Below are 57671 nucleotides of genomic sequence, written 5' to 3' on the forward strand. Positions count from 1 at the left end.
AAGCACCGCGTTTGATATTTAGTGGAGCGAGTGGTGAGCTTGTTGCTCAAACTGATGATGAACTCACCGGCAGTAAAGCGCTGTATGAGTCACTAAATTCAATGCATACTGGGCGTTTAGCAGAGCCATTATTACGTGTTTTATACTTTTTAGGCGGCATTGCTGGCTGCATAATGATAGCCACGGGCTGTATTATGTGGGCGAAGCGTATTCGGGAGCGAATGAAAAAAAATGCTCAGCCATCATGGGGTTTAAAACTCGTCGAAGCGCTTAATTTAGGAACTTTAATGGGGTTACCCTTGGCAACGTCTGCGTTCTTTTTAGCAAACCGATTAATCAGCACACGCGCAATGGAGCGCGCGGATAAAGAGATACTTGCCTTCTTTTTAACTTGGCTGTGTGTACTTATTATCGCTTTTGTAAAGCGTGACAAGTTGCAGTGGTGTGTTATGGCTGCCATAAACAGCATTGCTTGTTTTAGTGTGCCTGTGGTTAATGCGCTAACAACACAAGGGAATATAATCAGTTATTTACGTAATGAACAGTGGGCTTTATTTATGTTTGATAGTCTCTTTTTACTGTTTGGTTTGCTGTTTTTGTTACAAACCGAAAAATTACGTACTACGCTGCAAGCTAAAAAACCTAGTCCGATAAACACTCAGGAGCAAAAAGTATGATGGCATTGCTCCCTTTTAGTTTATGTTTGGTGGCTTTTAACTGCTTTGCACTGGCTAAGTTTAATCATTTCAAGGATGTTTTTAACAAGCGCCCTACTGATCAGCAGCGTTTAATTTTATTGAGTGTTGCTTGGATCAGTATTTTACTAAGTTTACTGCTTTGTGTTAGCGAATTACACGGCTATGGCGCTCTACAGTTTTGCGGGTTTATGTCGTTAAGTGCTTTAATTATAATGATTTTTTATAGTTTTTTAGTCAATTTAACTAAGCTTTTTAACTTGCTTGTATTATTGATATTAGCCACGAGTACGTTATTTTTTGGTTTAAATGGGCTTTAGTTAGTAAAAACCTGATCCCAAAGAATAGGCTAAATTGAGGTAAAAAAATGGCAAGCCATCAGGCTTGCCAATAAAAAAGGGGGATTGTCATTATGTCTTGTACTTGCCTGTCTCTTTGCAAGTGAGGCTAATATAGCCCCTCTTTATTTAGTTTACCTTACAGTAAGGTGAACGTTTTATTACAACCTAGGGGCATGTAAACCCCCTTTACAGCGATTTTTGATTTACCCAAATAATCTCATCTGTTGCAAAACCAAGCGTTTTTACTTGGCTTAAAAAGTGCTGCTTGAGCTCTTTACTCACTGTAGGTGTTCTCGATAAAAACCATAAGTAATCTTTGCTATAACTGGTAATAAAGGCATATTGATAATCAGGTTGGTCGAGCTCAAAAATAATATAGGCACCATAAAACGGGCCAAAAAATGACACTTTAAAATGCCCTGTATCGGCGTTTTCTACAAATTTAGCTAAGCCTTCAGCTTCGTCCCATTTTTGTTCTTTACTAATAAACCCTTTGTTTAATATCTTTACCGTTCCATCATCGTTAATTGAATAAGTGGCTGTTACTTGCTCCATTCCTTGTTCAAAAGAGTGGTCTAATCGTGCTATTTCATACCACTTGCCTTGGTATTTCTCTAAATCAAAGTTTTTAACAGGGGTTATTCCTTCGGGTGCGCTGGTACAGGCACTGAGTAAAAACACGGTGGTAATAAATAATGCGGTTTTAAAAGCGAGTTTCATGTTGTTTCCTTTTCTTTAGAAATTGCTATAGGATCGCCTTAATACTAAAGCAATTTAAAGAACTTAGCATGAAAATTTGGGTTGATGCTGACGCTTGTCCGGTGGTAATAAAAGAAATTTTATTTAGAGCCGCAGAGCGTACGCAAACAGAAACTATACTGGTTGCAAATCATGCCATGCGAATCCCACCGTCAAAATTTATTAGCCGACTACAAGTGTCATCGGGCTTTGATGTGGCTGATGATGAAATAGTAAAACGGATTGAAAAAGGCGATTTAGTGATCACAGGAGATATTCCACTGGCAAGTGAAGTGATTGATAATGGCGGCCAAGCACTTAATCCGCGCGGTGAGCTTTACACCACTGAAAACATTCGTTCATTACTAAATGTACGCGATTTTATGGATACTATGCGCTCAAGTGGTGTAGAAATGAGTGGTGGGCCGCCTCCATTAAGCCAAAGTGACAGACAAAACTTTGCTAACAATCTTGATCGTATTTTAGCGCAAAATAAGAGCAATTAAGGTGAGCAGCCAGTTAATAGGGTTAGGTGATGACTCATTCAGTGTTGCTGTGTATGTAGCAAAAGCGCCCCCTATGCCTTACTTTGAAACACTTGCGCAGCTAGAGCCAGTAGTTAGTGGGCAAATAAATAGCATAAACCAGCACTGTGGCAATGGCTGGCGAAAAGTTTTTAATGTGTACGCCAAAGTGTTATTTACGCTGCCAAGCGAGTATTACTCATTTGCTAAACAAGCAGTGAGTTGGCAAGCATATCGAGATGAGCTGTTGTTACAGCAGCATAGCGGGACTGCATTACTCTTTAGTGCGCCGGTGCTTACTGAGCATAAAAATCAATTGCACATTATAGCTGGGCGAACTCACGCTAAAAACTTGATACAACAAGGTAAGTTAAACGCCCAACTTGATTGGCTTGATGATGAGTTTGCTATAGATAAAAGCCAGAATATTATTGTATGCCCCTATTTTGATTATAGGCAGCTGAGTAATATTAAAATTGCCCGTTTGAGTGAATTAGTGGCTCAGTTGCGAATAATCTAAGCCACTTTCGTTTTTTAGGTAAGTGTTACGCTCAGTGTGTTAGCGCTATCAACTAGCATGAGCGAGCCCAAAATAAATAGGATGCAGGCCGATGCACGGCCAAATTTTAGTGAGAGCGCCGGATTATTGCTGAGGATTTTTCTGGCACTTACCCCTATTAACCAATATACCAGCGCACAGCCAACTAAATGAATAATGCTAAGTACCAGCAATTGTTCAGTAATAGAAAATGACAGTGTTGGTAAAACAAACTGCGGCAATAAGGCTAAAAATAACAGCATCACTTTGGGATTCAAGCCACTAATTATAAAGCCCTTTCTCATCCACTTTAGAGGCGTGTCTGAGGTGTGTTCTTGGCCATCGTTATAGGCTGCAGGCATTGGAGGAAATCGGTACAGTGATACGGCAATCCAAATTATGTACAAAGCACCAAATAAGGTTAACAGCTTTATAAACATGGCATGCGATGCTAATAACGCGCCTAACCCTATCACCACAATCAAACTAGCCATTAAATGCCCAAGTATTAACCCCGCTACTGCAGGAATGATTTTATCACCCGCTATACCTGCACTGATTGTATAAGCCCAATCGGCACCGGGGGTAAGTACAAACAAGATTGATACCAGCCAAAAAGAAAAAATAATATTAATATCCATACATATCCATGCACTAAAACCCAAAATAAGTGAGCTGCTATTTTATTTCTTTCTGATGAGTAAAAGTTACTGTATTTTACTGATATAAGCGTTCATTTTAGGAAATAATCAACTATGGATACCATAGATAGGAAAATTCTTGCTGAGTTGCAAGTTGATGGCAGGCTCACCCTCTCTGAATTGGCTGATCGTGTTGGGTTAAGCGTGTCACCTTGTCATCGTCGTGTAAAAGAGCTTGAGAAAAGCAAAGCAATTGTTGGCTACAGAACTGAAATATCACCTGAAAAAGTGGGTTTAAACTTTTCTGCGTTAGTATTTATTACTATTAAAGAAGGTGATAAAGCGTCGTTAAGCAAATTAGAGCAAGCAGTCGATGCTATCCCTCAGATCACCAATGCACAACGCTTATTTGGCACCCCTGATTACCTGTTACATGTTGTAACTAAAGATTTAGCCGCGTTTCAGCAACTCTACGATGACAAGCTATCAGCCTTACCGGGTGTACAACGTTTAACCTCAACCATTGTGATGAAAGATATTGTAAGAGCGCGTAACTTGCACTTTTAACAGGTTATGTTTTACACGAAGTTTAAAAAGTTAAACCGATGACGCTGCAAAGCCTATGGCAGCGGGCTTTGCCTAAATAGGTAAAAATAAAGTGTAAATAAAGCTTGTTATAAAGTGTATTGCTGTTATTCTGCTTGCCATCGGGTTGATAGAAAGCCCTGTTTATTTGTAAGTACCTCGTTGTTATTAGTAATAATCCTTCGCGATATCCTCAAGTTAAATGTTTGTTTTCTTCCTGTTAAACGCCTATTTTAAGGCAAATTTTTTATTATTTTTTTAGGATATTATTATGTCTAATACAACTACTGGTACAGTAAAATTTTTCAATGAAGCAAAAGGTTTTGGTTTTATTGAGCAAGAATCTGGCGCTGACGTTTTCGCACATTTCAGTGCTATCTCTGGCGACGGTTTCAAAACATTAGCCGAAGGCCAAAAAGTACAGTTTACTGTAACGCAAGGTCAAAAAGGCCCGCAAGCTGAAAACATCGTTTGCATCTAAATAGTTTTAATTGATGGGTTAGTGTTAACCCATCAATATTTATAAGTTTGAAAGAAGTTTTGTTTTATTTGTTAGTACCCCGTTGTTTTAGTAATAATCCTACGCGATATCCTCAAGTTAACTATTTTTTCGGCTCAATCGCCTCTTTTCAGGCACACTTTAATTAATTTTTAGGATACATATTATGTCTAATACAACTACTGGTTCAGTAAAATGGTTTAACGAAGCAAAAGGTTTTGGTTTTATCGAGCAAGAATCTGGCGCAGACGTTTTCGCACATTTCAGTGCTATCTCTGGCGACGGTTTTAAAACGCTAGCTGAAGGCCAACGTGTACAGTTTACTGTTACTCAAGGTCAAAAAGGCCCGCAAGCTGAAAACATCGTTTGCATCTAATTATAGAGGGAGTGGGCTTTAAAGCGCACTCACTCCGCTTAAACTAGTGTTAAGCAATAAAGCTAATATCATTATGATATTAGCTTTTTTTTTGACAAAAATTTATACAACGTAACCGCTAAAGCCAAGTGCTTTAAAATAAAGCTTTGGAATACCAAATCCACATTCATTCAGTAGTTCACTAAAGCGCATACGATCTAGGGGGTAAAACTCTCTTTCGAGGTTATGCCCCATTTGAGTTTTGCCAGCTTCAGTTAAGCCTAATTGAGCACAGGTGTTTAATTGTGACTCACGCTCAAATGTTGTTTCTGGGCGCATTAAATCAGCAATGTAAAGATTCGCTCCTTTTTTAAGGTTAGTTTTAATGCTTTTAAGAATTTGTTTTTTGTCGCCGTTATCTTCTACAAAATGCATCACCAGTAAACATAATACGGCGTCTGCTTTCGCTTTTACTTTATCAACTGGGCTACATTCAATAGTGACACGGCTATCAATACCTTGCTCTGCAAAGCGCTGTTTTGCAATATCGAGCATATCACTGGAGGTGTCTTGGGCAGTAAACTGCCATTTAGGATTTATTTGTGCTAATGCTAATACTTCCTTACCTGTGCCGGCACCAATCACTAAAATGTGTGCATCGTCGCTTAACGTGGTTTGCAGTTGTGCATTGGTTAGTTGATGAAGTAGCTCATAGCCTGGGACTAAACGGGTAATGCGGTTATCATATTCTTGTGCTTCTTCGCCTTTGAAAGTGGGCATGCTGTCTCCTTAAATTACGTTTATGGTGGAGTATCCACCCGGTTTTTTAGCGACATGAATTTGCGTAGCAACGCGTTCGCTCATTTCACTTACATGTGAAATTACACCGACCTTTCTACCTTGCGCTTGCAATGAATCTAGCGCGTCCATGGCAATACTGAGTGTTTCACTATCTAGTGTTCCAAAGCCCTCGTCAACAAATAACGAGTTAATTTGCACTTTGTTCGAAGATAGTGAGGCAAGTCCCAGTGCTAATGCCAACGACACTAAAAACGATTCACCGCCAGATAGCGTATTGACCGAGCGTTGTTCATCGGCCATATCGCGGTCGATAATGGCTATATCAAGTGACTCAGCAATTGCAGTGAGCTCATAACGCTTGTTAAGGGTTTTTAAATGGCTATTAGCATAATGCAGCAATATTTTGAGTGTTTGTGTTTGCGCTAAATTACGCATTGTTTTACCTGTGGCATCACCTAGTACTTTATTAAGTAAATGCCATTGGTCAACCTGTTGCTTGAGCTGGCTCAGTTCAGCTTGTTTGCCCTCAAGCGCTTTTGCATTTTGGTTGTGCTGCTCAATCGCGGTGTTGATGGTGAGTAAGCTATTTTGCAATTGTGTTTGCTGGGTATTTAAGTGGTTTTGTTGCTCAATTAGCTGTGCTTCGCTTTGCGTTGGCTGATTATTTTGTTGATGCTGTTCATTAGCTTGTTGCTGTTGCTTTAACGCGGCACTGGCATCAACGACTGCTTGCGATAGTTGCTCGCCTTGTTTTAACTGAGTTTTAATATCGTCGTTGCTGATAGTTAGTAAAAATGTGACTTGCTCATGACTGATATCGCCATGAAGGATGTTAAATTCTTTAAACCAGTCGTTGTAACGCGTTTCAAGCATCACTAACTCTTGGTTATTATCTGCCAGACGATGCTCAAGGTTTTTAAGCGTGATGGCGTGTTCATCGCGCTGTTTTACGGCGCTGTCGTGTGCTTGTTGGCTGGCACTTAATTGGTTTTGGCAGTGCTCTAGCTGTGCTGACAGTTTAGCTTGGTAGTCATCGGCGCTAATAGTTTGGTTATCAAATAAGGCTAAGCGCTGTTGCTGCGTATTATTGTGCTGTTGCTGTGTTTGAGTTAATTCTTCATTGAGCGTGTTAACTCGCTGCTCTGCTTTGGTTATAAGCGGTGTTAGTTGTTGTAACTGTACATTGGCGCTGTCGAATTGTTTTTGACTTTGTTCAAGCTGTGCTTGGATTTGCTGATATTGTTCTACCTGCTGAGCTAAATCGCTAAGCGGTAACGAGCCTGCTTGCAATGCGTGCCAAAAATCACTGTGTTCAAAATGTAAATTGAGCTCTTTTATAAGCGCTTCGTTTTGAGTTGCTAGTTCATCGCATTTGTTATTAAGCTGAGATTGCTGATTGCTCAGCTCAACATGCTGTGTGTTTAATTGTTGCTGTGTCGCTTGTTCTTTTTTAACTGTGCTTTGCAGCTGGTTAACAGTTTCTTGCAAATTACTGAGCTTTTTTTGCGCCGAAAAATACTGTGTTTTTTGTTCACTTAATTGCTTATAAGTTTCATCAAGCTGCTCAACTGTTAACTCATTAAGCTCGGTTTTAGCCGCTTGCATGGTATTTTTAATTTCCAGCATTTTGGCTTGTGCATCACTAATGGCTTGGCTGTACTGAGCATGCTCTGCCACCAAAACCGCGTGTTGTGTTTGGTGCTGATGAAGCTGTGTTTGAGCATCTTGGTGTTGCTGCTTTTCGTTATTATATGCATTTTCAAAGTCGGTTATTAGGTTTGTAAAAGGTTGGCTTTGATTGCTCGCGAACGGGTGCTCTGTAGCCCCACAAACGGCACACGACTCATTTGGAACCAGTTGTGCGCGTAAATGCTCAACATGCTCACTGGCACGAAGCCTCGCTTGATTAAGCGCTTGCTCTGCGTGTTTAAGTGCCTGCTCTTTGCTGGTTAAATGCGTAAGCAGCGTAGTTTTAGTGTGTTCACTGTGGCTGAGCTTTTCTGCCACATCACGTTGCTGTTGCACCGTGTGTTTTAATTCTTGGTTAAACTGCTTATAGCGTGTGCGCTGATCTTTTAAATAATCAATGTTTTTAAGCTTAATGTCGCATTGTTCAATGTTAAATTGAGCGTGCTGCTGGTTTAGCTTATTTAGGCTTTGCTGCTGCGTTGTAAGCGTTTGCTCTGCTTGTTCGAGTTGTTTATTTTGCTCGCTAAGTTTTGCTGTGAGTATTGTTTGTTGCTCTGCGTGAGCCTGAGCTTGCTGCTGGGTTGCTTTTAGTTGTGTCTGAGTATTAAAAAACTGCTTAAAGCTATGATGAAAATAGTTCCAATCAGTTGCCAATGGCTTTAATTGACTCTGCTCGTTCAACCAGTGCTGATGCCCTGTGATTTGAGTTTTGGCTTGCTCTGCGCTTATTTTGTTTTGTTGTAGCTGCTGTTGTAAATCACTTAATTGTTGCTGCTCTTTGGCACTTTGTTGAGTCAGACTTTTTATAGTTTGGTTATATATTGCTAATTGGCTGTCGAGCTCTCGCGCTTTTGCAATCAGAGGCTCTGCTGTTAGCTTTTGTTGTTTTGCTGTATCTAATTCGTTTTGCTGTTTTTTAACGTTACTGGCTTGCTCGGTGATCAGCGCGTTGTGATCAAGCTCGTTTAATTGTTTTATTTGTGTATTTAACTGGCTATTTTGCGCTGTTAAGCTTTCACAGCGCTGGCGGTTATCTTTAATTTCAAGCGCACTTTGCGCTTGTTTTGCTTGCTCAGTTTGCGCTTTAACAGCATTGAGTGCGGCATGTGCTTGTTGCTCGTTTTGCTGAGCATTTTTTAATGCCAGCTCCAAGCTATGCGCTTGCTTATACCAATTAATGCCTTGCTCTGTCGTTGCTAAAGTTGTTTTAGTGTGTTCAATTTGTTGTTTTAAATCAGCCAGCGTTTGTTGTTTTTCACTCAGCTCATCGTCAGACAATAACGTATAACTGGCTAAACTTGCCGTTAGTAATTCAAATTTATCTTTAATAGCTTTGTTGCGCTCAAATATACGCTGCCCTATTCGACTAAATTTATCGGTGCCAGTCAGGCACTCTAAAAGCTGCGCGCGCTCATCGCCAGTGGCTTTTAAAAAGGCGGCAAACTCATGTTGTGCTAGTAACACCGCACGCGAGAACTGCTCAAAGGTTAAACCTATTTTATTTTCTATGGCTTTTAAGGTGCCACTTTTGTCAGCAATTAAGGTTTCATCGGGTAGGCTATGTAAAGTATGTTCGGCCACTTTAAGTTTGCCGGTTACTTTTTTATGCGTACGTTGAATACTATAACGTGCTCTGTAAAACTGTTGGTCTTGGCCACTAAAATCTACTTCGGCGTACCCTTCCCATTTGCCACGGCGCAATAAATTGCGGGCATCGTTAAGCTTAATGTTATCGCCATTAAAATCAATTAGGTTACCTTTATCGCCTTTCAAACGCGCAGTTTTAGTATAAAGTGCTAAGCAGATAGCATCGAGTACGGTGCTTTTTCCTGCGCCGGTGTCACCTGTAATGGCAAAGAGGCCTGCGTCTTTGAGTGGTGAGGCTAAAAAGTCGATTTCGGCATCGGCAATAGAGGCTAAATTATGAATACGAACAGCCGTTATTTTCATAGCAGTTGCTCCTGTTCAAGTTCTTCAATTACGTCGGTTAACAGTGCTTTTAATTCATTGGGCACGGTCGCTGCGGCCATATCTTTATCATTATTAAATGCTTGTTCGAGTAAGCTAATTGGGTTGAGCATTTCCACAAAACTTAAATCTTCAAATACCGTTTCTGAGGAATTACTCATTTGCTGGTCACGAACTCGCTCTATGCCACAAAAATTAACCTGTTTTCCTTTAAGTGCTTGCTCGATTTGTTCTCGAAAGGTGGTATCGATATCACTTGATTTAAGTTTTACTCGCAAGTAAGGAGCAATGTCGTATTGCTCTGTATCGAGTGCTTTTATTTGCTCACACAGCTGCGCTAAAGGCACACATTCTCCTTCAGGAAGTACAATGACTTCAGCTAAGCGCGGAATGTAAAGGGGGTTTACAGTGGTGTTTAACGGTTGGTTTTTTTGCTCGCTAAATTCAACCACATTTACTTGATGGGTATACTTTCTTTCTGAAAACGACATTGGAATAGGCGTGCCGCTGTAACGTATTTGCTCATTTTTAGCTACTAGTTGTGCTTTATGTAAGTGGCCTAGTGCGACGTAATTGGCTTGCTTACCAAATACCGACGCTGAAATAGCTTCTTCACCGCCAATGACCAAATTACGTTCAGAGTCACCGGAAATATTACCGCCTTTTGCATGCAAATGACCCATAACAATTAAAGGCTTATTTTCAGCGTTAAGTGTTAGCGCATGTTCAAGAGCAAGTTCATAGGCTTTTGCAACGCCCTGTGCGTAACTGGGGCCATTTTCGGTTTGGCTAAGCGTACTTATGTCACTTGTGCGTAAAAAAGGCATAGCGAGTACCACAGCGCGTTTATCATCGTTATTAATCGTTACTACAACGTCACTGGGTTTAGCAGGATCAAACCGCCCTACCACATGAGTATCAAACTGGGCTAATAAGGGTTGTGCAGCCAAAATACGATTAGCGGAGTCATGATTACCCGCAATAATAACAACGTGTAATTGTGGGCACTGGGCTTTGGCGTTTTTTATAAATTGATAGAGTTGGTTTTCGGCGTTAGCACTCGGTGTGGCAGTATGATAAATGTCACCTGCAACAAGCAATAAATCGATTTGTTGGTTAACGAGGGTGGTTAACAGCCAAGAGAAAAAAGCATGGTGCTCATGACGGCGATCATGTTCATAAAATTGCTGACCTAGGTGCCAGTCTGAAGTGTGAAGAACTTTCATTTTGCGCTCTTAAAAAACCATAAGAGCGCCAATATACCCAAGGCAATTAAAGATGCAAGTATCGCTTTAGGTTAAAGTATACCAAGCTATAAAAATAACGGGCAAAGCAGCGAGCGCGATTGTTAAAGGCCACTTTAATGCTTTGGCTTTTTTAGCTTGTAATACTTGCAGTGCATTAGTTTCATTACATGCAGCGACTTTATCAATATACAGATAACCCGAGTTTATATACTGCTTACAATTTTGCACGTCTGCTGGTATTGCAATTAGTTTTTGCTGCTTTTTTAGGACATAAAAATCCATAAACTCACCACACTTGTTACGACTAGTTAGAACAAAAAATATTTGAGAGAAACGCTAAAAAAATGCTCTCAAATTAAAAAAGTGGGCGATTCTAATTACAAACCATAGTAAAGATCAACCTAAAACTGCGTTATTTAGCTTTTTTAATGAAAATAGCTGTGTTTTTTGCTTTTATCTCTACTTTTAGTGATAGCCAGTCTATTTTGTAAACCCCCTTTACAGTTTTGTTTAGCGTATTAATTGCCTTTGTTTTTTATTCAATTTCTGACGAAATGTCCGTTCTTTTTTGTTGTATAAAACGCTATTTATTGTATTTACAAAAAGGTGGGGAATATCACCCTATAAAAGCAGGGTTTTATCGCTATTTTATTGAAGCTAAGCTGTAAATTTGTCACAGTAGCGTTACTAAAATCGATCAGGATTAACAATGAAGAAAAATTTATTTACACTGAGCGCGTTTGTATTGCCTTTGGCAATGGCAAGCTCTGTGCTTGCCTCATCTGTTGAGCAAACTAAAGGCAGCTATGTTGATAAGTTTCGTCAACTAGATGAAGCTTTACCTACGCCTAACGTTTACCGCAGTGCAGCTGGTGCCCCTGCTGAAAATTATTGGCAACAACGCGTTGATTACGATATTGATGTAAAGCTTGATGAGCAAAAGCGTCGCTTAACGGGGAGTCAAACAATTGAATATAAAAATAACTCTCCGCATACATTAAAGTATTTATGGCTTCAGCTTGATCAAAATATTTTTAAAAATGACTCAATTGCAGAAACCACGCAAACATTTAAAAGTACCCTACAAAACGAACCAGATGCAAAACCAGCTAAGTTAAGCTTAGGTGATTTACGTCGTCAGCAATTTATGGACGATAATGAACTGGGTTACACCATCAGCAATGTTAAAGATGAAGATGGTAAAGCGCTGCGCGTGACTGTGGTTGATACCTTAATGCGCATTGATTTAAATACGCCACTTAAACCCGGTAAAGATGTTGAGTTTAGTATGGACTTTGCGTTTAACCTCGTTGAAGAAGACGCGGTAGGCGCACGTGCAGGTTACGAGCATTTTGAAGAAGACGGTAACGATATTTTTTTAGTTGCACAGTGGTTTCCTCGCTTAGCGGCTTACACCGATTACGAAGCATGGACAAACAAACCGTTTTTAGGCAGTGGTGAGTTCACTTTAGAGTTTGGTGACTACGATGTTGAAATTACGGTTCCTGCGGATCATATTGTATCGGCAACTGGTAAGCTTGATAACCCAAGCTCGGTATTGACCAGCACTCAGCGCAAGCGTTTAAAAGAAGCTGAAACAGCAAAACGCCCTGTGTTTGTTGTTACCGAAGAAGAAGCGCTCGAAAACGAAAAAGCCGGTACAGACAAAACAAAAACATGGCATTTTAAAGCAGAAAATGTTCGTGACTTTGCTTGGGCATCATCACGTAAATTTATGTGGGATGCTAAAGGTTACCAGCAAGGTGGTGATGAACAACCACTCGTTATGGCGATGTCGTTCTTCCCTAAAGAAGGTGGCGACTTATGGAAGAAATACTCAACTGAAGCGGTTGTACACACGATGGAAGTGTATTCACAGTATTCATTTGATTACCCATACCCAACTGCGCAGTCAGTTAATGGCCCTGTAGGGGGTATGGAATACCCAATGATCACTTTTAATGGCCCACGTACAGATTTACAAGACGATGGTACACGCACTTACTCTCAAGCAGAAAAACGCTTTTTAATTGGTGTTGTTATCCATGAGGTAGGTCATATCTACTTCCCAATGATTGTAAACTCAGATGAGCGCCAATGGACTTGGATGGATGAAGGCTTAAATAGCTTTTTAGACGGTGTTGCTGGGCGTGAATGGGATCCAACCATTCCATGGGGCGTTGAACCACGTGACATTGTTGCTTACATGAAGTCAGAGACTCAAGTGCCTATTATGACGCAATCAGACAGCGTGCTACGTTTAGGTCCTAATGCCTATACTAAACCTGCTGCGGCATTAAATATTTTACGTGAAGTGATTTTAGGGCGTGAATTATTTGATTTTGCCTTTAAAGAGTACGCTCAGCGCTGGAAGTATAAACGCCCTACTCCCGCTGATTTTTTCCGTACTATGGAAGAAGCCTCAGGTGTTGATTTAGATTGGTTCTGGCGTGGTTGGTTCTACACCACAGACCATGTTGATATCTCGCTTGATAAAGTATATCAATTACGTTTAGACACCAAAAATCCAGATATCGACTTTAAACGTTTACGTGATATTGAAGCTGATAAGCCAAGTTCATTATTTGTTGAGCGTAATCGCGCTGAAGGTAAAAAAACGTGGGTTGAACAAAATCCAGATGTGACAGATTTTTATGACGAAAACGATCGCTTTACCGTTACAAACAAAGAGCGTAATACGTACAATAAGTTTTTAAAAGGCTTAAAGCCGTGGGAGCGTAAAACACTTGATCGCGCGCTAGAAGAAGACAAAAACTACTACGTGATGGAGTTTTCAAACCTCGGTGGCTTAGTGATGCCAATTCTTTTAGAGCTAACGTATGAAGATGGCACTAAAGAGGAACGTTATATTCCTGCAGAAATTTGGCGTCGTAATCACAAAAACGTACAAAAGCTGATTATTACCGACAAAAACAAACCGCTTACCTCAGTAACGGTTGATCCAGGCTGGGAAACAGCAGATGTTGATGTAGAAAATAACCACTACCCACGTCGTATTATTCCTTCGCGTATTGAAGTGTATAAACGTGAAAAGAGTAAGGCAAAAGTAAGCCGCGATATTATGCAAGATATCAAAACAGAGCTGAAAAAAGACGAGCCAAAAGACGAAAAAAATAACGACGAGGATCAATAATAATGCGTTTTTTGCTTATTATTGTTTGTTTTTTAATTGCTGCGCCAAGTATGGCGCATCAATTAAAATCATCCGTTACAACGGTGTTATTTAATCAGCGTACGCACAATATTGAATTGATGCATCGTTTTTATTTACATGACACAGAGCATGCTGTTGGTAACTTGTTTAAAGGCAAAGTGGATATTATGAGTAACAAGCGTGACCAAAAACGTTTTGCCAAGTATGTTGAATCTCATGTTGCCTTACAAACCTTGAGCGGTGAGCCCCTCACCCTTAATTATGTAGGTGCACAAGTGGATGGTAAGTTTTTTTGGGTGTACCAAGAAGCTGCTATTCCCGATGAGATTGAGGGTATTAGAATGAGTCATGGTGCACTGCGTGATTTGTGGCCTGCACAAGTGAATATGGTGAATGTTGAAGGGCGAGGACAGATAAAAACCTTAAACTTTAGCCAAGACGATACCTGGCTTGAAGCGAAATTTGAGCCGAAATAACCACTATTATTGCGCACCTTTAGAGGGTGCGCACTTTCCTTTATAGCTGATCGAGTTAATTAATTGCATCGTAAAGTCTTTACTATACCAGTTATACAAACCCAAACTATTACGTTATCAAATGAACTATAATTAAATTTCAATGGACTGAGCTGTTTTTTATATGTTTATTGATATACTTTTTATTAAAGGTTTAGATAACCTAAGCCAAACCTAGCATACTGAGCTAATTATTTAGCGCAAGGAATGAAATGAAAACGCAAATTGAGGCAATCAAAGGTGTTATTTTTGATTTAGATGGAACTTTAGTATCTTCAGAATTAAACTTTTCATTGATAAAAGCCCAAGTAGGTTGCCCTGCAGAGCAAGACTTACTCGATTACATAGAACAATTGCCTTCCCCCTATATGCGTGAAGAAGCAATGAATATAGTGCATCAGCATGAGTTGTTAGATGCACAATCGGCTAAGCTTCTACCTGGCGTTGTAGAGGCTGTTAAAGCGCTACAAGCTAAAAACATACCTATGGCCATTGTTACACGTAATTTTGATAAGGCGGCGACATTAAAGTTACAGAATAACCCGCTACCAATAGAAACAGTACTCACCCGAACAGACGCACCAGCAAAACCCGATCCGAGCGCTTTATTAACGGTTGCAACTCAATGGGAAATGCCGGTTGATAATGTGATTTATGTTGGTGATTATTTATACGACATACAAGCGGCGCACAATGCTAATATGCGTGCCTGTTTGTATGCACCTGATGTGACCCCCGGGTATGCCGAACAAGCCGATTTTGTTATTCATGCATTTGATGAGTTGGTGTCATTAATTGACAATTACGCTGAAAAAGTTGAGTTATGTTAAATTGAGCTTTGTTTTATTTGTTTAATAACATAATGGGTATTATTTAAATTAATACCCAGCTGCTTTTGCACAGCATAGCATGTTGAACCACTAGCCCAATACGGTTTGAATTGGTAAAATATCGCAAACCAAATGTATTCAATAGAGGCACAAGATGGGCAGAGCATTTGAAGTCCGCAAAAGTTCGATGGCTAAAACAGCCAACGCAAAAACTAAAGTAAATTCGAAGTACGGTAAAGAAATTTACGTTGCAGCCAAAAGTGGTGAACCTGATCCCGATGTAAATCAAACATTGCGCCGCTTAATTGAAAAAGCAAAAAAAGACCAAGTTCCTGCGCACGTAATCGAAAAAGCAATTGAAAAAGCAGCCGGTGGGGCAGGGGAAGATTACTCTTCAGCCCGTTACGAGGGTTACGGCCCTGGTAATTGTATGGTGATTGTTGACTGTTTAACCGACAACCCAAACCGCACAATTAAAGATGTACGTTTACCGTTTACTAAAACAGATTCAAAAATAGGTACACCTGGGTGTGTTGCACATATGTTTGATCACCTTGCTGTTTTAGGATTTGCAGGCGATGACGACGAAGTTGTGTTAGAAGCCCTCATGATGGCTGACGTTGATGTAACCGATGTAGAAGCCGAAGATGGCAAGGTATCGGTGTTTGCACCGCATACTGAGTATTTTAAAGCTAAAACGGCACTGGAAGAGGCATTTGAAGGCATTAACTTTGAAGTTGATGAAATTACCTTTGTGCCACAAGTACATGTTGAAATCACTGATGAAGAAGTTATTGCCAACTTTGATAAATTTATCAATATGCTTGAAGATTGCGATGACGTACAAAATGTTTATCACAACGCGACCATTAAAAATTAATTCGTAGTGATTTGAATAGTGATTATTCACTAGCGTTATAAAAATTAGCTTAGGGTCTGTTGACCTTTGCGGATTAAAATTTGTTCAAACTAGGGGCGGTTTAATCGCGGCGCGAGGTTTGTAACCTAGTGGGCTAAGTAAAAACCGAGCAAAGCTTCCGCGTCCTGCTCACGCCCCTTACCTACATCCATGTAGGCAACAAAGAGTAAATCGCCCCTAGGCAGAACCCGAAGGGCAGCGCCTGTTTGGCATTGATGCTGCGTTATCGCCTATTTATGGGGAATAACCACATTATACCCAAATTGCCTTAATATACAGAATTCAGCGTTTCACAGGGACTTAATATCAAGGCGTTCCCTTTGCAATAATGGTCCTCCCTTTTAAAAAGGAACAACGAAGGGAGTAAGTTCCTGTGAAACGCCCTACGGGTTGGTTTAAAAGCTATTTATGCTGCGTTATTGATTTTAACAAGGGAATAACCATTATTTTCAATCAATGCCTTGTCAAAATAGCTTTTAATTCCAACTGAAACTCGCAGATTAAGGTAATTTGGGTATAGATAGGCTCTGCCTTGCCTAAATACCAAACAGACTGCTGCAAATTTAACCTTGAAAGGTCAACAGACCCTAGTAAAGCTGATTTTTTTATTTTTAGGTTAAGTTTTAAGTTAGTGCTGTGCTTTATATTTCAAGCGGTAGCTGTGTAGTAGCGGCTCTGTGTAACCGCTCGGTTGGCTAACCCCTTCAAATACCAGTGCTAAAGCAGCTTGATACGCAATACTTTTAGCTAATGTCTGCTCATTAGTTGCCATTGGCGTGTAAAGGCTGTCATGCTCGTTTTGGCCATCAACAACCTTAGCCATTTTTGCCATCACTTTTTGTACTTGCTCTTTGCTACATACACCATGATGTAGCCAGTTGGCGATATGTTGGCTTGAAATACGTAAGGTGGCTCTGTCTTCCATTAAACCAATATGATTAATGTCAGGCACTTTAGAGCAGCCTATTCCTTGGTCAATCCAACGTACTACGTAGCCTAAAATACCTTGCGCGTTGTTTTCAAGCTCGCTTTGAATATCTTCTTTTGATAGCGTTTCAGGGTTTGGCATGAGCGGCGGTGTAAGTAAGCTCTCTAGGCTTGCTATTTGACGCGTGGCAATGCTTTGCTGCAGGCTAAATACATCAACATCATGATAATGCATTGCGTGTAATGTGGCGGCAGTAGGGGAGGGCACCCAAGCGGTATTTGCGCCAGATTGAGGGTGCGCTATTTTTTGCTCCATCATCATCGCCATTTTATCTGGCATTGCCCACATACCTTTACCAATTTGCGCTTTATGGCTTAAGCCACAGGCTAGGCCAATATCAACGTTGCGATCTTCGTAAGCGCTGATCCAAGGCTGTGCTTTAATAGCCGCTTTCGGCAGCACAACACCCGCTTGCATTGAGGTATGAATTTCATCGCCAGTGCGGTCTAAAAAGCCAGTGTTAATAAACACAACACGCTCTTTTGCTGCATGAATACATGCTTTTAAGTTGGCTGATGTTCGACGTTCTTCATCCATAATACCCATTTTAAGGGTGTTTTTAGGCAAGCTCAGTGCCTCTTCAACCATACCAAATAAAGTATTAGCAAAGGCGACTTCATCAGGGCCATGCATTTTCGGTTTTACAATATTAATACTTTGCGCGGTTGAATTTTTAATCGTGTTTTTAGTGTTTAAATCGTGCAAAGCAGCTGTTGCGGTGAACATGGCATCCATAATGCCTTCAAACACATCATTGCCGCTTACATCGGTAATGGCTGGATTTGTCATTAAATGTCCCACGTTACGCACAAACATCATACTGCGCCCTTTGAGGGTCAGTTTTTGGCCATCAAGACCTGTATATTGTCGGTCAGCTTGTAACGTGCGGTCGACCATTTTGTCGCCTTTTCTAAACGTTTCAACCAAGTTGCCTTGCATTAAACCAAGCCAGTTTTTGTAAACTTGTGCTTTATCTTCTGCATCCACTGCGGCAACCGAGTCTTCACAGTCCATAATGGTTGTTAGTGCGGCTTCTAGCACCACATCTTTTAACCCTGCTTTATCAGCTTGACCAATAGGGTGGTGATGGTCTATTTGCAGCTCAATATGCAATCCATTGTTTTTAAGTAAAATAACACTCGGGTTTTGTGCTTCACCCTGATAGCCAATCAGTTGCTCAGGGTTTTTAAGTGTGGTGTGCGAACTGTCGCGCAGGGTAATAGCAAGGGCGCCGTCAACAATAGAATAGTTAGTACTTTCAATATGCGAGCCATTTTCAAGCGGTAATGCTTTGTCTAAAAACTGCCTTGCGTAAGCCATTACTTTAAAGCCACGAACAGGGTTGTATTGGCTGCCTTTTTCGGCGCCGTCGTCTTCGCTTAATACATCGGTTCCATATAAAGCATCGTACAACGACCCCCAACGTGCATTAGCTGCATTAAGTGCAAAGCGTGCATTACTAACCGGCACCACTAGCTGTGGCCCTGCAGTCAGCGCTATTTCTGGCTCTACATTTTGAGTTTCAATACTAAAGTTTTCAGGCTCATCAACTAGGTAGCCAATATCTTTTAAAAACGCTTGATACTGAGCTTGGTCAGCATTTTTATTTGCAAGGTGGTAGTCATCAATTTGCTTTTGTAGCTGTTCACGCTTAGCCAGTAGTGATTTGTTCAATGGTGTAAGTGTTTGCACTATGTTGGCAAAGCTTTTCCAAAACTGGTGTTCATCAAGATGGGTACCAGGTAATAATTGTTTTTTAACAAATTCAGCAAGTTGCTTATCAACGCTGAGTCCTGAATGGGTGAGAGTGTGGCTCATAATTAATATCCTTAAACGGTCCGACAGTGTGCAATTTTTTATATGCGTACACCTACCATATCGCAAAAAAGTGGCTTTGAATGCTTTTTAGTCATTCACTATATGTATAGCCGTAATAAAAACTATAAATTTACTAAATCTAAAAAATAAGCCTAATGTTTAATTAAGCGCTACAGAGCTAACGTGATGTAGTCACTCTCTCAACAATAAATATTAATACCCGTTCGAAGGACTTTATTATGACAACATATCAAGGCGAAACAGATACACTAGCAACATTATGCCAATCACAAGGCAGTGCATGGAAAACAATTAATCCTGAATACGCAACACGTATGCGTTTACAAAATCGTTTTCGCTCTGGTGTTGATATTGCACAATTTACAGCAGACATCATGCGTGAAGACATGGCTGCATACGATAAAGACACAAGCCAGTACACACAGTCTTTAGGTTGTTGGCATGGTTTTACTGCCCAACAAATGATGATGGCAATTAAGCGCCATCAAAAAACAACTAAGCGCAGTTACGTATACCTAAGCGGTTGGATGGTTGCAGCGCTTCGCTCTGAGTTTGGTCCTCTTCCAGATCAAAGTATGCATGAAAAAACATCAGTACCGGCACTTATCGAAGAAATCTATACCTTCTTAAAGCAAGCGGATGCACGTGAACTTGACCACTTATTTAATGAACTAGACGACGCAAAAGCAAACGGCGGCGACGTTCAAGCAGTACTTAACAAAATTGATAACTTTGAAACGCACGTTGTACCAATTATTGCTGACATTGATGCCGGTTTTGGTAACGAAGAAGCAACTTACCTACTAGCTAAAAAGATGATTGAAGCGGGTGCATGTGCTATCCAAATCGAAAACCAAGTATCAGATGCTAAGCAATGTGGTCACCAAGCAGGTAAAGTGACGGTTCCACATGAAGACTTTTTAGCAAAAATTAATGCAGTGCGTTACGCGTTCCTAGAGCTAGGTATTGATAACGGTATTATCGTTGCGCGTACCGATTCACTAGGTGCAAGCCTTACGCAAAAAGTACCGGTTTCAAAAAAACCAGGTGACTTAGCAAGCCAATACAATGCATTTTTAGAAACAACCCCAGTAAACAGTGTTGATGACTTAAATGAAGGCGAAACAGCAATGAAGCTTAATGGTCAGCTTTGTAAGCCAACACGCCTAGACAATGGTTTATACCAGTTCCGCGAAGGCACTGAAAAAGACCGTGTAGTACTAGATTGTGTAACGAGCCTACAGTCAGGTGCGGATTTACTGTGGATTGAAACAGAAAAACCACATGTAAAACAAATTGCTGAACTCGTTAATCGCGTAAAAGAGCAAGTACCAGATGCTAAATTAGTATACAACAACTCACCATCGTTCAACTGGACGCTGAAGTTCCGTGAGCAAGTATACCAAGAATGGCAGGAAGAAGGTCGTGACCTGAGCGCTTACCCAAGTCTTGATGATAACAAAGCGCTTATGGCTCCAGAAATGGATGCAACAGAGCTTGCAGCAGCTGCTGACTTATTAGTACAAAACTTCCAACGCGATGGTGCACGTGAAGCGGGTATTTTCCACCACCTAATCACGTTACCAACGTACCACACAGCAGCATTAAGCACAGATATTCTATCTGAAGGTTACTTTGGTGACTTAGGTATGCTGGCTTATGTACGTGATGTACAGCGTCAAGAAATCCGTCGTGAGCAAGCGTCTGTTAAACACCAAGACCTTGCAGGCTCAAACATTGGTGATACACACAAAGAGTACTTCTCAGGTGAGAATGCACTTAAAGCCGGTGGTGAAGCTAACACCATGAACCAATTTTAATTCAACTAGATAGTGTTACTTAAGGGCCGCAAGGCCCTTTTTTTATGCTTGCATAAAGGCAAAATTTAATAGATCAGTATTTTACTAGCCATTTGGTTAGTGAGATTTTTCAATGCAATGCAGGTTAAAAGTGTAAATAAATTTAAAGGATGTTTATGCTCGGCTGTGAGGGCTTTATGTTGATTACGCTTTGACACTGGTAAGCACAATAAATTACCCGCTTTTTACCACATATAGATCAGAGTTTAACTAACATACTGAAAGCAGATCACGATTTAACTAGCTGCTCTTAATACAGATCAGATTTTAACTAACCATGCTAATAACGGCCATTTTTTATTATTAAAGGGGGGTATTTGTCTTTCTAACCCACAATTTGGCCACTTAAACGATTAATTTAAAGGTTTTAGGCAGGTATCGAGAGAGTAATAAACCGATTTTTTACTAACTGCTGCAGCTTATAAAACCTTTTTTTACTAACTGAGGGCTTATAAACAGTGACTCAAACCGATTTTTTACTAACTCACAGCACTATTTCTTCTATAAACCGATTTTTTACCAACTCAGTCTGAAGCTAAGTCCGATATTTAGTTTGAGTATGTAAGGGGTTACTTACATTATTGCTGTAAAGGGGGTTTACACTTGTGAGCTTCGAGCTTCGAGCTTCGAGCTTCGAGCTTCGAGCTTCGAGCTTCGAGCAACGAGCTTATATAGCTCGTCACTCATAACTCTGCGTTTTATTTCGAATGCTTATCAAACCACCATTGAATATATGCCACTTTGGTCATTAAGTTAGATGGACGGGCAGTAATACCATGCGAAGCGTTTGGAATACGCACCATCGCGGTATCAACCCCCTGCAATTTTAAGGCTTGATAAAACTGCTCTGTTTCTGAAATAGGCGTACGGTAGTCTGCCTCACCCGTGAGTAACATGGTCGGGGTTTTAACATTACCTACATAACTGATGGGTGAGCGTTTCATGTAATGCTCAATATGATCCCATGGTTTACCTGGGAACCAATAGTCAGCAAAGAATGGATAAAAATCGGCAGTGAGTACAAAGCTGATCCAATTTATCACCGGTTTGGCAACCACGGCTGCAGCAAAACGATCTGTATGACCTACAATCCACGCTGTTAATGCACCGCCGCCAGAGCCACCGGTTACAAATAACTTAGATTCATCAATAAACCCTTTTGCAATAAGCGCATCAACACCCGTCATTAAATCATCGTAGTCATTGCTTGGGTAATTATGATGAATGGTTTGCGCAAACTCTTTACCGTATGAATCACTACCACGTGGGTTCATGTATAAAACCACGTTCCCTTTAGCGGCAAATAGTTGTACTTCGGCACTAAAGTGGGGGCCATAATTAGCGACAGGGCCGCCATGAATTTCAAGCACTAGTGGGTATTTTTTTGATTTATCAAAACCCGGTGGGTAAGCAACCCAGCCTTGTATTGGCAGCTCATCGTGGCTTGATTTAAGCCATAATTCTTCAACCTCAGCGAGTTGCTTGGTTGCGAGTGCATCAGAATTTAAATCGGTTAAGCGCTGCGCTTTACCACGCTTTATTGTGGCTACATCAGCAGGGCGCTGGGTATCGGCCAAGGTAAATGCAACATGACCATTTTCACTAATATCAAAATCACCACCAGAATAAGGACGCCCAAACGCCACGCTACCTATTTTTTCGGTAATCACTTTGCGTTTGCCACTTCGAGGTTGATAAGCCAGCGCAGTTTGCCCTTCATCGGCATAGCTAAAATAAAGCCCTTTTGAGTTCGCGCTCCACTTAATTTGACCAACACTTCTATCAAAATCGGTGGTTAGGCTGTGAGTATTCCCTGTTATTAAATCGCGAATATAGAGTTGGGTGTTTTCGTAATTAGTACGCTTGTCGTCATACCCTGTATAGGCAAGGTATTTGCCATCGGGTGACACTTTAGGTTGTTGATCAGGCCCATTACGCTCAGTTAGAGGGAGAATGGCTAGCGAGTCTAAATTGAGTTGATATACCTCAGTGTTAGTGGGCTTCAATTCATTATTTTCATTGCGATTAGCAGAAAAATACAAAGTTTTACCGTCTTTACTAAAGCTGACTTCACCACCATTATTAAAATTATCGTTGGTGAGTTGTTGAGCATTACCGCCATTGGCATCAAGTGTAAATAATTGACTAAACCCTTTTTCAGTATAACCCCCTCCATCGGCACGATAATAAACATCGTCAATATATTTAGCAGGCTCTGCCCACGTGGCACCTTTTGGTTTTCCAGGTAAGCTGACAGGCGCAGACGCCGCCATTGGAACAAACATACTAAACACCAGCTGGTTTGAATCAGGAGTCCAAGTTAGTGAGCTTGGATTGCTAGTTAAATTACTAACCTTAGCGATAGCCCCTGTTTTTAACCATTTAATATATATTTGGTTGCTACCATCTCGGTTTGATATGAAAGCAAGTCGCTGTCCGTCAGGAGAGACTACTGGCGAGTAATCCATATATACACCAGAAGTTAATGGTTGTAGTTGCCCAGTGCTGTAATCAACAGACCAAATATTGCCTACTTTACGGTCGGTTTTAATATCCATGCGGTTGCGGACAAAATACACGGTTTTACCGTCTTCTGTTATGTCTATTTGGTTGGCATATTCAAGATTGAAGATATCTTGAAGTTGTAATGTATCGGTATTGGCAACAGCTAATTGACTGCTGCCCAGTATAAGACTCATAGCTAAAAGCGTTTTCATTATTTATCCCTGTTTTAAATCACTGCTCTATTTATAGGGTAGGAGAGGTATAATTAACAGTCAGATGCGACGAAGCCAGTATTTAAAACTACCAATGAATGAAGGTGATAAAAGAAAGTAAAAGCTGTAAAGGGGGTTTACAGCTTAGAGGAAGTTATACGCTTGCGCTACAAAGAGCCTTAATGTCTTCAATAAGCGCAACACCTTGGGCGTTATCACCGTGCACACAAATACTATCGACGTTAAGTTTTAACGATTTTCCTGACTGGGTAGTCACACTGTTACTAGTTAAAAGCTGTTTAACCTGAGCCAATAATGCTGCTTTATCATGCACACTGCCTGCTATATTTCGTGCTACGAGGTGCCCTTGATCTGTATATAGCCTGTCTGCGAACGCTTCTAAAACAAGCGTTAGTCCAAGGTGACGTGCCATTGTATGGTGGTGTTTAGCATCGGCCGTGGCCAGTATCATTAATTTTAGATCAGCAGGGTAACTGGCAACCGCGCCCATCACAGCACTAAGTAGTGGCTGGTGTTTCATCATGTCGTTGTAAAGCGCACCATGGGGTTTGACATAACGAAGGGTTAACCCTTGTGCCTTTGCCATGCCATCAAGAGCAGCTATTTGGTAGTGTAAACACTGAGTGAGCTCGGCCACACTCAGGTTCATTGAGCGTCTGCCAAATCCTTGTTTATCGGGGTAGCTTGGGTGAGCGCCAATCATAACATTATGCTGTTTAGCGAGCTTAAGAGTATTGGCCATAACGCTAGGATCGCCCGCATGAAAACCACAGGCAATGTTTGCCATATCAATATGCGGCATTACTTGATCATCAAGCCCCATTTTCCACGCGCCAAAGCTTTCACCTAAATCACAATTGAGTTTCATATTAGTGGCTCTTTGATTGTTTAATAGTTACCGGTAAGCTGCCTTTAGCAGGGGCTTGACCGAGTAATACTTTAGCAAGTGCTGTAAACGCAGGCCCAGATACTTGCTCGTTTTTGTCTACGTCAATATTATAAGCATATGAAGCTAATACTGCATCGGCAGAGTCGCCAAACTGAGCAATATCATAAGGGGCTCGCAAACTAATAAACACGGTGGGTATTTGTTGCTTGTTAGCCATTTTAAGTAATGATTCAAGTGCTTTAGGTTGCTCTGCGTTATTGAGGGCAAAGTCTGGGTTATCGGCTAAATCATCCATCCCGCCAATTTCCACCGCGCTTTGATTAGGCGTGGCATTTCCGGCAATAATAATATCAGCTTGGTTTATATTATGCTGAGCATCAACAGGGTCAAAACCTTGTAAACTGCTACAGCTATAAACTAGTGCGTGTGAGCTCAGTGCCATTATGGCTTGTTGTATGGCCATACATTTACGCGTATCGGGCATAATAATATGAATGTGTTGGCCTGCAGTAAGCTTAAGTGGCAAGGTGTTGTTGTTATTTTTTATTTGGGTGATCGCCGCTAATGCCAGTGACGCTTCTAATTCGCGATGTGCTTTATTACCAATAATGTGCTTAGCATTGGCTAATGCTTTAATGGGATCTGGCGAAGCGTTTAATTTAAATTTACTTTTAAGCGAGGTAATACGCTGTGCTGAATGCGCAATTTCCTGTGCGTTTAGTTGCTCTGATTTAACCGCACTGACTAATGACTCAATGAGAGCATCGAGCTTTTTAATGTCATCTGGCGTTCTAATCTCTATTGGCATAAGCGCAATATCAACCCCAGCGGCAAAGGTGTTTATAATTGCTTGAGTTGGACTAAAAAAGTGACTAATACCTGCCATATCAAGTGCATCGGTTACCACCACACCTTGATAGTTAAGTTCTTTACGTAGAATATCGGTCATGATTTTACGCGACATTGTCGCGGGCTTGATCATTTGTTTGCCATCAACATTTGTCAACGTACTGCTATCAAGCTCAGGGTATTGAATATGCGCGGTCATTATCATGCCCGGACTATGCTGCTCAATAATGTGTTTAAAGGGCGCTAAATCTTGTGCGTAAATCACCTCTTTTGAATGCATCACTTTAGGCAAGCCGGTATGACTATCTACATTGGTGTCGCCATGCCCAGGAAAATGCTTTAGTGCGCTAATAATGCCATTTTTTTCAAATTCACTAACTTGTGCGGCACCTAATGCTGCTACATCATTTGGGTTTTCACTAAAAGAGCGGACATTAATGACAGGATTGTCTGGGTTCATGTTTACATCAACGGTTGGCGCGTAATTTACATTAATCCCCAATGCTGAAAGCTCCGTGGCAAGAACATTCGCGGTTTGAGTTGCGAAATAAGTGCCATGCTCAGGGTAGGTGGCGCCAATTGACATATTACCAGTAAATGAAGTGGCAACATCACGTGGCAGTCGAGCTACTCGTCCACCTTCTTGGTCAATTGAAATGAAAAGCGGTAAGCCTGATTTAGAGTGAGACGCAGCTTGTTGCAGTTGCTGATTAAGGCTAATTATTTGTTCAATACTTTGGGTGTTTTCAGAAAATAAAATAACCCCGCCAATATCATAACGGCTAATCGCTTTGGCTAGTGTATCTGGTAACTCGGTTAATGCTGTTCTGCAGCGCTTACTGCTGCCTTGGTGACAAAAGTAGCGTAAATCGAGCATAAGTTTTTGCCCAAGTTGCTGTTCAAGTGACAGCGCAGAATCGGCAAAAGAAGATTTTATTGGCATGAAACATCCGATTAAAAAAAGAGAAGACGACAACAGGTACTTATTTAGCAACACACACCTCAAGGCTAAATAAAAATAAAGTGCATGCAGCTTAACTATTATTGAGCTTAACTGCAAAACCCGACATATATAATAAATGTCATTTTATTATTCCAAAAGTAACAAAAATTAGGCTACTTAGTTTAATTTCTGTATTATATTTAGGATATATGTAGTATATAGCAGTCGTTTTTATTTGCTTAGGATGATAATAAGTTGCGTTTTCGATCACCATTTACTTTTAAACTTAGGCAATTAATTCTGTTGTTAGCTATCACTGCTACAGCCGCTATTTTGTTCAGTGGTTTATACATTAGTTACCAAGTACAAAAAGAACGGGTAATAGAAGATACTCTCAAAAGTAACCATGTATTTGCTAGTAAGCTTGCCTCGGCGACCGATCACTTTTTAGCAGCTGCGATGCAGCAACTTGAGTTTTCAGCCAAAATTATTGCTAAAGACATTACCAATACTGAGTTACTCCAAGCTGAAACCAACCGCCTTTTAAACCAAACACATAGCTTTAATTCGGTAGCAATTAACATGCAAGGTGTCGTTAAAGCGGCCTCACCTGTTTCATTAAATATTATTAATAAAACCGTTAATTCACCTCATTCTAAACAAGCCTTTAAACTACAGCGTCCATTGGTTAGTCGTCCTTATGTATCGCTTGCGAATAACTTAATTGTTGTACTTTCTTATCCTTTATTTGACGAGATGGGTAATTACTATGGCTATATTGGTGGTAGCTTTTATTTAGAACAACAGAGCATTTTAAACGCCTTATTAAAACAGCATAGTTACGATGGCGGGGCATACTTTTATGTGGTGGCTGATAATAAAACCTTACTTTATCATCCTGAGACTGAGCGGATTGGCGAACAAGTCATTAATAACCCAGTAATAGAGCGTGTTTTGCAAAGCGAAGATGGATACACCCGGGTTTTAAATAGCCAAGGCGTGTCTATGCTTGCTGGATATTCGCCCGTTAAACTTGCTAATTGGGGCGTAGTTGCCCAGCGTAGTGAAGCGGCAACACTTGCCACGTTAGATACTTTTCAAGGGCTGGTGCTTAAGCGAATGCTACCAATTGTATTAATTACTTTTGTATTGATTGGTGTGTTAGCGCATTTTATTGCTAAGCCACTTAGGCTCCTAGCTGACAGTGCAAATTTATCGACTGATCAACAAAACGTAGCGAATCTTAAAAGTATTAAATCTTGGTACTTTGAAAGTCAGCAACTTAAAGCAGCCATGTTAGAAGGAGTTAATATACTGCAGTCGAAAATGGGGCAATTACGCCAAGATGCACTCACCGATCCGCTAACTGGTGCGCATAATCGGCGAGGTTTGTATTTATTGTTAGATAAATTAATTCAAGAACAGATCCCCTTTGCGGTTCTAGAAATAGATATCGACTTTTTTAAACGGGTTAATGACACTTTTGGCCATGATGTGGGCGATGAGGTACTAAAAACTTTAACGTGTGTGATCAAGCAAGTATCTCGCAAAGATGATATTGTCGCGCGAACTGGTGGGGAGGAATTCTTACTTATATTACCGAACGAAAATAGCGATAGTGCGTTTGTTATTGCTGAGCGGTTACGTAATGAAGTGGCGAATACACCGATGGCCAAAGTTGGTTGTATAAATGTCTCCATCGGCATTGCTACATGGCCGCAGCACAGTGATGATATTGATCAAGTATACAAATGTGCTGACAAAGCGCTCTATCATGCAAAAGAAACGGGCCGTAATAAAACCGTTATTGCCAGTCTAAATTAAATTTTTTAAAAAATTAATTTACCTTAAGTTTTATTTAAGTTTCGCCTATTAAATTCTACCTATAGATTTAATACAGGCGATGCTTTTATGCAATTAGCTCAACAACAGTCATCATCAACACTTTTTCAGTCGTTCACACAGTTTGTGAGCGCCAGAGAATGTGATGAACACCGTCAGCGCCTTGAAGATACAGTAAAACAAGGCTTTTTAGCTGCGTACAATGCCAGCCTAACTTCATTTATGCCATTACTCTGTCAGTATAAAACTCAGCAAGGGCATTGCACTTTAGGGCTTAGAAACGCTACTTCTCCTTTATTTATTGAACAATATTTAGCAGCGCCCATTGAGCAGTTTTTACCAATGGGCACACAGCGCAGTAAAGTGTTTGAGTTAGGTAATCTCTATTCAACACACAGAAAAGCCACGTTATCGCATTTTATTATTGTTAATGAAGCTTTAAGAGCTATTGGTGCTACTAATTTGGTTTTTTGTGCCACCAAACATGTACGCGCTTTATTGCGTTTATTAGGGGTAACGTGTAATGAAATTGCATTGGCTAACAGCAGTGTTGTTGAGCAACCAAAAAGCTGGGGAAGTTACTACGCGAACCAGCCTACAGTATGCATTGTTAATTTAGAGCAAGCACATCTACAAGTACTTAATACGCCAATGCTACTTGATATTAAACAACAAAATACACATGGCATTACGGCATTAATCAATGCGCTGGAGACGGTATGAGTATGTTAAATAGCTTAAATGACTTAGCGACTCAGCCGGCGGTAGTTGCGCATTTTGCGAATCAAACACAACAGTTCACAGGTGCTGAGCTGCTTCAAGAAATAAATAAAGTAGCGGAAATTTTTGCAAATTCAGATGCTGATGCAATTGCATTTCAACTTGATAACACACCTGCTTGGTTGGTACTTGATGCTGCGACCAGCGTTGCTAATAAAGTGGCTATACCGATCGCCCATTTTTTTAGTCAACAACAAACGCAATATGTGTTGGCACAGTGTGGTGCACAGCTGTTTATAAGTGATATGCCAAGGCTTTCTTTGGGTGCGCATACATTGTCTATTACTTTGTTTGATCATTACACCTTATATATTTATCAGCTCAACGTTAAAGAATCGATTAGTTACTTTGAGGGCACGCAAAAAATCACCTTCACGTCAGGCTCTACAGGCGAGCCAAAAGGGGTGTGTTTATCAACTCATAGCCAAATGCAAGTTGCACAATCGTTATGTGAGCAAATAGGTATAAGTAAACCAACTCACTTATGTTTACTGCCATTACCTGTATTACTGGAAAATATTGCAGGTATTTATGCACCATTATTAAGTGGCGGTTGTGTACATTTAATGCCGTTAAACGAATTGGGTTTTGTTGGCTCAGGGTTAAAAAATCCTGAAAAACTTATTAGTGCAATTGACAGTGTAAAACCTAACACCCTTATTTTAGTGCCTGAGTTATTAACGTGTTTAATTGCGTTTGCAAAACAAGGTTGGCAGCCGCCAAAGTCATTACAGTTTATTGCAGTTGGCGGAGCGCTCGTGAGTGATGCTTTAATTGCCACCGCCAGAGAGCTTAATTTACCTGTTTATCAGGGGTATGGATTATCAGAGGCGGCATCTGTCGTAAGTTTAAATACGCCCAAAAATGATGATTTAAAGAGTGCCGGCACTGTACTGCCGCACATACAAACCAAAATCGAAAAAGGCCAGTTGTACATAAAGGGTGAGCTATTTTTAGGGTATTTAAATCAAGCGCCGCATAACCCAAATAACTGGTATGCAACAGGCGATTTAGTGACCCAGCATGGCAATAAGCTCTATATAAAAGGGCGACTTAAAAATCTGATTATTACCAGCATGGGCCGTAATGTCAGTGCTGAATGGCCTGAGTCATTAATATTGAGCCAAAGCGCGATTATACAAGCCGTTGTTTTTGGTGAGGGCAGACCTTTTTTAACCGCGATTATTTATGCAATCCCTGAGTTGAGTGATCAACAACTCAGTGAGCATATGAAATTTATAAATCAACAGTTACCCGATTATGCACAAGTTAAAAAGTGGCATCGGTTAGCTCAGCCTTTAAGTGTTCAGCAAGGGTTACTAACGACCAATAATCGTCCTAAGCGCCAGGCTATTAGCCAGCAATTTAACCTTATTTTTGAACAATTTTACCGACTTGGAGAAGTGATCCATGACTGATTTTTTTAATACATTAAAAGCACAAACTCAAAACGAGCGTGAGTACTTATTAGCTGCGCCAATTATACAGCGCGTTTTTAAAGGCCAAGCATCACTTGAAGAGTATGCGTCATTTTTAGCGCAAGCCTATCATCATGTAAAACACACTGTGCCATTAATGATGTCGTTAGGTGCCCGTTTAACCGACGAACAAGAATGGTTACGTGAAGCCGTAGCCGAATACATTGAAGAGGAAATTGGCCATCAAGAATGGGTGCTTAACGATATTGCCGCGTGTGGTTTTGATAAAGAAAGCGTGCGCCATAGTAAGCCACAATTTGCTACCGAAATGATGGTCTCGTATGCCTATGACAGTATCGCTCGTAAAAATCCATTAAGCTTTTTTGGCATGGTTCATGTACTCGAAGGGACTTCAATTGCACTGGCTGATGGCGCAGCTTCAAATATTGCTGATGCAGTTGGTTTACCTAAAAAAGCATTTAGCTATTTAACCTCTCATGGTGCGCTTGATATAGAGCACGTAAAGTTTTTTGAAAACTTGATGAACAAAATTACTAATGAGACCGATCAGCAAGCTATTTTACATGGCGCAAAATGTTTTTATCGTTTGTACGGTGATATTTTCCGCGCTTTAGATGACGAGCCGTTCTTTAAAGCATCAGCGCAAGAGCAACACGCATGAATACCGGCTTATGTGTTTTAACAGGAGCCACAGGGGGAATTGGCCAAGCGATTGCCAAAACACTGCACGCACAAGGTTGGCAATTACTATTAGTAGGGCGTAATGGCGATGCGCTAAATGCGCTAAGTAGCCAGTGCCCAGGTAGTATGACTTTTGTGGGAGATTTAACCGTTGCAGAAAACATGCTGGCATTGGCAATTAAAGCCAAAAAATTGGGCGGTGCTAAATTACTTATAAACAATGCAGGCATTAATGTTATGCAAAGCTTAAGTAGTTGTAGTAGTGAACAAATTGATAATCTACTGAGCACTAATTTAGCCGTCCCGATGAAACTATGCCAACTGTTTTTAGAGCAGCTGCAAGCGAATAGAGGCACCATAGTTAATGTTGGGTCGTCTTTTGGCAGCATAGGTTACCCATATCAAACACTTTATTGTGCCAGTAAATTTGGTTTGCGTGGTTTTAGCGAAGCGTTATCACGAGAGCTTTCAGACACTGGCGTTAGAGTTACTTATTTGGCACCTAGAGCAACTGATACCGACATTAATGATGCTCAAACGCGGGCAATGAACAAAGCGCTTGGTAATCAAATGGACTCTCCGCAGTTGGTGGCTGATGAGTTAGTTGCGTTATTAAACTCAAATAAAACCAGACGATTTATTGGTTTTCCTGAGAAACTTTTTGCACGTATCAATGGCGTTTTTCCACGTATTGTAGATAACGCAATTGCTAAACAACTCCCTAAAATAAAAAGCTTTTTAGGTTAGTTGTTCACTAAATAATAGAGGATTTATTATGAAAAAATTTACTTTAGCAGCTTATTTAAGCATTGTTAGTGTGTTTTCATCGCCGGTATTTGCAGACGAACAAAGCGACTTACTCGCTATTCAACAGCAGTGGGCGGTCGCTAATTATGAGCTTAAGGATGACGCACAAATCAAAGCCTTTACTCAACTGAGTGAGCAAAGTGCTCAATTTATCGAAAACTATCCTAATTCAGCAAATAGCTATACATGGAACGGCATTGTGCTGGCAAGTTTTGCGGGTGCAAAAGGCGGCTTAGGGGCGTTGGGTTATGCCAAAGATGCAAAGGCATCATTAGAGCAAGCCCTTAAAATAGACGACAGTGCTTTAGGTGGCTCAGCGTATGCTAGCCTTGCAACCTTATACAGTAAAGTACCAGGGTGGCCAATTGGCTTTGGTGATGATGACACCGCCGATAAGTTTTTTAAGCAAGCACTCGCTTTTAATCAAAAAGGCATTGATACTAATTACTTGTATGGTGAGTTTTTATACGACGAACGTGAATATAAGCAAGCCAAAGCCCATTTGTTAGTTGCACAAGCGGCCGGTATTCGTGATACTCGCGCTAAAGCGGACAAATATCGTCAGCAAGCAATTAGCCAATTATTAGCTAAAGTTGATAAAAAACTAAAGAGATAACAAAACAAACAATGCATTTATTATTAGTTGAAGATGATCATCTTGTGGCGCAAGGGCTTTGCCGCTCGTTGCGCCAAGAAGGCTACAGTGTAGAACACAGCGCAACGGTTAAGCATGCGTTGCAATGTTTAGGCAGTGGCGAAATAGAGTTGGTTATACTTGACCTAGGCTTACCTGATGGTGATGGTTCGCAAATTTTAAAGCACATAAAAGCACAAAAAAAAGTCATTCCGGTGGTGATACTAACCGCTCGCAGTAGCATAGATGACAAAGTGCAAGGGCTTGATATGGGGGCTGATGATTATTTAGCTAAGCCATTTGAACCAGCCGAATTATTTGCTCGTTTGCGCGTAGCGAGCCGACGTGTAAATCAAGCTCAGTCGAGTTTATTACAATGTGGTGATGTTACTATGGATACGTCAGCGCACAGTGTCACACTTAACGATGAGCTACTTTCTCTGCCGCGAAAAGAGTACATGCTGCTAAAAGCGTTACTGGAAAACCAAGGTCGCGTGCAATCTAAGCAGCAGTTAGAAAATAAACTCTATCAATGGGGTGAAGAGGTTGGCTCTAACACCATTGAGGTGCATATTCATCACCTACGAAAAAAATTCCCCAGCGATTTTATTAAAACTCTCCGTGGTATTGGCTATGTTGTGGGAAAGAGATAGCTCACGTGATTAAAACGCCCCCTAGATTGCACAAACTTGAATTTACAAAGGTAACCATGCTCTATGTCAATTCGTAAGCGTTTAACACTTATCTTACTGTCAATGATGGTGTTAACCTGCTTTTTAGCTTTAGTAAAAGGCTATCAAAAAAGTATGAGCCATGGTGAGCAATTACTCGATAGTGAGCTAAAAGTGGTGGCTGGAGTCTTGATGCAACAGCCTCTATCTATTAACGCTATGGCGCCAAAAATGCAAGAAAGCGCCCAGTTACTGTATCAAATTTGGCAAAGTGGTGAGCTACTTAGCGGTTCTGACGAATTAAATCTTGATTTGAGCCAATATCAAGCGGGTTTTCAAACGCTTAATATTGCAGGGCAGCGAATGCGGGTATTCGTTTTTGCTACTTCTTTACGCACTGTTATTGTTGCCGAGCCGATTGCTAAGCGGTTTGAGCTTGCCGAGGCGGTGATTTTATCAGCCATGTTACCCATGTTATGGGCGGTTCCTTTGCTTGCGCTATTTATTAGCTTTTTTGTTAAATATGCACTGGCACCGTTAACCCGTTTATCAAAACAGTTAGCCCTGCGCCAAGCAAATGATTTCACAGCGATCAATTGGCAGGTGACGGATGAAGAAATAAAACCAGTGATCAGCCGCTTAAACGACTTATTTAAACGCGTAGAAACGGCCTATTTACGAGAACGTTTTTTTGCCTCAGATGCCGCCCATGAATTACGTACTCCCCTGAGCAGTTTAAAAATTAATGTGCATAATTTGGCCGCCCAACAAGGCGATAACCAAGAATTACAAGCCATGACTCAAGGTATTAATCGACTCACCAATATAGTGGAGCAAATGCTAATACTAGGGCGTACTCAGCCAGAGCAGTGGCAAAAGCAGTTTAAAGAACAGTCATTATTAGCGATCACGCAAGAAGTAGTTAGCCAACTATATGAAAAAATAGAGGCTAAAAATCACACTATTAGCCTTGAGGGAGATGACTTTACTATTAACGGTGATGAGTTTACCTTAGTGACGTTGATTTCAAACCTACTGAGTAATGCTATAAAGTACGCGCCTGCAAACGGACAAATAAAAATTACCCTAAAGCAGATGCACAGGCAGCGTATTTGGCAAATAGAAGACAGCGGTCCAGGTATGACTGACGATCAAAAACAACGGATATTTAACCGTTTTTATCGCGTTGGCGGTGACCAACATCCTTCGGGTGAACAAGGTGCGGGCTTAGGCATGGCAATAGTCCAGCACATTATTGCTATTTATAGCGCTGAAATTAATTTAACAGACAGCGATTTGGGCGGCTTAAAAGTACAGGTAGTTTTTGCAGGAGCTAAATGTGATTAAACGACTTATTCACCCCTATTTATATTGTTGCGTATTTTTATCATTTAACGCCGCCAGTAAAGACTATCTTATTGTACTTAAAGATCATTTGTTTTATCCCGCAGAAATCGTGGTGCCAGCCAATAAAAAGGTACGCTTGTTAATCGAAAATCAAGATAGTACGCCTGAAGAATTCGACAGTTTCGATCTCAACCGAGAGAAAGTACTTTACCCTAATCGCAAAAGCGTTATTTATATTGGGCCGTTAACCCCTGGGCGTTATGAATTTTTTGGCGAGTTCTCGCCCAATACGGCGCGTGGTGCTGTAATAGCGACCGAAAAGGAGGATTCTGATGCTAATAACTAGCCTTGTGATGAGCCTCAATCAGTTATTGCCGGTGGCCATTTTACTTATTTTACTCCAAGTGATTGCCAAGCAAAGTTTAGTGAAGGTACTGGGGATGCTTGTTTTAGGTGTGGGGCTATCATTTTTATTTGTAAAAAGTGCTCCGCTAATTAGTCCCTTGTTTGACTACCAGGGTTTAGAATATACCCAAATTGCTTTATGTGTTTTAGTGTTTATCAGTGCGCTGTACTACGCCATTAAACAAGCAACGCCTGCATTTATGATTGCGATTATCAGTGTAATGACTCTTTATTTAAGTCATTACATTATTTACCTGATTGGCTTTTGGCAAAACAACGAAGCAGCACAAAGCTTATTTATTGGCACTTTTTTAGGCTTAGGGATATGCAGTAGCTTTAGTGTGTTGTTGTATTTTTTATTGAGTGCAATCAAACAGCGCTTTGGGCTTATCCCTTTATTGGTATTGTTAGCATTAAACAGTGCGGCAAAACTGGTTGTGGCACTTGATTTGGCGAGCCAAATTGATTTGATAGCAACAACGGCAACCGTATGGGATTTACGTGCTATTTTAACTGAAAACTCAGAGTTTGGACGGGTTTTGCGCGCACTTATCGGTTATGAGGCTACGCCTAATTTAACCAGTGTTTTAAGTTATGTGCTGAGCAGCGTGTTATTTTTATCAGTTTGTTATTTTATTCCTAAATCAATAACTAAGGAACAATCATGAAAGCAATAAACCTATTTGCAGCCACTGTATTAATTGGTTTTTGTTTATTAATACCTAAGCTGGCTTATGCTGATGGCATAGTGGTTGATAAAGTTTATCATCCTTATGTGTTGCCGTTTGAGCGTGAGCTAGAGTGGCGGCTTGTGTCACATCAAACCGACAGTGGTAATATTTTAGCGCAGCGCGTTGGCTTAGGCGGCGCAATTAACGACACCATGGCATTGGAAGGCTATTTAGTGGGCGAGCGCGATGATAATGGTGACTTTGGCTTGCAAGCGTATGAGTTAGAACTTCGTTGGCAGTTAATAGAGCAGGGCAGGCTATGGGCTGATTGGGGCGCGTTATTTGAATTTGAAAAACAGCATGACGCCGACGCATACGAAGCAACCACCGGTTTTGTGATTGAAAAAGAGTTTGGTCGTGCAAGTCTCACTATGAATGCATTTTTAGTGTACGAGTGGGGCCAAGATATACAAAATGAGTGGGAAAGCGAATTTAGAGCGCAATATCGCTACCGCTATTTGTCTGCTTTTCAGCCCGCGGTTGAGGTTTATCTTGGCGAAGACTTTGTCGGTATTGGCCCCGGATTTATAGGGTTACATCGCTTTGATGGACAAAAACAATTAAAGTGGGAAGCCGGTTTTATTACTGAAATCAGCCAGTCAGAGAAAAATCATAGCTTTAGAATGGCACTAGAATTTGAATTTTAAGCTCTTTAAACAAGTACTTAATTTATAAAACGGGCTGCTTAAGCTATTTTATAAATTAAATCGCATTAAGGGTTGACTTGAGTCTGTAACTCTATATAGTAGTCCGCAGCTAGAAAGAAAGCATGATAATTTATAAATCTCCATTTCGTTGTTGTATAAGTAATACTTGTAGTACCGTCCTGAAGTTTTTAAGTACCATCTCATTTTTTGCTACACCGCCCATTAGGGCACAATTTAATTTTTATATCAGGAATAATACTATGTCTAACATCGTATCAGGTACAGTTAAGTGGTTCAACGAGTCTAAAGGTTTTGGTTTCATCGAGCAAGAAAATGGTCCAGACGTTTTCGCACATTTCTCAGCAATCAAAAGCGAAGGTTTCAAAACTTTAGCTGAAGGTCAACGTGTAGAGTTCACTCTTTCACAAGGTCAAAAAGGTCCTCAAGCTGATAACATCACAGCTCTATAATTTTACTTTTAAGTAAAATGAAAAAAAGCGCTTAAGGCGCTTTTTTTGTGTCTAAAATTTAAGAATATCTCCCCACCATCTGTAAATTTATACCAATTCGCTTAATTAAGCGGTCTATTTTGAGGCAGGAAAAACGGGTTGATAGCTAGGCAAAAAATTCGCTATTTAGTTGTTCTAAATGAGAATTTTTTAACACAGATAGCGACACGTTTAGCCCCGCAAAATGATTGAGTATTATTGCGGATTGGTATTATTAACGATAGTCATTCTCAAATCACCTGCTATTTTTAACATTATAAAAGTGCTATAAATTAATAGTTTCTACATGCTTTCTAGGTTAAGGTTATTACTTAAATTATAGGGGGTGTTTATTTTTAAATTTACATTATTAGCGTTAGGGTTGCTATTTAGCCATAATATCCAGGCTAATGCGCCTAAATTGGTTATTTATACCGAAAGCTTTGCCCCTTACAATTTTCAAAATGAAGCTGGGCAGCTAGCGGGTATTAATCATGATATAGTGAAAGATGCTTGTGCTCGTGCCGCACTAGAGTGCGAATTTATTATGTTACCTTGGAAGCGTGCTTACCAGTTAGTGCAAAATAACCCGCACTCAGCCATCATTTCTCTAGCAAAAACGCAAGAACGTATTCCTCTTTTTGAATGGGTGGGACCTTTGGTATCGAGCCAAACCTACTTTTTTAAATTAAAAACTAGCGACCATATTGTGATGAATGATATATCACAAGCTAAAAACTACTCGTTGGGCATAGTGCGAGGCGACATTTATGAAATGCTGGTGCGTCGACTTGGGTTTGTTACCGATAAAAACTTATTACTGTTTAGTGAAGCAGACTCATTTATGCGACTGTTTTTTAAAAAACGCATCGATTTAATTATTGGCTCTGACTTTACTATTGATCATCAAACTGAGCCATTTGGGTACTCTAGGGATGACTTGGTGAAGCTCAAGCAAATTCATGTGGATGAGCTTAAAGGCAACTATATTGGCTTTAACAAAGCCGCTTCACCTGTGGTAGTAAAACGCTTTAATCAAGCACTTGAGCAGCTTAAGGCAGAGTCTGGCTATGAAACTTACATTAAACGTTATGTAAAAAATTAAGCCTATAGACAATAATAAACACGCCTAAGCACAGAAAAACTCAAAAAGTTTCCACTTAATAATGCCTATATTACCTCTTCACAGCCTTCATTCTTGTTAACTTCGTTACCTTTTATACTCTCAAGTGCCTTGTAAAGGGCTAATAAGTAAATGCTCCTACAGCTACACAGTTGTTCATATTTTTTAGTAATACCAATTCGCTTAATTAAGTGGTCTATTTTGAGGCTGGAAAAACGAGTTGATAGCTAGGCAAAAAATTCGCTATTTAGTTGTTCTAAATGAGAATTTTTTAACACAGGTAGCGACACGTTTAGCCCCGCAAAATGATTAAGTATTATTGCGGATTGGTATAAGTGCAATGATGGCTTTTGATGGCGTAAAGAGTGCGTGAATGAAAGCTTTGCTAGGGAATTTTTAGGTATGAATTGCTGAGGATTTAGAAAGTAGAGGCTATAAAAACGATAAAAGGGCCTTGCGGCCCTTGGTGAAGTATCGTTCAAGTCAGATAGTGCTTTAACCCCTTAAAGCGCTATCCTATTGTTTTGCAACAGTTGGATCGTCTCATTAAGTTTCTAAGCTAGCGAGAGGAAAAACCCAGCAATTGCTGCGCTCATAAGGTTAGCCATAGATCCTGCTAACACTGCTCTGAGCCCTAAGCGTGCGATATCCTTTCGCCGACTAGGCGCCATACCGCCTAATCCACCTAGTAAAATGGCTATCGATGATAAGTTAGCAAAGCCACACAAAGCAAAGGTAACAATTGCTTGTGTATGCGCACTTAACGTATCGCGATAATTTATAAAGTCTAAGTAAGCAACAAACTCATTCACTACTAACTTTTGACCAATAAAGCTGCCGGCTATAATTGCCTCATTCCACGGTACACCTAATAACCATGCAACAGGGGCAAACAAGTAGCCTAAAATTTCTTGTAGCGTTAATGTAGGATAATCAAACAACCCACCAATACCGCCTAATAAACCGTTTAATAACGCAATCAGTGCAACAAATGCTAAAAGCATAGCACCTACGTTTAATGCTAAGTGCATACCGTTTGCTGCGCCTGATGCTGCTGCGTCAATAACATTAACCGGTTTGTCGTCGCCTAAATCTATATCGGCTAAATCATCTTTAGGTGTTTCTGTCTCTGGCACTATCATTTTTGCCATTAAGAAACCACCTGGTGCTGCCATAAAACTGGCTGCAATTAAATATTTAAGGTCTACACCAATAATTACGTAACCGGCCATTACAGAGCCTGCTACGGTGGCCAAACCACCTACCATTACGGCAAATAACTCAGATTTGGTCATTGTCGCAATAAACGGTTTAACAATGAGTGGCGCTTCAGTTTGGCCAACAAAAATATTTGCGGTGGCTGAAAGCGACTCGGTGCGAGAGGTTTTCAATAATTTTTGTAAACCACCGCCTAAAATTTTAATTATCCAATCCATAATGCCTAAGTGGTATAACACAGCAACAAGTGCTGAGAAAAACACAATAACTGGCAATACTTGAATGGCAAAAATAAACCCTAGCGTATCTTGCGATGCTAATGGGCCAAATAAAAAGCCAATTCCATCGTTGGCATACCCAATAACCGATGAAACGGCGCGAGACATACTCGCTAATACATTTTTGCCTGCTTCAAAAAACAGTACAAAACCGCCGATAATGACTTGCATTAAAAATGCGATACCCACGGTTCTTAGTTTTATTGCTTTGCGATCAGTTGAGGCCGCAAAAGCGATGCCTAGTAGCACTAGCATGCCTACTAAGCTCATAAATGTTGTCATACAAACGTTTCCCGTTGTTATTCTTGTAAAATGTACTTTATTTTACTTTTTATAATATCAATCGCAACGCGATTCATACCGCCTCGAGTCACAACTAAGTCAGCGTTATGCTTTGAAGGCTCAATAAATTGATAAAACATCGGTCTAACAGTTGCTTGATATTGCTCAACAACAGATTGTAATGTTCTGCCTCTTTGTTCCATGTCGCGTTGCATTCGGCGCATTAAACAAATATCCAATGGCGTATCTATAAACACCTTGATATCAAATTCTTTATTAAGCGCTTTATCACTCAGTAATAAAATACCTTCTACAATGAGTATTTTAGCCGAAGCCACACGGCGCGTTTTATCGCTACGTGTATGCTGAGCATAATCATAAGTTGGTACTTCAACAGAGTGGCCATTTCGAAGTTGCGTTAAATGCTCAAGCAATAGCTCGTGTTCAAATGCATCAGGATGGTCGTAATTCGTTTGCGTACGATGTGCCATCGGCAAATGCGATTGATCCTTGTAATAAGCATCTTCTTCAATAATGGCGATAGCGCCTGGTTCAAGCTCATTTACCAATTCATTGTAAATAGTTTGGCTAAATAGAGATTTGCCGGACGCCGATGCGCCTGCAATAGCTATAATAGTTCGTGTCACTAAAGTTCTCACCCACACAGAAGGATATATTGTTGGTAGATCACAATAGCAAAAAAGACACGATTAATCTCTTTTGCTTCGCTTAAGAGTGCAAATTTATAATGTTTAGGTTTTATGAAACAGGACTTATGTCCTGTACGGAAAATTCGAAGAGCAGATAAAGTAACCACCTAGAACAGATGTGAGGTCACAATGGCAAGAGCAATTATCTTAATGGCGGATAGTTTAGGAATTGGCGCAGCACCCGATGCAGATAAATTTGGTGATGTTGGTGCTAATACATTCGCACATTTACTCAAGGCATATTATGACGAGACTGGCAGTAAGCTTTCGCTTCCTAACCTTTCAAAATTAGGGTTAGTGGATGCATGTGAAGCCGCTGGTAAAGAACCCTGTTTAGTTGCTGAGCGGCATGAACCACAAGGTGCATGGGGTTACGCAAAAGAGCTTTCAAGCGGTAAAGACACGCCATCGGGTCATTGGGAAATGGCAGGCGTGCCAGTGTTATTTGATTGGGGTTACTTCCCTAAAACACAGCCGAGTTTCCCACAAGAATTTGTAGACGAGTTTATTGCTCGCACAGGTATTCCGGGCATTTTAGGCAATTGCCATGCCTCAGGAACCACGATTTTAGAGCAGCTAGGTGAAGAGCACGTAAAAACAGGTAAACCAATCTGTTACACCTCAGCTGACAGTGTGTTTCAAATAGCCGCGCATGAAGAATCATTCGGCCTAGAGAAGCTTTATCAAGTTTGCGAAATCGCACGGGCGCTGCTTGATGAAATGAATATAGGGCGAGTGATTGCGCGGCCATTTTTGGGTTCTAATAATCAAGATTTTGCCAGAACAGGTAATCGTCGTGATTATTCAGTATTACCGCCATCGCCAACATTGCTTGATGTACTTGCAAAAGACGGTGGCGAAGTTATCAGTATTGGTAAAATTTCAGATATTTATGCGCATCAAGGCATTACCCAAAAGCATAAAGCGCCAGGGTTAATTAACTTGCTAGAAAAAACCAGCGAAGTGGTGGCGACTGCGCCGGATCACAGTTTGATTTTTACCAATTTAGTTGATTTTGATGAAAAGTTTGGTCACCGCCGTAATCCTGTTGGCTATGCGAAAGCGCTCAAAGAGTTTGATGATTACTTACCCACTATTTTAGCGCAATTAAAGCCGGATGATTTATTAATGATCACCGCCGATCATGGCTGTGACCCGACCTTTCCAGGGTCTGAGCACACCCGTGAATATGTGCCGGTTATTGCCTATCAGACAGGGATGAAAAATACCCCGCTGGGCGAACGCAATAGCTTTGCCGATATTGGCCAAACGCTTGCACAATGGTTTAACCTTAAAGCGTTAGAATATGGTGATGGCTTTATTGATAAGCTGAACACAGTTAAGTAACTTAAAAATACGCTCGCTATTTTTAAAGTAATAGGGCTTTTAGCCAAACAAAAGGAAAACAATCGATGAGTACTCCGCATATCAGTGCAAACGTAGGTGATTTTGCCGAAACAGTATTAATGCCAGGCGATCCGCTACGCGCACAATATATTGCTGAAAACTTTTTAGATGATGCAGTGCAAGTAACCGGCGTACGTAACATGTACGGCTTTACTGGAACTTACAAAGGTAAGCCAGTGAGCATTATGGGTTCTGGCATGGGCATTCCTTCAATGTCAATTTATGCTCGTGAGCTTATTGTCAGTTTTGGCGTTAAAAATATTATTCGTATAGGTACCTGTGGTGGTATTGGTAGCGATATTAAAATTCGCGACGTAATTTTTGCACAAGGTGCAAGCACAGATTCAAACGTAAATCGTGCCCGCGTTCGTGGCACTGACTTTGCTGCCATTGCTAACTTTGACCTACTTTTAAACGGCGTAAATGCAGCTAAAGATTTAGGTATTGATGCAAAAGTAGGCAACGTATTTACTACCGATACTTTTTATCAAGCAGACGACACGTTTTATAAAGATCTAGACAAACTAGGTGTACTCGCTGTTGATATGGAAACAGCTGGCTTATACGGCGTAGCAGCAGAATACGGTGCAAAAGCAATGGCATTATTTACCGTCAGTGATCATGTAATCACCGGCGAAGCAACACCTGCAGATGAGCGTCAAACCACGTTCAACGAAATGGTTAAAATTGCCCTAGAGTCAATTTAATTAATCTCTTAGGTTAACAACAGTTCCTTGGTAACGTATTCACTAAGTTTTGGAGACACGCCCAAAGTGAAGTGAGACTAAACCCCCAAAGCCGCATTTTATGCGGCTTTTTTTATGCCTGAAATTTAGGTGTGAGATTCGGGCCTCGGGGTGCGGGCCACGGGTTTCGAGCTACGGGCTTTAGGTTTCAGGTTCTAGGTTAAAGGTCAAAGGTTAAAGGTCAAAGGTTTTAGCAGTAGCTCGCAGCTCGTCACTCGAAGCCCGTTGTCTTCTCATTTACTCTCATTCACTTCTCTGTGTTTAAACAAGAAATTAGACTTAGACGTTAGATAAAATGCGCGAGGTAAACTTCCGCCTACTGATATGGTTACCTTCTAAATTTATTTTAGGCGGGGCTTTATGCCGCGCAAGGTCATTAATTTAAAAAATATTTACCACCGAGAACACTGAGTTTACAGAGAAATGCTTAAAAAATACCAATCTACCTCTGTGTAGCGCAAAGCGCCTCGGAACCCTCTGTGGTGAAAAATTGTTTTTAGCAGTAAGTGCCTTTCGTAGCAGCGATTTTATATCGCGTCAGGTCTAGGATATTAAACACAAATGCGCGAGGTAAACTCCCGCCTACTGATATGGTTAACTTCTGAATTTACTGTAGGCGGAGCTTTATGCCGCGCAAGGTCATTATTCACAAAGAGGACAAAGAGACGCTGCGCTAAAAGAGTAGATTAAAGGTCTCAGGTTTTAGCACTAGCTCGATACTCGTCACTCGTAGCTCGCTGTCTTCTCATTTATTTCCCTGTCAGTATTTATAACTTAATGCTAATGTTTAAGTTATAAAACTTGCTTTTAAAATGAACCACTTTAAAGTTTTAGCTGATAGCTGATAGCTGATAGCTGATAGCTGATAGCTGATAGCTGATAGCTGATAGCTGATAGCTGATAGCTGATAGCTGATAGCTGATAGCTGATAGCTGATAGCTGATAGCTGATAGCTGATAGCTGATAGCTGATAGCTGATAGCTGATAGCTGATAGCTGATAGCTGATAGCTGATAGCTGATAGCTGATAGCTGATAGCTGATAGCTGATAGCTGATAGCTGATAGCTGATAGCTGATAGCTGATAGCTGATAGCTGATAGCTGATAGCTGATAGCTGATAGCTGATAGCTGATAGCTGATAGCTGATAGCTGATAGCTGATAGCTGATAGCTGATAGCTGATAGCTGATAGCTGATAGCTGATAGCTGATAGCTGATAGCTGATAGCTGATAGCTGATAGCTGATAGCTGATAGCTGATAGCTGATAGCTGATAGCTGATAGCTGATAGCTGATAGCTGATAGCTGATAGCTGATAGCTGATAGCTGATAGCTGATAGCTGATAGCTGATAGCTGATAGCTGATAGCTGATAGCTGATAGCTGATAGCTGATAGCTGATAGCTGATAGCTGATAGCTGATAGCTGATAGCTGATAGCTAAAACACGTTTTACACTCTGGAGTAATTATGTCTAATTGGATTGATGCCACAGTAAAGTCAGTTAAATGGTGGAATGAATCGTTATTTAGCTTAACGGTTAACGCCGATGTAGAACCGTTTAAAGCAGGGCAATTTACAAAGCTTTCTGTTATGGACGGTGAAAAACGCATTGCTCGTGCTTACTCGTATGTTAACGCACCAGATGATCCAAATTTAGAATTTTATTTAATTAATGTAGTCGATGGCCAATTGTCATCGCATTTAGCACAACTTACCCCAGGTGACACTGTACTAATAGAGCGCCGTGCTAGCGGTTTTTTTACCCTTGACGAAGTGCCAGCGAGTGAACAACTTTGGATGCTTAGCACCGGCACCGCTATTGGCCCGTTTTTATCAATATTGCAGCAAAGTGAGGTATGGCAAAAATACAAACATATCAACTTAGTGCATGGGGTGCGCCTAAATAGCGATTTAAGCTATCAGGAGCTAATTAATAAGTTATTAAAGGCTCATCCTGGGCAGCTTAATTATGTGCCAGTAGTTAGCCGTGAGGAGCCTTTACAAGGTTTAGCAGGGCGAATAACCACAGTGATAAAAAATAACGCGCTATCTGAACATGTGGGGCTGTGTGCTACCCCCAATAATGCACAGTTTATGTTGTGTGGTAATCCACAAATGGTTAAAGATACCAGTGAGTTATTAGTGGCTCAAAACTATAAGCGTAATCGTCGAAAAGAGCCGGGGCATATTACGGTTGAGCAGTATTGGTAATGAGCTATAACGCTATAATAACTATCTCATGAGGGTAAAATTTGCTATGTTGCGCGTTAATTGCATTTTGTCTTTGTACTTAGGAAAACCATGAAACCTTCATTCATTATATATGCGTGTTTATTCGCCGCTTTCACATTAAACTGTCATGCTATAGAGCAATCGGCATCATCAAACAATGCTGAACTGACACAGCCAGAAAAAGTACAGCCGCAACAAGATGCACTTGATACGTTAACTCAAGAGGCTAACATACCTAAACAACCCGATGTAAAGAAAGTGACTGCAGATGATTCTAAAGTACTTGGCAGCGAATCAACGAAGCCGGTTGAACAGCCTAAAAGTAAAGTAGATAAAGCACAAGCGGTCGTCGAGGCTGAGCAAGCAGTGACGCAAGCAAAAGAGGCACTTACAGCAAGGCAACAAGCCAAAGCAAAACAGTCTCGTGAGTCACTTGCTGTTATAGAGCAATTAGTTAAAGCCTACAACGCGCGAAACATTGAAGAATTTATTCGTATGTATGATGAAGATGTTGAGTTTTATATTTTCCCGAATGAGCTATTATTTAAAGGTAAAGAAAAATTAATTGCGCGTTATGGCATTATGTTTAAAAAGCTAAAGTGTCTTCACTCATCACCTATTAAGCGTATTGTGCATGGTGACATTGTGATTGACCATGAGCTATCAGAAACCTGCTCTAACGATCCGAACGTGATAGATAAACGTTCAGAGCTTATTTCAAGCTATCAAATTAAAGATGGCAAAGTGGTTAGGGTATTATTTTTTAGGTAATTATTAATTATGCAGCTAAGTGACGAGAAAAAAATTCGTGTAATGTATCGTGTAGAGCCTGGCTGTTTAGGCCCTGAGGGCGCAGACCACATTGAAGACTTTTGTCGCTTTGCGAACAAGCATATTAAGTCGCCTTATTATGCGCAGTTATTATTTTTACCTCGATACGATAAGCAAAAAGATGAGCGGCAATACAGCGTTAAAAACCGCAACTTATCTCAAGTGCAGGCTAAAGCGTATTTAAATCATTTTGAAATCAACATAGAAGACTTTGAAGAGCAGCTCGACGAGCTGCTTACTAAGTCAATAGACTTATACTTTAAACGCTAAGCTCTATTGACCTTTGTAGATTGATATTTGTTTAATCTAGAGGCAGCTTAATTGCGGCGCGAGCTTCTAACCTAGTGGGGTCGATAACTGCGCCTAAGTTATTCTACTGGCTTACATCCTTGTAATAATAAGTAAAAACTGAGCAAAACTTTCGCGTTCTGCTCACGCTTTTTACCACCCTCCCTGTAGGCAACGAAGTTTAGGCTTCGTTTGAAACTATCGCATTAAAGCTGTCGTTATCATGCAGACTGGCAAAGGCACTTTCATGAAGTAGCTCGTTTCGTAAGTTGGGTGAGTATTCAAGCGACATTTTTATATCGGCTAGAGCATCTGCATGCTCATGCGTTAAAGCATACGCACAGGCGCGCTGCCAGTATGCGTAACCATAGTCGCTATCTATATCAATTGCTTGATTACAAAGCTCAATAGCTTGCTCAGTCTCATTTAATTCTAATAAAGCATCCGCTTTGTAGGCAATGGCTTCTACATCTTCTGGTTTACGTTTTAAAATTTCATCGAATATTTCAATTTTATTCGCAATATCACTTTCAAGGTTGGCTCGCATCCATAACGAATGAACTTCATTAGTGATTGATATGCGTTCTTGGTTACTGAGTATTTCTTCAGAGCGTACTCGCAGTTTTTCTTCTAATATTTTCAAGCGATCTTCATACTCATCAGTAATAACACTCACTCGGGTGTTTACTATATCTTCTACTTTGTTCTTTACATCACGTAACGAGTTCCAGCCCACTAATACCAAAATAGACGCGGTGGCGGTAATAATAAAAAATACATTATTAATGGTATCTGTGGTGTAGGTAAGCGCCCGATCGGCAGTGTCTAACTGTGCATGCGTAACTTGTTTGGTCACGTCTTCACGCAGTTTTTGTTGATCTTGGCGAACCGACTTTAATTCATCGAGAATATAACGTTCAAGTAATGGTTTGTACAAAGGGGCTTCTAGCTGTGCTAATTCACGCTGTTGTTGCTCGTTGAGTGCTTCGGTGTTTTTATCAGCAGCTTGCACCGCAGATGAAAAAACACCAATAAATACAATAAATAGTAAAAAATAAAAACGCATTGATATGCCTAGTTAAAAAATTAGTTAATCGCTTTGTTAACTTTAACATGCGCACATCATTGGTACTAGGGTGAGGATAGGGAAGCTGGAATTAACTCAAAAATCCTTTATTACAGGCAAAAAAAATCCAGCCCAAGTTGGGCTGGAAAAAACTACATCAACATATCAAGGGAACAATAGGAGATAGGTGCTATTGTAAGTTTGCCTACCTGAATTTTTACTTAACTAAATTCAAATAGATAAAAATTAGAAAGAAATAAAGGTGCATAAGTAACTTATACACCTTTTATAACTATAATTTCATGGCGAAGGGGGGTATTCCACTGTGCACTTAAGAAAACCTAAGTCACTTTCAAACCCTTCATCGTACATTACGTGGCTATTTTTAATAACGATCATCTATTTTATAAAAAGTTTTAATATTTATTTACGCTAAGCACAAACATTGGCTGCATCATCATATTTATAAATGAGAGTAATCGTTTTAAAGCATTACTTTGCCCTAGCGTATCAAAGCAGCTACACGTATATTGAATAAGCAGAGACCATAAACGTCATTAGGGTCTGTTGACTTTTAAGGTTAAATTTGCAGTAGTCTGTTTGGTATTTAGGCAAGGCAGAGCCTATGTGGTGTGGTTATTCCCCATAAATAGGCGATAACGCAGCATCAATTCCAAACAGGCGCTGCCCGAAGGGTTCTGCCCAGGGGCGATTTACTCTTTGTTGCTCGGTTTTGACTTAGCCCACTAGGTTACAAACCTCGCGCCGCGATTAAACCGCCCCTAGTTTGAACGAATTTTAATCCACAAAGGTCAACAGACCCTAATATAATGGCAAAAAAATAACAGCGCTCCCAATTGGTGAATACCAAAAGCAGTAAGCATGGGCGTTTTTATTTATACTTAAAAAGGAGCTCAATATGGATAATCATAAAGCGGGTAAATGCCCAGTTATGCACGGCAGTAATACTACAACCGAAAACACCAATACAGATTGGTGGCCAAATTCACTTAATTTAGACATTCTTCATCAGCACGATAGCAAAACCAGCCCCTACGACAGCGACTTTAATTACGCCGACGCTTTTAATTCACTCGACCTAGAAGCACTTAAAACCGATTTAAAAGATTTAATGACTCAAAGCCAACCTTGGTGGCCAGCTGATTGGGGGCACTATGGAGGCCTGATGATCCGTATGGCATGGCACTCTGCGGGCTCGTACCGTTTAGCTGATGGTCGAGGCGGTGGTGGTACCGGTAATCAACGTTTTGCACCACTTAATTCGTGGCCAGATAATGCTAACCTAGATAAAGCGCGCCGTTTATTATGGCCAATTAAAAAGAAATATGGCAACAAGCTTTCATGGGCCGATTTAATTATTTTAGCCGGTAATATGGCGTACGAATCAATGGGATTAAAAACCTTTGGTTTTGCCGGTGGCCGTGAAGATATTTGGCATCCAGAAAAAGACGTTTATTGGGGCGCAGAAAAAGAATGGCTTGCGCCAAGTGATGAGCGATATACCCAGGTTGATAAACCCGATACCATGGAAAACCCATTAGCGGCAGTGCAAATGGGTTTAATTTACGTAAACCCAGAAGGGGTAAATGGTAAACCCGATCCGCTTAAAACCGCAGAACAAGTGCGCGAAACCTTTGCGCGTATGGCAATGAACGACGAAGAAACCGCAGCGCTAACGGTCGGTGGCCATACAGTAGGTAAAACGCATGGTAACGGCAAAGAAGAAAACTTAGGCCCAGAGCCAGAAGCCGCCGATGTGTACGAGCAAGGCCTTGGCTGGAATAACCATAAAACCCGTGGCATTGGCCGCGATACCATGACCTCAGGTATTGAAGGCGCATGGACAACCTACCCAACTAAATGGGACAACGGTTATTGTAAACTGCTGCTTAATTACGAGTGGGAGCTAACCAAAAGCCCTGCAGGGGCTCATCAGTGGGAGCCGGTTAATATTAAAGAAGAAGACAAACCCGTTGATGTGGAAGACCCTTCGATTCGTTTAAACCCAATAATGACCGATGCCGATATGGCAATGAAGCTCGACCCAGCGTACCGTAAAATTATTGAGCGTTTTAATGACGATTTTGAGTACTTTACTGACGTATTTGCCCGCGCATGGTTTAAGTTAACCCACCGTGATTTAGGGCCAAAATCACGTTATTTGGGCGCCGATGTGCCAAGCGAAGATTTAATTTGGCAAGATCCTATTCCTGCAGTTGATTACACCCTAAGCGACGCTGAAATAACCGATTTAAAAGCGAAGCTACTTAATTGTGGATTAAGTGAAACCGACTTAATTAATACCGCATGGGATAGCGCACGTACTTATAGAGGTTCCGATCACCGTGGTGGTGCAAATGGCGCCCGTATTCGCCTAGCTCCGCAAAATAGCTGGCAAGGTAACGAACCAGAGCGTTTAGCCAATGTGATTGCAGCCCTTGAAACACTGCAAGCGAGTTTAACTAAGCCTGTTAGTATGGCCGATTTAATTGTACTTGGCGGCACCGCTGCGGTTGAGCAAGCGGCTAAAAAGGCAGGAGTTGATATAACCGTACCGTTTGCCCCAGGGCGTGGCGATGCTAGTGATGACATGACCGATGCAGAGTCATTCGAGCCATTAGAGCCAATTCATGACGGTTTCAGAAATTGGCTGAAAAAAGACTATGCCGTATCCGCCGAGGAGCTATTACTAGAGCGCAGCCAATTGATGGGGCTAACAGCACCAGAAATGAGCGTATTACTAGGCGGTATGCGCGTACTAGGCACTAACTATGGCAATAGTGAACATGGTGTATTTACCCACAAGGTAGGCGTACTGAGTAACGACTTTTTTGTTAATTTAACCGACATGAACAACCGCTGGGAACCTGCAGCTAAAGGCGAGTACAACATAGTTGACCGCGCTAGTGGTAAAACTAAGTACACGGCTACGCGGGTTGATTTAGTATTTGGTTCAAACTCAATACTCCGTGCATTGGCAGAGTTTTATGCTCAAGACGATAACAAAACCCGTTTTGTACACGACTTTGTTGCCGCATGGGTAAAAGTGATGAACGCCGACCGGTTTGATATTAAATAAACCTAAGTAAAATTTATAAAGGAGCAGCAATGCTCCTTTTTTTATATTATTTAGGTTAAAGGTTAAAGGTTAAAGGTTAAAGGTTAAAGGTTAAAGGTTAAAGGTCACGAGCTGCGGGCTGCGAGGTGCGAGTAAAATGCAGTGTCTATAAAATCGCTGCTGCAGGATAGTAGTTGGCTTTTTTATTTCCTCTAAAAGCGCAGCGTCTCTTAATCTCTGTGGTGAATAAATAACTTAAAACCTATTTGCACAAAGAGCAAAGAATGAGAGCAAACAAAAAATATAGTTTTTCTTTGCCTTTTTTATAAATAAATTACCAATTGCGTTTGAATTGATACCAAGCAAAATTCTGCCGAACCCCGAACCCCGAACCCCGAACCCCGAACCCCGAACCCCGAACCCCGAACCCCGAACCCCGAACCCAAATTACAGGCACAAAAAACGGCGCTTAAACAAGCACCGCTTTTAAATGGTTTAGGCTATTTCTTTAACCTTTAACCTAGCACTTAAGCTACTTTATTTTCTTCGCAGCTTGCTAGGTATTCGTCAAACGTACCTTGAAAGTCAATTACCTGCTTGTCTTTAATATCAACAATACGGGTTGCCAGTGACGATACAAACTCACGGTCGTGGCTTACAAAAATAAGCGTGCCTTTAAAGTCTTTTAGCGCATTGTTAAGCGCTTCAATGGCTTCCATATCCATGTGGTTAGTTGGTTCATCCATTATCAGTACGTTAACGTCTTGCATCATTAACTTACCAAATAACAAACGGTTTTTTTCACCACCTGAACAGTTACGCGCTTTTTTATTTGAATCGTCTGCGGTAAATAATAAACGCCCTAACATACCACGAACCATTAAATCGTTGTGCTTAGCGGTGCGCCACTGCGACATCCAATCAAACAAGGTTAAATCGTTATCAAAGTCTTTGGTGCTGTCTTGTGGGCAATAACCAAACGTGGCGTTTTCTGACCACTTAACTTCGCCTTCGTTGCTTTTAAGCTCGTTAACTAAACAGCGTAAAAAGGTGGTTTTACCCACGCCGTTTTCGCCGATAACCGCCAGTTTAGCACCGGCTTCGAGTAGTAAATCACCACCAGTAAATAACGTTTCACCGTCAAACCCATGGCCAAGCTTGGTTAGCTCAAGCGCTTGGCGATACATTTTTTTGCCCTCATCAAAGTTGAGTGATGGGCTCATACGACTCGATGACTTAACTTCATCAAGCTTAATTTTATCCATTTTTTTAGCGCGCGAGCTGGCTTGTTTCGCTTTAGAGGCGTTAGCACCAAAACGGTTAACAAAGTCTTGTAACTCGTCTATTTCAGCGCTCTTTTTCGCGTTTTCAGCAAGTAATTGCTCGCGTTGTAAGCCTGAAGCTTCAAGGTACTTTTCGTAGTTACCTGGGTAAATACGCAGCTCACCGTAATCAATATCGGCCATGTGAGTACATACCGAGTTTAAAAAGTGACGGTCATGGGAAATAATGATCATGGTGCATTTACGTTGGTTAAGCTCATTGGCAAGCCACGTAATAGTATGAATGTCCAAGTTATTAGTAGGCTCATCAAGTAGCAAAATATCAGGGTTTGCAAATAACGCCTGTGCTAACAGCACACGTAATTTCCAACCTGGGGCTACGTTTGCCATTAAGCCATAATGAAACTCTTTATCGATACCCGCATCAAGCAGAATTTCTTCTGCGCGGCTTTCTGCGGTGTAACCGTCCATTTCAGCAAATACGCTTTCAAGCTCGGCTACTTTCATGCCGTCTTCTTCACTCATTTCAGGCAAAGAGTAAATACGGTCGCGCTCTTGTTTTACTTTCCAAAGCTCCACATCGCCCATAATTACCGCATCAACCACGCTGTATTGTTCAAACGCAAACTGATCTTGGCTTAGGTTACCTAATTTTAGCCCCGGCGTAATAGACACATTACCTGCACTAGGCGTAAGCGCACCGCTTAAAATTTTCATAAATGTCGACTTGCCGCAGCCGTTAGCGCCAATTAAACCGTAACGGTTACCGTTACCAAATTTAGCTGAAATGTTTTCAAACAACGGCTCTGCGCCAAACTGCATCGTAATATTTGCGGTGGAGATCAAAAAAAGTAATCCTAGAAAATTAATGGCAGGGTTAAGCTGCAGCAAGGCGCCGCATAAATAAACAAGCAATAGAGTAAATAATAGGCCGCGAATTATACAGATCCGCGCTTCAAGATGAAAGGTAAAAGAATAATCTACGGGTTCAGTAATGTGGGTAAATGGCTTGTATAGCGGATTTATTTTGCTTAATTAACTCATTTATAGCTTGTAACTCTATTTGGCTAATGGTTTTTTTACTTAGCATTAAATGAATAGAACTCTTATTGATGGCCGCCATATTAGTAACCGCTTCTATTGCTGGGTATTGGTTTATAAAATATTGCGCTGCTAGTTCGTCTTCAATTGCGTAATCAACTCTATTTTTATTGAGCATTGCAAAACGTTTCTCGGCGGTAGGCATCATAATAACGTTAGCGAGGTGGTTCTGTTTAAACAGCTCAAACGCAACGCCATAATAACTGCCACGGTTAACCGCCAAGGTTAAATCTTTATAAAAAATATCGCTAATGTTATTTAAATCAGGCGATTCGGTGTATTTATACAGGCGAACTACTTCATCACGATAGGCATCGCTAAAATAGGCAAAATCAGCTCTTGCTAATGTTTTACTCGCGGCAAAAATAACATCAATACGGCCTTCTTTTAATTCTTCAAAAGCGCGCGATGAGGTAGGCAGCAACATAAATTTTAAACAAAAAGATGAGCCGTTAAAAATCGTGTTTAACACGTCAATTTCAACGCCCGTCAGGTTACCGTTAACGGCAGTTACATAGGGTGGCCAATTGTTTTCATTTGTGCCTACTTTAAGTGTTTTAAAGCAAGCAAATACGTTACAGCTGCTAAGCAGTAATACAACAAAAGCGATTTTAAGCATTTTATTACTCGAGGCTACAGCGTTATCATTACTAAAGTATAAACCAGACTACAAATTTAGCTCGTTTTACATTAATCAAAGCAGCGATGTTAGCTACCTATGTTTTATTTAATAGTTGGCAAATATAGGAAAGTAGCTCTTGTTATTCACGAATTTAGGAATCGTGTTTGGTATAGGCATATACCGCATAGCCAATACGTTAAATAACACTATCACTAAGGGGTTGGTACTAATCCTAACGACGCCCTATAAGCTTTTAGCTGTTTGTCGCGGCCAATTTCATCGGTTAGTTTATTCCAGCCTTGTTCTATATTAATCACGGTTTGCTCAACAGACTGGGTGTGCCTTAGGTATTTAGCCACTTCAGTGTCGAGTATGTCTCTAAAGTAGCGGTTGTTTTCAAAAATTCTCAAATCAAGAATAATATTGGCGTTATTAACGGTTTTAGAAATAGAGCCCAAGTAAAAATGCAGCGTACTTTTACTCATGCCTTGTTTAAGCCAGTTTTTGTGGTTAACTAATTGAGAGGTACGATACGGGTTCATACCGGTGGCACCTATGGTCACATCTTCATTCGATTGCAAAGGCTGAGTAACATACGACAAGTAGTTATAAGCGAGGTTTTTTTTGTGTTTTGAGCTGGCATTATTAATTGAGCCTACCCAACCACCAAAAGCTGCATAAGGAGCATAATTAATATCGCCAATGGCAAACGGGCATAAGTTAGCATTGCAACGTTCAAGCTGGCCTGTTTTACGGTTTAATACCTCAGTAGTTCCGGGCAATATACTCACCCCTGTTTTGTTTTTTACTTTAGATTCAGGTAACACGGCCATAGTACCAATGTCGCCCCATTCAATGGCTAAGGCGCAGCGACCGCTTATAAACGCATACCTTACATCGTTGGTATCAAAGTAAAGCTCATCAGCAGAGCCAAATTCAGTGGTTTTTTTATAAATTTTTAAGGCTTTTTTAAAGGCATCGTTATTCACTAATGGCGCCATAGTTCTTGTATTAAAAAATATGCCTTGAGAAGTGCCTTTGCTTTGCAAAAAACTGCCCGCAATCGAAAGCAAAGACCAATACGATTGCTCATTGGCTTTTTTAGAAATACACGAGCCAAAATCGCCCTCGCCATCCCCGTTCATATCAACGCCATTTAACTGCTTGGCAATAGCAAGGTAATCATCCCAGGTTCTAGGTGGAGCCAAACCATATTTTTCTAAAATATCGAGGCGGTAATAAAGTAAATGTATATCACCATCGAGCGGAATCGAGTAAATTTGGCCGTTATATTTAGAGCTAAAGTCTCTAAAAAAACGCGATACATCATTCCATTCAATTAAAGGGTCGGAGGCAATGTAATTATCTAAACGCGCTAAGTAATTATTTTCTGCAAAATCCACCATCCAGAGTGAGGCGTAAGCAATAATATCGTATTGGCTCGTTGGCGAGCTTAAATCTTTGTTTATTTCGTTATATAACTGGCCAAAAGGCACTTTGGTGACATTAACTTTAATACCGGTTTGTTGTTCAAACTCTAGGCCACGTTGAATTAAAGGTTTGCTAATGATGGTGCCTAAATCAACTGTAAGCACATTGAGCTGGGTAGTAGCTTGTTGTGGTGTGCTTGGTTGGCTTTCTATTTTAGAGTGGGGCAGGGTAATTTGCGCAACGCATTGAAAAGCCATCATTAAGCTTATAACTAAAGCAAATACAACTCTCATAAAAAACTCAACCACAGCAATATGTAATTACTACTCTAGTCTATATTTTGCGGAAAGGGAAAAGGCAGGTAATTGTAAGCAACAAACAACGCCTCTAACTCACCACTGGCAAGTAATTTTGCAAATCCGGCGTCAAAAATTTGTGCTAACTCGCGGCCTTTGGCGTTATCGGTAAAGGCAATGTATTGTTTTACAGGCACAATGTTTTCGATTTGATACTGCTGTGGGTCAAAATTCATTTTTGATAACTCAGTGGCGTTAGCAATCAGGGTTTGCTGCAGCGCTTTACGGTTATCTAAAAAGAAATCAAGCCTATCGAGCTTAAGCATTTTAACGCCTTCAATTCGCTGGGTAACCTGCTGCAAATCAATCGGCACATACAAATAATTATTGTAGTTAGCGCCCCTTAACGTACCCACCGATCTGTTTTGTAACGAATACTCGCCTTGCCAATTTTTAAACCGGCTTTTTTTAAACATCGCCGACACAAAAGTAATATCGTAATGCCACACCGGAAAGTACAAGCCTTCTACCTCATTTTGCCTTGCGCTTAACATGGCATCGGCATTGCCATTGGCCGTCCATAGGTAGGCACGAGACTGAGGCACAATCATAATATTAAGTTCAATCGATTGTGCAGCAAAAATTTTAGTAAGCATATCAACATAAAGGCCAGAGCCGTCTTTTTCTACTAGCCCGTCAATGGTGTCGGTAGCCAGTACAATTTTTTTAATATCGCTCGACGCCCAACCACTGCTAGGCACGCCTAAACAAAGCGCTAAAAGTACAGCTAATAACCACCTAAACCTAACATTCATTGTAAGTAACACCTCGGTACTTAAACACAGCAACACCAACAGTATATTCATACTAGAAAAAGTTGAATAACGATCTTATGGGTAAACATAGCACACTATAATGACCAATAAGTGAACGGTGCAAAATAGCATCATTTTAACTCTAAAGTGGTTAATTAATAACCCTATTTTTAAGGGGATTAAAGCAAGTGTTTGCAGAGTTTAACAAGCGATAATGATTTAAACAGCTGCGCGTATTTTTTATACAACCTAAACCTTTTCAAAGGTGTAGAGCTATTAGGTAAAAGTGTAAATAACATGGATTTATAAGGTTAAACAGTGCTTTTTTGTAATAAAAACATACTACTTAGGGCGTATATATTGCTGTGGCTCTATATTTTTAAATGTTGATACTGTAGATTAGTTATAAATGAATGCCAGATTAATAAATAAACCAAGGAGCGGTGAATTTAGTGCCCACTAAAACACTCAATTACTACAATCAAAACGCACAAAGCTTCAGCGATTCAACGCTCAATGTTGATATGTCGGCGCTTTACGCTGAGTTTTTACCGCTTATCCCTAAACACGGCCATATATTAGATGCAGGCTGCGGTAGTGCCCGCGATGCCATGTATTTTAAACAGCAAGATTTTACTGTTAGCGCATTTGACGCAAGTCCCGAGCTTGCAAAGTTAGCCAGTAATTACTTACAGCAAGCCGTTGAGGTTAAAACCTTTCAGCAACTTAATTGTACTAATAAGTACGATGGCATTTGGTGTTGCGCCAGCTTATTGCACGTTCCAAAAGTAGAGTTACCGCAGGTGTTTTTAAAACTGCAAAATGCCCTAAAACCAAACGGTGTTTTGTATGTATCGTTTAAATATGGCACGCAAGAGCGCGTGCATAACGGCCGCGAATTTACCGATTTAAATGAAGATGGCCTAACCGCATTAATTGCCCACCACACCGAGCTTAAAATACTAAAACAATGGCACAGTGTTGATCAGCGCCCAGAGCGCGAAAGTGAAGTGTGGCTCAATGCATTAATTAAAGCAGTGCCTGTTTTATGAGTCATGCAATGCAGCAACAACTCGACTTTATTGCGTATATTCAGCGCATGCTGGTTGAGGGCGATTTTAGTGCAACCTACAAATTTGCATTGCTGCATGCTTTGGCTGATGTATGTGTTGAACAGCCACTTCAGTCAGAGCAAAGTGAACTAGTCATAGAACTGCCAACGCTTGCTGACAAACTCATTACCTTGTATTGGCATCATGCAATGCCGTTTCCCTCAGAACATACTGGTGAAAGTGCATTGCTTTTACAAAATACCGGTGCGCAATCAAAAGTAATTAGCGTATTGTTTGAATGCCAACAAAACAATATTCGTAACGTACGCCAGCTAAAGCAAAGTGGTTTTTACAAGCCGACTTTTAATGCCGCTATGGCAACCTTAAAAAGTGGCCCACTTTGGCGCTTACAAATACTTGCCAAGCAAGAAGAGTGCTTTTTATATCCGCATACTAAAAACCCTAAATACATTACTTTGAATGCAGGCATTGCTAGTTGTTTTAGGCGTTTTTACGATCTAGTAACGTATTTAGCTAAAAATGCGTGGCTACAAAAAATTCAAAGCATAAAGCACAACCAAACACTTATTGGCCCGCAAAGCCAACTGCATGATTTTTTATTTGGCTTTGACCGTAACGCACTCACCAAAGCAAAACCTGTTTTGGTAGAGCTGCAATCAAACAGCTGTTTTTATTGCCAAAAGCCAATGAAAAACGATGTTGAAGTCGATCATTTTATACCGTTTGCCCGCTACGCAAACGACTTAGGCCATAATTTTGTGGCAGCGCATCGCACATGTAATAACAATAAACGTGACTTTTTAGCTGCACAGCAGCACCGCGAGCGTTGGCAAAAGCAAAACTTGGTTGTTAACAGCCAAATTATTAGTAACGAGCTAAGTGCGTATTTTCACTGCGATGCAGATAAATCTCTCGCAGTAAGCAATTGGGCCTATCAGGTGGCACAAGCCAACAACGCAAAATTATGGCTTGGGAATAAAGACCATTTTGAACAAGCAAAACCAACTGCTGAGTTGTTTACGTTTCCAAATGCACCACAACCTGAATTAGATCAAATCGCTGAGCCCGAAGTTAGCTTAAAATCAATTGATGATGCGCTAAAGCTGCCGTACTTCCCCAATATAAAAATAGCCTGTGGGCATTTTAAAACAGGG

At 40.7% G+C, this 57671-nt stretch carries 51 protein-coding genes (2 of these 51 cut by a window edge); 33 read left to right on the top strand and 18 right to left on the bottom strand.

Going from position 1 to position 57671, the window contains the following annotated elements:
- Together PTET_RS16090 and PTET_RS16095 are read left to right on the top strand one after the other, a co-directional pair.
- Positions 1–677 carry the final stretch of a PepSY-associated TM helix domain-containing protein gene (locus PTET_RS16090; RefSeq protein ID WP_036955507.1) on the top strand. 913 nt of this gene lie to the left of the window's left edge, so the window shows 677 of its 1590 coding nt (coding positions 914–1590); its start codon lies off the left edge, out of view; it ends in the stop codon at positions 675–677.
- On the top strand, positions 674–1015 hold the full coding sequence (locus PTET_RS16095) for a DUF3325 domain-containing protein (protein WP_016899981.1): 342 nt from the start codon (positions 674–676) through the stop codon (positions 1013–1015). Before PTET_RS16090 ends, PTET_RS16095 begins: the two co-directional genes overlap by 4 nt.
- A 207-nt stretch (positions 1016–1222) precedes the next feature.
- Here the strand turns inward: PTET_RS16095 and PTET_RS16100 are convergent, their stop codons facing one another.
- Complete coding sequence (locus PTET_RS16100; protein WP_036955505.1) at positions 1223–1756, bottom strand: lipocalin family protein; 534 nt, start codon at positions 1754–1756, stop codon at positions 1223–1225.
- Between the two features lie 68 nt (positions 1757–1824).
- Between PTET_RS16100 and PTET_RS16105 the strand changes: the two genes are divergently transcribed.
- Both PTET_RS16105 and PTET_RS16110 read left to right on the top strand, forming a co-directional pair.
- Positions 1825–2280 (top strand): YaiI/YqxD family protein, encoded by a 456-nt coding sequence (locus tag PTET_RS16105; protein ID WP_028834651.1) that lies wholly within the window; start codon positions 1825–1827, stop codon positions 2278–2280.
- A 1-nt stretch (position 2281) separates the two neighbouring features.
- Positions 2282–2818, top strand: coding sequence for a DUF6942 family protein (locus tag PTET_RS16110; protein ID WP_036955502.1), 537 nt, complete (start codon positions 2282–2284; stop codon positions 2816–2818).
- A 14-nt stretch (positions 2819–2832) separates the two neighbouring features.
- On the opposite strand, the gene PTET_RS16115 is transcribed toward PTET_RS16110, so the two are convergent.
- Positions 2833–3477, bottom strand: coding sequence for a LysE family translocator (locus PTET_RS16115; RefSeq protein WP_036955500.1), 645 nt, complete (start codon positions 3475–3477; stop codon positions 2833–2835).
- 114 nt (positions 3478–3591) lie between these two features.
- Between PTET_RS16115 and PTET_RS16120 the strand changes: the two genes are divergently transcribed.
- The 3 genes from PTET_RS16120 to PTET_RS16130 all read left to right on the top strand — a co-directional run bounded on the left by PTET_RS16120 (position 3592) and on the right by PTET_RS16130 (position 4937).
- Entirely contained in the window at positions 3592–4044 is a 453-nt protein-coding gene (locus PTET_RS16120; RefSeq protein ID WP_013462814.1) for an Lrp/AsnC family transcriptional regulator, read from the top strand.
- Between the two features lie 289 nt (positions 4045–4333).
- A complete protein-coding gene (locus PTET_RS16125) occupies positions 4334–4543 on the top strand; it encodes a cold-shock protein (protein ID WP_008463923.1) in 210 nt (69 codons plus the stop codon).
- A 184-nt stretch (positions 4544–4727) separates the two neighbouring features.
- The gene (locus tag PTET_RS16130; RefSeq protein WP_007377377.1) at positions 4728–4937 is read left to right on the top strand and encodes a cold-shock protein; all 210 of its coding nucleotides are present in this window, start codon (positions 4728–4730) and stop codon (positions 4935–4937) included.
- Positions 4938–5039: 102 nt separating this feature from the next.
- Here PTET_RS16130 and PTET_RS16135 read toward each other — a convergent pair whose 3' ends face one another.
- The 4 genes from PTET_RS16135 to PTET_RS16150 all read right to left on the bottom strand — a co-directional run bounded on the left by PTET_RS16135 (position 5040) and on the right by PTET_RS16150 (position 10903).
- Positions 5040–5696 carry a class I SAM-dependent methyltransferase gene (locus PTET_RS16135; protein ID WP_016899984.1) on the bottom strand — a complete coding sequence of 219 codons (657 nt, stop codon included), beginning with the start codon at positions 5694–5696 and terminating at the stop codon, positions 5040–5042.
- A gap of 9 nt (positions 5697–5705) precedes the next feature.
- Complete coding sequence (locus PTET_RS16140; protein ID WP_096038952.1) at positions 5706–9356, bottom strand: AAA family ATPase; 3651 nt, start codon at positions 9354–9356, stop codon at positions 5706–5708.
- Positions 9353–10600, bottom strand: a complete 1248-nt coding sequence (locus PTET_RS16145; RefSeq protein ID WP_096038953.1) for an exonuclease SbcCD subunit D — start codon at positions 10598–10600, stop codon at positions 9353–9355. The genes PTET_RS16140 and PTET_RS16145 overlap by 4 nt, the downstream gene beginning before the upstream one ends.
- 66 nt (positions 10601–10666) lie before the next feature.
- Positions 10667–10903, bottom strand: coding sequence for a hypothetical protein (locus PTET_RS16150; protein WP_013462818.1), 237 nt, complete (start codon positions 10901–10903; stop codon positions 10667–10669).
- A gap of 427 nt (positions 10904–11330) precedes the next feature.
- On the opposite strand from PTET_RS16150, the gene PTET_RS16155 reads away from it, so the two are divergent.
- The 4 genes from PTET_RS16155 (at position 11331) to PTET_RS16170 (ending at position 16021) form a co-directional block, all read left to right on the top strand.
- Complete coding sequence (locus PTET_RS16155; RefSeq protein WP_033103223.1) at positions 11331–13775, top strand: M1 family metallopeptidase; 2445 nt, start codon at positions 11331–11333, stop codon at positions 13773–13775.
- Between the two features lie 2 nt (positions 13776–13777).
- Positions 13778–14272 (top strand): DUF6702 family protein, encoded by a 495-nt coding sequence (locus PTET_RS16160; protein ID WP_016899988.1) that lies wholly within the window; start codon positions 13778–13780, stop codon positions 14270–14272.
- Between the two features lie 251 nt (positions 14273–14523).
- Complete coding sequence (locus PTET_RS16165) at positions 14524–15141, top strand: HAD family hydrolase (protein ID WP_013462823.1); 618 nt, start codon at positions 14524–14526, stop codon at positions 15139–15141.
- Between the two features lie 154 nt (positions 15142–15295).
- Positions 15296–16021 (top strand): YebC/PmpR family DNA-binding transcriptional regulator, encoded by a 726-nt coding sequence (locus PTET_RS16170; protein ID WP_013462824.1) that lies wholly within the window; start codon positions 15296–15298, stop codon positions 16019–16021.
- Positions 16022–16688: 667 nt separating this feature from the next.
- Here PTET_RS16170 and PTET_RS16175 read toward each other — a convergent pair.
- Positions 16689–18866 (bottom strand): malate synthase G, encoded by a 2178-nt coding sequence (locus tag PTET_RS16175; protein ID WP_096038954.1) that lies wholly within the window; start codon positions 18864–18866, stop codon positions 16689–16691.
- Between the two features lie 239 nt (positions 18867–19105).
- On the opposite strand from PTET_RS16175, the gene PTET_RS16180 reads away from it, so the two are divergent.
- Positions 19106–20707 (top strand): isocitrate lyase, encoded by a 1602-nt coding sequence (locus tag PTET_RS16180; protein ID WP_013462827.1) that lies wholly within the window; start codon positions 19106–19108, stop codon positions 20705–20707.
- Between the two features lie 737 nt (positions 20708–21444).
- On the opposite strand, the gene PTET_RS16185 is transcribed toward PTET_RS16180, so the two are convergent.
- The 3 genes from PTET_RS16185 to PTET_RS16195 form a co-directional block, all read right to left on the bottom strand.
- Positions 21445–23463, bottom strand: a complete 2019-nt coding sequence (locus PTET_RS16185; protein ID WP_096038955.1) for a S9 family peptidase — start codon at positions 23461–23463, stop codon at positions 21445–21447.
- A 154-nt stretch (positions 23464–23617) separates the two neighbouring features.
- On the bottom strand, positions 23618–24352 hold the full coding sequence (locus PTET_RS16190) for a 5-oxoprolinase subunit PxpA (protein ID WP_096038956.1): 735 nt from the start codon (positions 24350–24352) through the stop codon (positions 23618–23620).
- 1 nt (position 24353) lies between these two features.
- Positions 24354–26165, bottom strand: a complete 1812-nt coding sequence (locus PTET_RS16195) for a glycoside hydrolase family 3 protein (RefSeq protein ID WP_096038957.1) — start codon at positions 26163–26165, stop codon at positions 24354–24356.
- A 303-nt stretch (positions 26166–26468) separates the two neighbouring features.
- Between PTET_RS16195 and PTET_RS16200 the strand changes: the two genes are divergently transcribed.
- From PTET_RS16200 to PTET_RS16260, 13 genes are all read left to right on the top strand, one after another.
- Positions 26469–27989 (top strand): sensor domain-containing diguanylate cyclase, encoded by a 1521-nt coding sequence (locus PTET_RS16200; RefSeq protein ID WP_096038958.1) that lies wholly within the window; start codon positions 26469–26471, stop codon positions 27987–27989.
- 87 nt (positions 27990–28076) lie between these two features.
- The gene (locus PTET_RS16205; RefSeq protein ID WP_096038959.1) at positions 28077–28730 is read left to right on the top strand and encodes a thermostable hemolysin; all 654 of its coding nucleotides are present in this window, start codon (positions 28077–28079) and stop codon (positions 28728–28730) included.
- 2 nt (positions 28731–28732) lie between these two features.
- Positions 28733–30205 carry an AMP-binding protein gene (locus tag PTET_RS16210; protein WP_407681293.1) on the top strand — a complete coding sequence of 491 codons (1473 nt, stop codon included), beginning with the start codon at positions 28733–28735 and terminating at the stop codon, positions 30203–30205.
- Positions 30198–30887 (top strand): TenA family transcriptional regulator, encoded by a 690-nt coding sequence (locus PTET_RS16215; protein ID WP_096038961.1) that lies wholly within the window; start codon positions 30198–30200, stop codon positions 30885–30887. Before PTET_RS16210 ends, PTET_RS16215 begins: the two co-directional genes overlap by 8 nt.
- Complete coding sequence (locus PTET_RS16220) at positions 30884–31654, top strand: SDR family oxidoreductase (RefSeq protein ID WP_013462836.1); 771 nt, start codon at positions 30884–30886, stop codon at positions 31652–31654. The genes PTET_RS16215 and PTET_RS16220 overlap by 4 nt, the downstream gene beginning before the upstream one ends.
- 28 nt (positions 31655–31682) lie before the next feature.
- Positions 31683–32330, top strand: a complete 648-nt coding sequence (locus PTET_RS16225; protein WP_013462837.1) for a hypothetical protein — start codon at positions 31683–31685, stop codon at positions 32328–32330.
- Positions 32331–32341: 11 nt separating this feature from the next.
- Positions 32342–33001 carry a response regulator gene (locus tag PTET_RS16230; RefSeq protein ID WP_013462838.1) on the top strand — a complete coding sequence of 220 codons (660 nt, stop codon included), beginning with the start codon at positions 32342–32344 and terminating at the stop codon, positions 32999–33001.
- Positions 33002–33064: 63 nt separating this feature from the next.
- Positions 33065–34366 (top strand): ATP-binding protein, encoded by a 1302-nt coding sequence (locus tag PTET_RS16235; protein WP_029609982.1) that lies wholly within the window; start codon positions 33065–33067, stop codon positions 34364–34366.
- Positions 34359–34712, top strand: a complete 354-nt coding sequence (locus PTET_RS16240; protein ID WP_036955466.1) for a cupredoxin domain-containing protein — start codon at positions 34359–34361, stop codon at positions 34710–34712. Before PTET_RS16235 ends, PTET_RS16240 begins: the two co-directional genes overlap by 8 nt.
- Positions 34699–35439: an FTR1 family protein gene (locus PTET_RS16245; RefSeq protein WP_064662776.1), complete on the top strand. Its 741-nt coding sequence runs from the start codon at positions 34699–34701 to the stop codon at positions 35437–35439. Before PTET_RS16240 ends, PTET_RS16245 begins: the two co-directional genes overlap by 14 nt.
- Positions 35436–36149, top strand: a complete 714-nt coding sequence (locus PTET_RS16250) for a hypothetical protein (RefSeq protein ID WP_028834668.1) — start codon at positions 35436–35438, stop codon at positions 36147–36149. The genes PTET_RS16245 and PTET_RS16250 overlap by 4 nt, the downstream gene beginning before the upstream one ends.
- Positions 36150–36409: 260 nt before the next feature.
- Positions 36410–36619: a cold-shock protein gene (locus PTET_RS16255; protein ID WP_008467029.1), complete on the top strand. Its 210-nt coding sequence runs from the start codon at positions 36410–36412 to the stop codon at positions 36617–36619.
- A 364-nt stretch (positions 36620–36983) separates the two neighbouring features.
- Positions 36984–37742: a substrate-binding periplasmic protein gene (locus PTET_RS16260; RefSeq protein WP_096038962.1), complete on the top strand. Its 759-nt coding sequence runs from the start codon at positions 36984–36986 to the stop codon at positions 37740–37742.
- Positions 37743–38314: 572 nt separating this feature from the next.
- On the opposite strand, the gene PTET_RS16265 is transcribed toward PTET_RS16260, so the two are convergent.
- Complete coding sequence (locus PTET_RS16265; RefSeq protein WP_033103235.1) at positions 38315–39538, bottom strand: NupC/NupG family nucleoside CNT transporter; 1224 nt, start codon at positions 39536–39538, stop codon at positions 38315–38317.
- Positions 39539–39555: 17 nt separating this feature from the next.
- Positions 39556–40185, bottom strand: coding sequence for a uridine kinase (udk, locus tag PTET_RS16270; RefSeq protein WP_013462847.1), 630 nt, complete (start codon positions 40183–40185; stop codon positions 39556–39558).
- Between the two features lie 192 nt (positions 40186–40377).
- Here udk and PTET_RS16275 point away from each other — a divergent pair, with 192 nt between their 5' ends.
- A complete protein-coding gene (locus tag PTET_RS16275) occupies positions 40378–41595 on the top strand; it encodes a phosphopentomutase (protein ID WP_013462848.1) in 1218 nt (405 codons plus the stop codon).
- Positions 41596–41660: 65 nt separating this feature from the next.
- The gene (gene deoD / locus PTET_RS16280; RefSeq protein ID WP_008110728.1) at positions 41661–42362 is read left to right on the top strand and encodes a purine-nucleoside phosphorylase; all 702 of its coding nucleotides are present in this window, start codon (positions 41661–41663) and stop codon (positions 42360–42362) included.
- 826 nt (positions 42363–43188) lie between these two features.
- Here deoD and PTET_RS19235 read toward each other — a convergent pair.
- Positions 43189–43890, bottom strand: a complete 702-nt coding sequence (locus PTET_RS19235; RefSeq protein ID WP_157740514.1) for a hypothetical protein — start codon at positions 43888–43890, stop codon at positions 43189–43191.
- On the opposite strand from PTET_RS19235, the gene PTET_RS16295 reads away from it, so the two are divergent.
- The 3 genes from PTET_RS16295 (at position 43868) to PTET_RS16305 (ending at position 45733) form a co-directional block, all read left to right on the top strand.
- Complete coding sequence (locus PTET_RS16295; RefSeq protein WP_016900123.1) at positions 43868–44611, top strand: ferredoxin--NADP reductase; 744 nt, start codon at positions 43868–43870, stop codon at positions 44609–44611. The two genes, PTET_RS19235 and PTET_RS16295, sit on opposite strands and share 23 nt — an antisense overlap.
- A gap of 90 nt (positions 44612–44701) precedes the next feature.
- On the top strand, positions 44702–45403 hold the full coding sequence (locus PTET_RS16300; RefSeq protein WP_028834673.1) for a nuclear transport factor 2 family protein: 702 nt from the start codon (positions 44702–44704) through the stop codon (positions 45401–45403).
- A 9-nt stretch (positions 45404–45412) separates the two neighbouring features.
- On the top strand, positions 45413–45733 hold the full coding sequence (locus PTET_RS16305; RefSeq protein ID WP_008467890.1) for a hypothetical protein: 321 nt from the start codon (positions 45413–45415) through the stop codon (positions 45731–45733).
- A gap of 199 nt (positions 45734–45932) precedes the next feature.
- Here the strand turns inward: PTET_RS16305 and PTET_RS16310 are convergent, their stop codons facing one another.
- Positions 45933–46817 carry a tetratricopeptide repeat protein gene (locus PTET_RS16310; RefSeq protein WP_058155648.1) on the bottom strand — a complete coding sequence of 295 codons (885 nt, stop codon included), beginning with the start codon at positions 46815–46817 and terminating at the stop codon, positions 45933–45935.
- 919 nt (positions 46818–47736) lie between these two features.
- On the opposite strand from PTET_RS16310, the gene katG reads away from it, so the two are divergent.
- On the top strand, positions 47737–49917 hold the full coding sequence (gene katG, locus PTET_RS16315) for a catalase/peroxidase HPI (protein WP_096038963.1): 2181 nt from the start codon (positions 47737–47739) through the stop codon (positions 49915–49917).
- A 506-nt stretch (positions 49918–50423) separates the two neighbouring features.
- On the opposite strand, the gene PTET_RS16320 is transcribed toward katG, so the two are convergent.
- The 4 genes from PTET_RS16320 to PTET_RS16335 form a co-directional block, all read right to left on the bottom strand.
- A complete protein-coding gene (locus tag PTET_RS16320) occupies positions 50424–52025 on the bottom strand; it encodes an ABC-F family ATPase (protein WP_024601143.1) in 1602 nt (533 codons plus the stop codon).
- A gap of 142 nt (positions 52026–52167) precedes the next feature.
- A complete protein-coding gene (locus PTET_RS16325; RefSeq protein WP_096038964.1) occupies positions 52168–52899 on the bottom strand; it encodes a substrate-binding periplasmic protein in 732 nt (243 codons plus the stop codon).
- Between the two features lie 215 nt (positions 52900–53114).
- Positions 53115–54626 carry an ABC transporter substrate-binding protein gene (locus PTET_RS16330; RefSeq protein WP_096038965.1) on the bottom strand — a complete coding sequence of 504 codons (1512 nt, stop codon included), beginning with the start codon at positions 54624–54626 and terminating at the stop codon, positions 53115–53117.
- Between the two features lie 35 nt (positions 54627–54661).
- On the bottom strand, positions 54662–55444 hold the full coding sequence (locus PTET_RS16335; RefSeq protein WP_096038966.1) for a substrate-binding periplasmic protein: 783 nt from the start codon (positions 55442–55444) through the stop codon (positions 54662–54664).
- A 452-nt stretch (positions 55445–55896) separates the two neighbouring features.
- Between PTET_RS16335 and PTET_RS16340 the strand changes: the two genes are divergently transcribed.
- Together PTET_RS16340 and PTET_RS16345 are read left to right on the top strand one after the other, a co-directional pair.
- Complete coding sequence (locus PTET_RS16340) at positions 55897–56496, top strand: class I SAM-dependent methyltransferase (RefSeq protein WP_096039109.1); 600 nt, start codon at positions 55897–55899, stop codon at positions 56494–56496.
- Positions 56493–57671, top strand: partial view of an HNH endonuclease signature motif containing protein gene (locus tag PTET_RS16345; protein WP_096038967.1) — the 5' portion only. The gene runs 360 nt beyond the window's last position; the window shows 1179 of its 1539 coding nt (coding positions 1–1179); it begins with the start codon at positions 56493–56495; its stop codon lies beyond the right edge, outside the window. The genes PTET_RS16340 and PTET_RS16345 overlap by 4 nt, the downstream gene beginning before the upstream one ends.

It is taken from the genome of Pseudoalteromonas tetraodonis (assembly GCF_002310835.1).
Taxonomy (GTDB): Bacteria; Pseudomonadota; Gammaproteobacteria; order Enterobacterales; family Alteromonadaceae; genus Pseudoalteromonas; species Pseudoalteromonas tetraodonis.

What these genes read in the sequence shown, in the direction of transcription:
- PTET_RS16095 (WP_016899981.1), top strand. Translation starts at nt 674, where the DNA reads ATGATGGCATTGCTCCCTTTTAGTTTATGTTTGGTGGCTTTTAACTGC.
- PTET_RS16100 (WP_036955505.1), bottom strand. Translation starts at nt 1,756, where the DNA reads ATGAAACTCGCTTTTAAAACCGCATTATTTATTACCACCGTGTTTTTA.
- PTET_RS16105 (WP_028834651.1), top strand. Translation starts at nt 1,825, where the DNA reads ATGAAAATTTGGGTTGATGCTGACGCTTGTCCGGTGGTAATAAAAGAA.
- PTET_RS16115 (WP_036955500.1), bottom strand. Translation starts at nt 3,477, where the DNA reads ATGGATATTAATATTATTTTTTCTTTTTGGCTGGTATCAATCTTGTTT.
- PTET_RS16120 (WP_013462814.1), top strand. Translation starts at nt 3,592, where the DNA reads ATGGATACCATAGATAGGAAAATTCTTGCTGAGTTGCAAGTTGATGGC.
- PTET_RS16125 (WP_008463923.1), top strand. Translation starts at nt 4,334, where the DNA reads ATGTCTAATACAACTACTGGTACAGTAAAATTTTTCAATGAAGCAAAA.
- PTET_RS16130 (WP_007377377.1), top strand. Translation starts at nt 4,728, where the DNA reads ATGTCTAATACAACTACTGGTTCAGTAAAATGGTTTAACGAAGCAAAA.
- PTET_RS16135 (WP_016899984.1), bottom strand. Translation starts at nt 5,696, where the DNA reads ATGCCCACTTTCAAAGGCGAAGAAGCACAAGAATATGATAACCGCATT.
- PTET_RS16140 (WP_096038952.1), bottom strand. Translation starts at nt 9,356, where the DNA reads ATGAAAATAACGGCTGTTCGTATTCATAATTTAGCCTCTATTGCCGAT.
- PTET_RS16145 (WP_096038953.1), bottom strand. Translation starts at nt 10,600, where the DNA reads ATGAAAGTTCTTCACACTTCAGACTGGCACCTAGGTCAGCAATTTTAT.
- PTET_RS16150 (WP_013462818.1), bottom strand. Translation starts at nt 10,903, where the DNA reads ATGGATTTTTATGTCCTAAAAAAGCAGCAAAAACTAATTGCAATACCA.
- PTET_RS16155 (WP_033103223.1), top strand. Translation starts at nt 11,331, where the DNA reads ATGAAGAAAAATTTATTTACACTGAGCGCGTTTGTATTGCCTTTGGCA.
- PTET_RS16160 (WP_016899988.1), top strand. Translation starts at nt 13,778, where the DNA reads ATGCGTTTTTTGCTTATTATTGTTTGTTTTTTAATTGCTGCGCCAAGT.
- PTET_RS16165 (WP_013462823.1), top strand. Translation starts at nt 14,524, where the DNA reads ATGAAAACGCAAATTGAGGCAATCAAAGGTGTTATTTTTGATTTAGAT.
- PTET_RS16170 (WP_013462824.1), top strand. Translation starts at nt 15,296, where the DNA reads ATGGGCAGAGCATTTGAAGTCCGCAAAAGTTCGATGGCTAAAACAGCC.
- PTET_RS16175 (WP_096038954.1), bottom strand. Translation starts at nt 18,866, where the DNA reads ATGAGCCACACTCTCACCCATTCAGGACTCAGCGTTGATAAGCAACTT.
- PTET_RS16180 (WP_013462827.1), top strand. Translation starts at nt 19,106, where the DNA reads ATGACAACATATCAAGGCGAAACAGATACACTAGCAACATTATGCCAA.
- PTET_RS16185 (WP_096038955.1), bottom strand. Translation starts at nt 23,463, where the DNA reads ATGAAAACGCTTTTAGCTATGAGTCTTATACTGGGCAGCAGTCAATTA.
- PTET_RS16190 (WP_096038956.1), bottom strand. Translation starts at nt 24,352, where the DNA reads ATGAAACTCAATTGTGATTTAGGTGAAAGCTTTGGCGCGTGGAAAATG.
- PTET_RS16195 (WP_096038957.1), bottom strand. Translation starts at nt 26,165, where the DNA reads ATGCCAATAAAATCTTCTTTTGCCGATTCTGCGCTGTCACTTGAACAG.
- PTET_RS16205 (WP_096038959.1), top strand. Translation starts at nt 28,077, where the DNA reads ATGCAATTAGCTCAACAACAGTCATCATCAACACTTTTTCAGTCGTTC.
- PTET_RS16210 (WP_407681293.1), top strand. Translation starts at nt 28,733, where the DNA reads ATGTTAAATAGCTTAAATGACTTAGCGACTCAGCCGGCGGTAGTTGCG.
- PTET_RS16215 (WP_096038961.1), top strand. Translation starts at nt 30,198, where the DNA reads ATGACTGATTTTTTTAATACATTAAAAGCACAAACTCAAAACGAGCGT.
- PTET_RS16220 (WP_013462836.1), top strand. Translation starts at nt 30,884, where the DNA reads ATGAATACCGGCTTATGTGTTTTAACAGGAGCCACAGGGGGAATTGGC.
- PTET_RS16225 (WP_013462837.1), top strand. Translation starts at nt 31,683, where the DNA reads ATGAAAAAATTTACTTTAGCAGCTTATTTAAGCATTGTTAGTGTGTTT.
- PTET_RS16230 (WP_013462838.1), top strand. Translation starts at nt 32,342, where the DNA reads ATGCATTTATTATTAGTTGAAGATGATCATCTTGTGGCGCAAGGGCTT.
- PTET_RS16235 (WP_029609982.1), top strand. Translation starts at nt 33,065, where the DNA reads ATGTCAATTCGTAAGCGTTTAACACTTATCTTACTGTCAATGATGGTG.
- PTET_RS16245 (WP_064662776.1), top strand. Translation starts at nt 34,699, where the DNA reads ATGCTAATAACTAGCCTTGTGATGAGCCTCAATCAGTTATTGCCGGTG.
- PTET_RS16250 (WP_028834668.1), top strand. Translation starts at nt 35,436, where the DNA reads ATGAAAGCAATAAACCTATTTGCAGCCACTGTATTAATTGGTTTTTGT.
- PTET_RS16255 (WP_008467029.1), top strand. Translation starts at nt 36,410, where the DNA reads ATGTCTAACATCGTATCAGGTACAGTTAAGTGGTTCAACGAGTCTAAA.
- PTET_RS16265 (WP_033103235.1), bottom strand. Translation starts at nt 39,538, where the DNA reads ATGACAACATTTATGAGCTTAGTAGGCATGCTAGTGCTACTAGGCATC.
- PTET_RS16275 (WP_013462848.1), top strand. Translation starts at nt 40,378, where the DNA reads ATGGCAAGAGCAATTATCTTAATGGCGGATAGTTTAGGAATTGGCGCA.
- deoD (WP_008110728.1), top strand. Translation starts at nt 41,661, where the DNA reads ATGAGTACTCCGCATATCAGTGCAAACGTAGGTGATTTTGCCGAAACA.
- PTET_RS16295 (WP_016900123.1), top strand. Translation starts at nt 43,868, where the DNA reads ATGTCTAATTGGATTGATGCCACAGTAAAGTCAGTTAAATGGTGGAAT.
- PTET_RS16300 (WP_028834673.1), top strand. Translation starts at nt 44,702, where the DNA reads ATGAAACCTTCATTCATTATATATGCGTGTTTATTCGCCGCTTTCACA.
- PTET_RS16305 (WP_008467890.1), top strand. Translation starts at nt 45,413, where the DNA reads ATGCAGCTAAGTGACGAGAAAAAAATTCGTGTAATGTATCGTGTAGAG.
- PTET_RS16310 (WP_058155648.1), bottom strand. Translation starts at nt 46,817, where the DNA reads ATGCGTTTTTATTTTTTACTATTTATTGTATTTATTGGTGTTTTTTCA.
- katG (WP_096038963.1), top strand. Translation starts at nt 47,737, where the DNA reads ATGGATAATCATAAAGCGGGTAAATGCCCAGTTATGCACGGCAGTAAT.
- PTET_RS16325 (WP_096038964.1), bottom strand. Translation starts at nt 52,899, where the DNA reads ATGCTTAAAATCGCTTTTGTTGTATTACTGCTTAGCAGCTGTAACGTA.
- PTET_RS16330 (WP_096038965.1), bottom strand. Translation starts at nt 54,626, where the DNA reads ATGAGAGTTGTATTTGCTTTAGTTATAAGCTTAATGATGGCTTTTCAA.
- PTET_RS16335 (WP_096038966.1), bottom strand. Translation starts at nt 55,444, where the DNA reads ATGAATGTTAGGTTTAGGTGGTTATTAGCTGTACTTTTAGCGCTTTGT.